Genomic DNA, 57,266 nt, shown 5'->3' with positions numbered 1-57,266 from the left:
CCCGGCAGAGGCTGTGGACCGGGTCCTTCACGGCGCCGTGACCCCGTCGCTGAACGGCGAACAGCGGCCGGAGTAGCCGCGGCGCGGCTTGGCCGCGCGGGTCTGGCACGATGGGACCGTGAGCTTCTTTCTGGTTTTCCTCGCCGTCGTGCTGGTAGCGGCTGTCCTTTGGGCCGGCCTGGGACGGCGCTCCCGCAAGTCGGGCGCCACGACGCTGCCGGCCCTGTTGAGCGGATTGGACGAGCCGCCGGCGAACCTTCCGCCGGTGCTCCTGCCGGAGCGCGCCGTTCCGGAGGATGTGACCCGGCTCCGGTTCTCCCTGGGCCTGCGCGGCTACCGGATGGACCAGGTGGACCAGGTCCTCGACGAACTGCGGGATCAGTTGGCCGCACGGGATGCGGAACTGGCGGCGTTGCGCGGGCGGCTGGACGCAGGCGAACGGCACGCAGGGGAGGCGTCCGACGACGGCGCCCCGGTCCCGGCCATGGCACCGGAAGAGCCGGGTGCGGAAGGGGATGGGAACCGGGCAGCCCCGGAGGGTGCTGCCCCGGTCAAGGGCGGCCAGTGAGCACCGTGGCCCGCCGCAACCCGCTGGCCTCCGCCGGTACTGTGGCCCACCGGGCTGCCGCCGCCGTCCGCCGTTGGCCGTGGTGGCTCCAGGTCACCGCAGTGTACGGCGGCTCCCGGCTGGCCTCCGCCTGCATCTTCATGGCCGCAGCACTCCATCAGGGTCCCAACCCGTGGTTCCCGCCAAAACCGGACTACTGGAACTTCATCAATATTTGGGATGCCCGCTGGTACGGACAGGTCATTGCCAGCGGCTACCCGTCAATCCTTCCCACGGACGCAGCCGGGAACGTCCAGGAAAACACCTGGGCGTTCTACCCGCTCTTTCCTTCCCTGGCGGGCGGACTCAGCCGGCTCACCGGGATGGAGCCTGCCGCTGCGCTCACCCTGGTTGCCATGCTGGCCGGGTGGGCGGCGGCCCTTGTGGTTTACGCACTGTTCCGGCAGAAGGCCTCCCACGCCCCGGCCATGTGGGGTGTTGCGTTCTTTTCGGTCTTTCCCGTTTCCGCCGTCCTGCAGGTCCCTTACGCCGAGCCGCTGTCCCTCCTGCTGCTCGCGTGGGCCCTCCTGCTGGTGGTCCGGCGCCAGTACCTGTGGGCTGTTCCGGCGGTGTTCCTGCTGGGCCTGTCCAGGCCTGTCGGTGTTCCGTTCGCAGCCATGGTGGGGCTGCTCCTGGTCTTCCATGCCGCCGCGTACGTCCGTAGCGGGCGGCGTCAGGACGCTTCCGGCGACGCGCATTCCGTCCGGGACCTCGCCGCACTCGCTGGACTGACCGCCGTCGCCGGGCTGTCCGCTTTTGCCTGGCCGGCCGCAGCGTGGTTGGCGACCGGCGACCTTCAGGCCTACACCAAGACGGAAACCGTGTGGCGGGGCCAGGACCTGGTTCCGTTCAAGCCTTGGTTCGACACCGGCGTCGAACTTTTCGGTCCCGTCCTGGGTGTTGTTGCCCCGCTGGTCTTCGTGGCGCTGTTCGCAGTGATGCTGTATCTGCCGCCAGTGCTGCGGCTCGGCGTCGAACTTCGGCTCTGGTGCGCCTGCTACATGGGCTACCTGCTGGCGTTCCTGCACCCACAGACCAGCACCTTCAGGATGCTGCTGCCGCTGTTTCCGCTGGCCCTGGGCGCCGTGTTCCTGTCCCGTTCCAGGGCGTACCGGGGGACGGTGGTGGCCATGTTCCTGCTGCTGCAGATCGTCTGGATCGTATGGTTGTGGGCCTGGGCGCAACTGCCCGGCGGAGGGGATTATCCGCCGTAGCAAAAACGGGCTTTAATGCAGGTCAGGGCGGGAATGACACGTTGACGGAAATGTCCATCGATTAGCTACGTGCGGGTAATTCCGCGATAATGATAGGTAAGCAAGGACATAAGCATTCAGAAAACGCGCAGCATTGGCGGTGGTCAACCACCCCGCCACAGCGGCCTGATCGACATGCGGACGCAGCCCGCCCGGGCTGATTAGTCCTGGGACAAAATGGAGGGGAATTCCTCATGGCGGCTATGAAACCACGCACCGGCGACGGCCCAATGGAAGTCACCAAGGAGGGCCGAAGCCTGATCATGCGGGTCCCGCTCGAAGGCGGCGGGCGCCTGGTGGTCGAATTGAACGCTGCCGAAGCAGCCAACCTCAAGGAATGCCTGGTAGGCGTTACCGAATAGTCGTGCCGGTCAGGGTGCGCGGCCAGCGGGCTGCGCACCCTGACCTTTATGCAGCAACTACTTCTTGACCGCGACCAGCAGGCCGTCGCCGGTGGGGAGCATGGCGGATGCCAGCCTGTCGTCGTCGCGGATTGCCTTGCCCACCTGCCGCAGGGTCACCGTGTTGGGCTCGCGGCCGGCAGGGTTGGCTACCTTGTCCTTGTCCAGCGCATCGTTGATCACCAGCAACCCTGAGCGCTTGAGCAGCCGGATGGCCTGTTCCACGTAGCCCGGCAGGCCCGGCTTGTCCGCATCGATGAAGACAAGGTCGTAGGCGCCGTCCGTAAGCCGTGGCAGGACGTCACCCGCCCGGCCGGAAATGGTCCGGGTCCGGTTGGCGGGGCTGCCGGCCTCCGCAAACGCTTCGCGGGCAGCCCGCAGGTGCTCCACGTCCACATCGATGGTGGTCAGGACGGCGTGCGCGCCGAGGCCGCGCAGCAGGCAGACGCCCGAGACGCCGGCGCCGGTGCCGATCTCCACGACGGTCTGGGCTTTCGAGGCAGCGGCCAATACCGTGAGGACAGCGCCCACTCCGGGGCTGATGGCGCTGACCCCCAGTTCAAAGGAACGTTCCCGCGCCCGAAGCATTACCTCATCCTCAGCGGGCAGATCTTCTGCATAGGACCAGCTGCTGGACTTGTCGGCGCTCATGAATAATCGCTTTCTGGGCGTAAAGGGAATGTCCCCCCAAGCCTACTGTGTCCGGCCCTGCCGGAACGGAAAGCAGCCGTTGCGCCGAACGCTGAAGTTTGCAGGTAATCAGGAAATTCCCAGCCAAGTTTGACATGATTGATTTCCGCTCATCCAAAAGGTGACCGGCGCCGAATCAGAGATGTCAACAGTATCCGGGCGTTAGCATTCCACGAGGGGAGTGGACGATGTCATCTTCAGTAGTGGCACCTGTCCCTGCAGTAAACAATCCCGACGATGAGTGGGTCCGTCCCACCTGGGAAGAAGTGGTCACCAACCACTCCGCGAAGGTATACCGGCTGGCCTACCGCCTGACCGGAAACAAGTACGACGCCGAGGACCTCACCCAGGAGGTCTTTGTCCGCGTGTTCCGTTCGCTGGAGAACTTCAAGCCCGGAACCCTTGATGGGTGGCTGCACCGCATCACCACCAACCTGTTCCTTGACCAGGCCCGGCGCAGGACCCGCATCCGTTTCGACGCCCTGGCAGAGGACGCGGAGTCCCGCCTGCCCGGCCGTGAGCCGGGACCGGAGCAAAGCTTCGAGCTGAACAACCTGGACCTGGACGTACAGGCTGCCCTGGAAGAGCTGCCGCCGGACTTCCGTGCCGCCGTGGTCCTGTGCGACCTCGAGGGGCTCTCCTACGACGAGGTAGCCGAGGCGCTGGGCGTCAAGCTGGGCACCGTCAGGTCCCGCATCCACCGTGGCAGGACCATGCTCCGCGAGAAGCTGGCCCACCGTGATCCACGCCCGCAGCAGTCCCGCCGCAAGCTTTCGATGCCGCGCATCGCCGGCATCCTCTGATCGGCACATGAGGTCCCAGTTTCCTTTTGGCGGCAGGCATCAGCGCACCGGCAGCCACCTCGAGGCCTGCCAGGAGTGTGCCGCCACCCTGCGCCGGGAACGGCAATACTTGGAGCGCCTCCGCGATGCTCCCATCCCGCCCGCCAGCCAGGACCTGACCGCCCGGCTGCTGGCCCGCACCCACGAACTGGCCGCCCAGCCGCCCGCGCCGGTACCCCAAGGCGGCACCTCGCGCCTCGCCGCGCGGGCGCTGGCCCTGACCGCGGGCGGAACCATGGCGGCCGCCGGGGTGCTGGCCGTCGGTGCGTTCACCGCAGCGGGGGACCCCACCGCCAGCGAACAGGCCGGGCCCGAGGCTGCTTTCTCGCACGTTTCGTCCCAAACTCCCGCTGATGGCAGGACTTTGAGTGCCGCCCAGCTCGCCACCCTCCGTTCCGAGGGTTGGGCTTGTCCGGACCTCCAGGCCATGGGATTCCACCTGGAAGCCGCGCGGGCACTGGTGGTTGACGGGGAACCTGCAGTGGAACTGCAGCTCACTGACGGCGCCCATCACGCCACGGTCACGGAACAGCACCCCGCCAGCCAGGGCACAGGTCCGGCGCACGCGTGGGCCACGTCCCCGGCGTCCGCCACCTACCGGGCTGCAGGCCTGACCATCACCTACCGCTCCGACCTGCCCGCGGATAAGGCCGGCGACGCCATGCCGATCCTCGAACGGCTTGCCGATTCCGCCATGGAGGGGGTCGCGGCATCCGTCCCGGAGCAGCCCGACGGGCAGGCTGCGGAACCCCTGGATGCACGGCTGGAGCGCGGAATCAACAAGATCGCGGCCCTGTTCACCCAATGACACGGACTGTTCACCCGTCCGCCGGATGGGAATCGTCACTCGCAGCCCGGAGAGGGTAATCTTCCTAAAGTGTTTGGAATCAACGGCCCGGAGTTCATTCTTCTGCTGATCATCGGTGTGCTGGTGATCGGCCCCAAGCGGCTGCCGGAATATACGCAGAAGCTGGCCAACCTGGTCAAGGAAGTCCGCCGGATGGCCAACGGCGCCCGGGAACAAATCAAGGAAGAAGTGGGCATCGACATCGACGATGTCGACTGGAAGAAATACGATCCCCGCCAGTACGATCCCCGCCGCATCATCAAGGAAGCACTGCTCGACGACGACACCAAACCGGTCAGCGCAGGCGCTCCCGCCGCGGTGGCTGCCGTCGCCGGCGCCGCAGCCGCGGCTGATGCTTCACCAAAGCGCCCGGAAAGGGTAGTGCAGAGGCTCGCCCCCGGCGAAGCCGCGCCATTCGATACCGAAGCCACCTAGGCAGGTCAGCGGGGCTGCAGCCCCAGCTTCATCCCGGCAAGGCCGCGCGGTGCGGCGGCAAGCCGGCCGGCGATCCCCGCCAGGGCGGAAGCCGCCGCGGTCCCGGGCCTGCCAAGGACAACCGGAACCCCTGCATCCCCGCCCTCGCGCAATTGAATGTCCAGGGGAATCTGTCCCAGCAGCGGAACGTCCGCCCCCACGGTGGCGCTGAGCCGTTCCGTGAGTACCGTCCCGCCGCCGCTTCCGAAAAGTTCCATCCGGCCGCCGTCGGGCATCTCCAGGTAGGACATGTTCTCGATGACACCGGCAATTTTCTGCCCCGTCTGGGTGGCGATGGCGCCGGCCCGTTCGGCGACGTCGGCTGCGGCTGCCTGGGGCGTGGTGACCACCAGGATTTCGGCCTTGGGCAGCAGTTGGGCCACGGAGATGGCGATGTCACCGGTACCCGGCGGGAGGTCCAGGAAGAGGGCGTCCAGGTCCCCGAAGTAGACGTCCGTGAGGAACTGCTCCAAGGCCCGGTGCAGCATGGGTCCGCGCCATGCCACCGGCTGGTTGCCGGTGACGAACATGCCGATGGAGATGACCTTTACCCCGTACGCAACGGGGGGAAGGATCATGTCGTCCACCTGGGTGGGTTTTTGCGTGATTCCCAGAAGGGCTGGAACGGAGAAACCGTAGACGTCAGCGTCCACGATTCCCACCCGGAGGCCCCGGGCGGCCAGGGCGGTGGCCAGGTTGACCGTCACCGAGGACTTGCCCACGCCGCCCTTGCCGCTGGCCACCGCGTAGACCTTGGTCAAGGAATCAGGCTCGTTGAAGGGAATCCTGCGCTGGCCGCCCGGGCCACGCAGTTTCTCCTTGAGGGCGTCACGCTGGGTCTGGTCCATCACCTTGAGCTGGACGTCGACGACGGTCACGCCGGGCACCGACGACAGGGCCTTCTGGGAATCGGCAGTAATGGTGTCCCGCAGCGGGCACCCCGCAATGGTGAGCAGGACTGCCACGGTGACCTTGCCGTCGTCGGCCACCTGGACGGAATCCACCATGCCCAGTTCGGTGATGGGGCGCCGGAGTTCGGGGTCGATCACTGTGGCAAGGGCGGCGTTGACTGCCCCAGCCAACGCCGTGCGGGCAATGGGTTCGCTCATGAACGGTCCTGTGTGGAGTGGCCGGGCTTGATCCGGGGGATCTGCTGGGTGCGCGGGTTGCGCTGCCGGTCCCGCTGTTCGCGGAGTTTGTCCTTCACCTTGTCACGGGGGGATTCGTGCGAACCGGGGCCCGTGTCATCGTGGGTCCGCAGTTCCTCTTGTGCTTCAAGGAGGTCTTCCAGGAGTGAGCGCAGCTCGGCCCTGACATAGTCGCGGGTGGCCACCTCGCGCAGCGCGATCCGCAGGGAGGCCAGCTCCCGGGTCAGGTACTCGGTATCGGACAGGTTCCGCTCGGCCCGCTGGCGGTCCTGCTGCAGCGAGACGCGGTCGCGGTCATCCTGCCGGTTCTGCGCAAGCAGCAGCAGGGGAGCGGCGTAGGAGGCCTGCAGCGAGAGCATCAGGGTCAGGAGGGTGAAACCCAGGTCCCGCGAATCGAACTGCCACTCCACCGGCGCCCAGGTGTTCCAGCCCAACCAGAAGATGCAGAAGACGGTCATGTAGACCAGGAACTGCGGCGTGCCCATGAACCGGGCAAAGCCCTCGGTGGCATGGCCGAACGCGTCTGGATCGGGCTTGAACTTGGGCAGGATCCGCTGGCGCGCGCTTAGGGGCGTATCGAGACTGCCTTTTGATTCCGCAGTGGCCAGGTTCCGCTGGTTGGGGTTCTTCGGAGCGCTGTTATCAGCCAATACGGCCACCGAGCTTTCTTATCGGGGCTTCGCCGTCGTGGGCGCGCCAGTCGTCCGGCAACAAGTGATCCAATACGTCATCAACAGTCACCGCCCCCACAAGCCGGCCGGCGTCATTGACCACGGGGAGGGAGTTCAGGTTATAGGTAGCCAAGGTCCGGGCCACTTCGCTGATGTGGGCCTGGTCCGACAGCGGTTCGAGATTCTTGTCCACCAGGTTTCCCAGTGCCTCGAACGGCGGGAAGCGCAGCAGCTGCTGAATATGCACCACGCCCAGGAACCGGCCTGTCGGCGTTTCGAGTGGCGGCCGGGCAATGAAGATGGACGACGCCAGGGCCGGGGAAAGCTCCTCCCGGCGGACGTGGGCGAGGGCTTCGGCAACCGTGGCTTCCGGGGGAAGGATGACCGGTACCGGCGTCATCAGGCCGCCGGCAGTGTCCTCGTCGTACTCAAGGAGGCGGCGGACGTCCTCGGCGCCCTCGGGCTCCATGAGCTGGAGCAGTTCCTCGGCCTGGGCGGAGGGGAGTTCACCGAGAAGGTCGGCGGCGTCGTCGGGATCCATCTCCTCAAGGACGTCAGCGGCGCGCTGGACATCCAGGGCGGAGAGGATCTCCACCTGGTCGTCCTCCGGCAGTTCCTGGAGGACGTCTGCCAGCCGTTCGTCCTGCAGTTCGCTGGCCACCTCGAACCGGCGCTTGTCGCTCATCTCCTGCAGGGCTTCGGCGAAGTCGGCGGGTTTGAGGTCCTCGTGGTTGGCCACGAACTGGGTGGCTGCCTGTGGCTCGGTGCGCGGTCCCTGCTGGGCGTCCGCCCAGTCGATGATCAGCGTTTCGTTGCGGCGCAGCCGGCTTAAGGGCGAGAGGGAGTGTCCGCGCCGGACAAAGAGCTTGCTGACGAACCAGTCGCGGGACCGGTGCTGGTCGATGGCGATGTCCTCGATGGTGGCGTCGCCGCTGCCGTCACGGAGGGTGACCCGCCGGTCGAACATTTCGGCCACCACCAGGGTTTCCGCCCCGCGCTGCTCAAAGCGGCGCAGGTTCACCAGGCCGGTGCAGATAACCTGGGTCTGGTCGATCGAGGTAATGCGGGTCATGGGCACGAAGACCCGCTTCTTTCCCGGCACTTCCACCACGATGCCCACCACGTGCGGGGCTCCCTGGGTCCCCCGCGACAGCACAACAACATCGCGCAGCCGGCCCAGCCGGTCGCCCAGCGGGTCGAAGACGTCGAGGCCAAGAAGGCGTGCCACGAAGACGCGGGTAGGTGTTGTGCTCACCACTACAGGCTACCGAGTCTGCTCTCTTTTAGCTGAATTTACAGGCGGCACCCACCTTCATGGGCAAGAATGGGTTTATGTCGAACATTTTTGGTGGTCCCAAGCCCGGCGCCGCGAGCGGACCCGATGATGCCCGGGCTGTTCCCACCGGCGACACCGTTGGCTCCTACACGTCCTACCTCGACGCCCAGAAGGCGGTCGATTACCTGGCGGACCAGCAGTTCCCGGTCCAGATGGTGTCCATCGTGGGCAACGAACTGAAGATGGTGGAACGTGTCACGGGGCGCCTGAGCTACCCGCGGGTGGCGCTCTCCGGGGCCCTGAGCGGCATGTGGTTCGGCTTGTTCGTGGGCGTCATGCTCTCCTTCTTCGCCCCGTCGCCTGGATACTTCTCCATCATGACTTCGGTGCTGATGGGCGCGGCGTTCTTCATGCTCTTCGGCATCGTCACCTACGCCATGCAGCGCGGCAAGCGGGACTTCACCTCCACCAGCCAGGTGGTGGCCACCAGCTATGACGTGATCGTGGCCCCCGAGGCAGCCCACGAGGCCCGGCGCCTCCTGCAGCAGCTGCCCATGTCCCGTTCCGACGCAGCATCCGGCCACGGCCCGTACACGCAGCACGACTACCACAACCAGCCATACCAGCAGCAGCACCACCAGCAGCAGGGACAGGGCCCGGCCCGTCCCACCGGCTGGAACGATCCCTACGGCCAGAGGTCCTCCGGCCCGTCAGCCCAGGGCGGACCGGCGCAGGAAGGCCACGGGTACCCGGAGGACGGCAGCCAGCAGCAGAGCGGCCAGCAGCCCCCGCAGCACTACGACGGCGGCCAGCAGCACGCCGCCCAGCAGCCGGTCCGTTCCGCGGTCCGCTACCCGGACCTGCCCGACGGCCGCCCGCAGTACGGCGTCCGCGTTCCCCAGGGGCCGGCCGGGGGGCAACCGGGGATGGAAGACGCCGCGGAACGCCCTGCTGAACACCCGGCAGGAGACCACGCGCAGGACGGTAGCGGCCATCCGACTGATACCGGCTATGGTGCCCAGGGCGGCCAGCACCGGGGCGAAGACCGCCAGTAACCGCGGTCCAGGACCACGGGTCCACGCGCCGCACGGGAGAAACCGGTACGCACACAAAGAGCGGGGCCGCTGGACTGAATCCGGCGGCCCCGCTCTTTCATGCCTGGGTGTTGCCTAGGCTTCTTCGGTCCGGTAGATCCCGGCCATCCAGTCCTCCACATCCTCCGCATTGCGTGGAAGGGCGGCGCTGAGGTTGACGGGGCCGTCGGCGGCCATGAGGATGTCGTCCTCGATCCTGACACCGATGCCGCGGTATTCCTCCGGGATGGCCAGGTCCTCCTTCTTGAAGTACAGGCCCGGTTCGATGGTGAACACCATGCCCTCGGTGAGGACGCCGTCGAGGTAGAGTTCCCGCTTGGCCTGGGCGCAGTCGTGGACGTCGAGGCCCAGGTGGTGGCTGGTACCGTGCGGCATCCAGCGGCGGTGCTGCTGGCCCTCGGGGCTGATTGCCTCCTCCACGCTGACCGGCAGGATGCCCCATTCGGCGAGCCGTTCTGCCAGGACCGTGGTGGCCGCTGTGTGGATGTCGCGGAACTTGGTCCCGGGCTGCGCGGCTGCGAATCCGGCGTCGGCAGCGTCGAGGACCGCCTGGTAGACCTTGCGCTGGATCCCGCTAAAGGTGCCGCTGGCCGGAAGCGTCCGGGTGATGTCCGCCGTGTAGAGCGAGTCGGCCTCGACGCCGGCGTCCAGGAGCAGCAGTTCGCCGGCGTGGATGCGCCCCGTGTTGCGGGTCCAGTGCAGCACGGTGGCGTTGTTGCCGGATGCGGCGATGGTGTCATAGCCCAGTTCGTTGCCCACCTCACGGGCACGGGCGAAGAAGGCACCCTCCACCACGCGTTCGCCGCGGGCATGCGTGAGGGCCCGGGGCAGGGCCTTGACCACCTCTTCGAATCCCTCGACCGTGGCGGACACGGCGATCTTCATCTGCTCGATTTCCCACTCATCCTTGAGCAGGCGCAGTTCGGAGAGGGCTTCGCTGAGCTTCTCGTCCAGGGCATCGAGCACTTCAAGGTCCAGGGTCTCGGGATCCTTGGCCGTGTTGTACCGGGCCGTGTCCACCAGTGCGTCGATGTTTTCGTCAACCTTGCGGACCAGGCGGATGGAGATTCCGCCGATCTCCGGGGCGCCAACGTCCTTGGTGATTGCCGTTTCCAACTGGTCGATGTGGGCGGTGGCCAGTCCAAGCCGGGCCTCGAATTCTTCGAGGGTGGGGCGGGCCCCGATCCAGAACTCACCGGAGCGCGAGTCCGCGTAGAACTGTTCGGTGTCCCGGCCGGCCAGCGGCCGGAAGTACAGCGTCGCGCGGTGGTTCGCGCCGTCGTCGCCCGTTCCTTCTTCCACCGGTTCCAGGATCAGGACTGCGTCCGGTTCGTGGTCCAGGCCGAGGCCCGTCAGGTGCGCGAAGCCGGAGTGCGGGCGGAAGCGGTAGTCGCAGTCGTTGGAGCGGACCTTGAGCGGCCCCGCGGGGATGACAAGCCGTTCGCCCTTGAACTGGGCCGAGATGGCCTTGCGCCGGTTTGCGGCGTAAGGGGCCACGGCATCGCGCTGGGGGAGCTCCTGGGTGGAGGGTGCCCAGTTGCTGGCCATGAAGGCCTTGAAGGCGTTGGAACTGGGCCGCTGGGAGCGGTTGTTGACGCGGTCCTCCAGCGGCTGGGAAGCAGAGTTTTGGGTGTTTTCGGCATCGTTCACGGCACCATCGTCTCACCAGCGTCCCGGCTATGCGAACAGGCCTCCCCGGTCTCCCGTCCCCGGTCCACTACGCTGGATAAGTGAGGATTGACCTGCATGCCCACTCCAACGTCTCCGACGGCACCGAGACCCCGGCCGATGTCATGGCCTCTGCTGCCCGCGCGGGACTGGACGTGGTGGCCCTGACGGACCACGATTCAACGGCAGGCTGGGCGGAAGCCGCCGCGGCCGCAGCCATCTGCGGGGTGGCCCTGGTACCGGGCATGGAAGTCTCCTGCCGGACGGAGGAAGGCATCAGCGTCCACCTCCTGAGCTACCTGCACGACCCCACCCATCCCGGGCTCCTCGAGGAAATCACCAAGGCCAAGGACTCCCGCCTGACCCGCGCCGAACGGATGGTCACCATCCTCGCCGAGGACTACCCGCTCACCTGGGACGACGTAATCCACCATGTAGCGCCCGGCGCCACCCTCGGCCGCCCGCACATCGCCGACGCCCTCGTTGCCGCGGGTGTGGTGGAGGACCGTTCCGAGGCGTTCGCCTCCATCCTCACCTCCCGGTCCCGCTACTTCATCCCGCACTACGCCCCGGACCCGGCCACCGCCGTCGACCTTGTCCGTGCCGCCGGCGGCGTGCCGGTGTTTGCCCATCCGGTGGCCTCCGCCCGGGGGCGGATCGTAGGGGAGCGGACCTACCGGGAGATGATCGACGCCGGCCTGGCCGGCCTGGAGATCGACCACCGGGACAATCCGGAAGAGGGCAGGGACTTCCTGCGCAGGCTCGCTGCCAGGCATGGCCTGTTGATCACCGGTTCCTCCGACTACCACGGCACCGGCAAGCCCAACCTGCTCGGCGAGAACCTCACGGCCCCGGACATGCTGGCGCGGATCGAGGAACAGGGCACGGGAACCGCCGTCGTCCGGCCTTAGGGCGCAGTCCGCGCTAACCGGCGGGCAGGAATGAGGTGAGTGTGGCGTGCGCACCCAGCCGCTTGGCCATGATGTCGATGGCCGGCTGGTTCTGGTCGACGCACACGAACTTCCGGCCGAGCTTGGCCGCAACCGCCCCCAGGGTGCCGGAGCCGGCGAAAAAGTCCAGGCACCAGTCCCCGGGACGCGACGACGCGGCGACGACGCGGCGGACCAGGCCCTCGGGTTTCTGCGTCGGGTAGCCGGTCTTTTCCTTGCCGGTGGGCGAGACGATGGTGTGCCACCAGACGTCGGTGGGCAGCTTTCCCAGTTCGCGTTTGGCGGGGGTTACCAGGCCGGGCGCCATGTACGGTTCGCGGTCCACCTCGGCGCTGTCGAAGTGGTACTTCGCGGGGTTCTTGACGTACACCAGGATGTTGTCATGCTTGGTGGGCCACCGGTTCTTGGCCCGGGCTCCGTAGTCATATGCCCAGATGATTTCGTTCAGGAAGCACTCCCTGCCGAAGATGGCGTCCAGCATCACCTTGGCATAGTGCACCTCGCGGTAGTCCAGGTGCAGGTACAGGGTGCCGTCGTCGGCCAGCAGCCGCCACGCCTCCACCAGCCGGGGTTCCAGGAAGGACCAGTAGTCGCTGAACGCGTCATCGTAGCGGTGCAGGGCGCCCTTGATCGTGTCGTAGGAGCGGCCCTTGAAGCCCACCCGGTCCCCGCTGCCGCCGGCGTTAACCACCATCCGGGTTTCCTGGCGCTGCTGCGGCCGGCCCGTGTTGAAGGGCGGATCCACGTAGATCAGCGTGAAGGCGCCGTCCGGCAGCGTGGGGAGGTACGCCGCGTTGTCCGCGTGCACCACCAGGCTGCCGCCGTCCGGCGCCCAAACAGTGTCACTCATCAGGGCGGTTAGGCCTCGGAGGCGCCGGGGCGGCTGCTGTTGTCCGCGCCGGCCACCACTTCGCCGTTGCGGCGGCGGGTGCGCGTGCGGGTGCGGCGGGCGCGGTTCGGCTTTTCGCCGTCGGCTGCGGGTGCGGCGGCCTCGCCGGCAGGCGTGGCCTCCGGAGTTGAGGTACGACGACGGCGCTCGCCTGAGCGTCCAGCGGAGTCACTGCTCCGGCTGCCTTCGCGGCTGCCGCCCTTGCCGGCGTCGGCCTTTCCACGGGCCCGTCCGTCCCGGTCGCGTGACCGGCCGGCGTCGCGGCTGCTGCGGCTGTTCTTCTTGCCGGTTTCGCCGAGGTCTTCGAGTACTTCGGCGTCAACCCCGGCCAGGGTGCGCTTGTCGCGGGGCAGGCGGCCCTTGGTGCCCTCGGGGATGTCAAGATCGGTGAACAGGTGCGGCGAGGACGAATAGGTTTCCACGGGTTCGGGCACATTCAGGCCCAGGGCCTTGTTGATCAGGGCCCAGCGGGGAACGTCGTCCCAGTCTACAAAGGTCACGGCCGTGCCCTTGTTGCCGGCGCGGCCGGTGCGGCCCACCCGGTGCAGGTAGATCTTCTCGTCTTCCACGCACTGGTAGTTGATCACGTGGGTGACGTCATCGACGTCGATGCCGCGGGCAGCCACGTCCGTGGCCACCAGGACATCGACCTTGTTGTTGCGGAACGCGCGCAGCGCCTGCTCGCGGGCGCCCTGGCCCAGGTCGCCGTGGATGGCGGCGGCAGCGAACCCGCGGTCCACCAGTTCCTCGGCAACCTTGGCAGCGGTGCGCTTGGTCTTGGTGAAGATGATGGTCCGTCCGCGGCCACGGGCCTGCAGGATGCGTGCCACCACTTCGGCCTTGTCCATGCTGTGTGCCCGGTAAATGAGCTGGCGGATGTCCCGCTTGGTCAGGCCCTCATCCTCCGGATCGGCTGCCCGGATGTGGGTGGGCTGGGTCATGTAGCGGCGCGCCATGGCGATGACCGGGCCGGGCATGGTGGCCGAGAACAGGAGCGTCTGGCGGACTGCGGGCGTGCCGGCGATGAGGGTCTCAACGTCCGGCAGGAAGCCGAGGTCCAGCATTTCGTCGGCTTCGTCGAGGACCACGAGCTTCACGTTCTTCAGGCTCAGGTGCTTCTGCTTGTAGAGGTCGATCAGTCGTCCGGGGGTGCCCACCACTACCTCGACACCCTGCTTGAGGGCGTCGACCTGGGGCTCGTACGCGCGGCCACCATAAATAGTGGTGATTCTTGCATTGCGTTTGCGGGACGCCGTCTGAAGGTCGCTGGCCACCTGCACGGCAAGCTCGCGGGTCGGAACGATCACCAGCGCCTGCGGGGCTCCGGGGACGGCCAGCGTGGCGTATCCGGGATCGTCCTGGCCCATGACGCGCTGCAGGGCGGGAATGCCGAACCCGAGGGTCTTGCCGGTGCCGGTCTTGGCCTGTCCGATGATGTCATGCCCGGCCAGGGCCACCGGCAGGGTCATGGCCTGGATGGGGAACGGGTGGGTGATGCCGGCGTCAGCCAGCGATTCGACGATGTCGGCGCGGACGTTGTAGTCGGCGAAGGACTTCTCCGCGATCTCGTGCGGCTTTTCGTCCGAGACGATGGTTTCTTCCGGCTCGATGGTTTCCGTGCCGGACTCATCGCTCAGAAGCTGGTGGGTATGCAATTCACTCACAGGGGAGTTTCCTTATTCATTTAGGCAATGGCGCTGCCTGCTCAACGGGCCGGCCAGGGCTGGCCGTTCCGGAGCACGCTCAGGCGCGCAAGCGATTCCAGTGGAAGCCGATCGCGGGCTATCTAATGCTGGCACTGGTGACCAACGGGTACTTCTCAAGATCGCGTAGGGGCGGGCTTGTTGGTTTCAAATCAAGGAAATCAACGACCGGGCATCCAGTTCTACCCCTCCAGTCTAGCCGTAAGGGCACAAAAACACGGTTTCGGACCGCCTGGGGGGCCGCCTGCCGTTCAGGAAACGAGCTCGAAGTGGATCTGCCGGGTGGTGATATCGGAGGAAACCAGCCGTACCCGGACCTTGGTGCCGGACTCCAGCTCCCCGGCGCACCGAGCGGTCACCGCCGGTTCGGCAATCTGGATAACCCCCGAACTGCCGTTCCCATTTCCATTCTTGCCATTCCCGTTGCCGTTCCCGTTCTGCGGCTTGGATCCGGAGATGACGATCGCATCGAATTCCTGCCCGATGTGGTTCAGCAGCAGTGCCGCTTCCACGGTATCCAGGGCCAGGCGCTCCATCCTTGACGCCAGCTGGTCCGATCCCGCCATGATGCCCGGAAGCAGGGGCAGGGCTTCGCGCGCCCAGCCGGGAACATCGCCGCCGTTGCTCAGGGCCTCGCAGATGACCAGCACGAACCGGTCCACCAGGCGGCGCAGCGGCGCCGTGGTGTGGGCGTAGGCGGCGCCGATGGCGGACTGGATACCGTCTTCGGGGACCGTCCCGTCAAAGGCGGTGTAGGACGCGCCGCGGAACAGCATCCCGGCCGAATGCATGATGGCCAGCTGGCGCGGGTCGGTGGGATCGAGCGACCGCAGGTATTCGCCGTAGCTGACCTGCCCGTCCCACGGCCTGCCCAGCACTTCGGTCTGCAGCCGGAAGTGCCGCAGCGACCGCTCGTCAGGTGCGGGCATGGTGCGCAGGATGCCCACCTTGCCCTCAAGCATGAGCTGCGCGGCTGCCATTCCGGTCATCAACGAAATCTGCGCGTTCCAGTCCTCGACGGGAAGCTGCGGGACGGCGTCAATCCGGTAGCCGCCGTCCGGCAGCTGGACGATTTCCTGCTCGGGCATGTTCAGGCTGGCGCCCTCCCGTGCCCGTTCCAGCGCCACGCGTTTCAGCCCCACCTCGCGGAGCAGCCGGAGGACGGGTGGGGCGGTCCCGGCGTCGAGGTCGGCCTGGGCACCTTTGTAGCTGAGCTTGTCGCGGCTGCGGACCCGCGCCCGCCGGACGCCGACGGTAATCACGGACGCTTCGCCGTCGAGCGTGAAGTCCCAGACGAAAGCCGAGCACTCCTGGCCGGGCAGCAGGCTGCCGGCCCCCTCGCTGATCACCTCCGGATGCAGCGGGATCCGGCCGTCCGGAGCGTAGAACGTCTGTCCGCGGCGCCGGGTCTCGGCGTCCAGCGGCCCGCCCGGTGCAACGAATGCGGGGACGTCGGCGATGGCATACATGACGCGGTAGCCGGTGCCGTCCGGTTCGATGAAGACTGCCTGGTCCAGGTCCGTGGAGGACGCCGGATCGATAGTCACGAACTCGACGGCGGTCAGGTCGTAGGACGGCAGCTTCAGCGCCGCGACGGCGGCCCGGGCGTCTTCCACCGCGTCGGCAGGGTACGGCCCGGGCAGCTCAAGTTCGGTCCGCAGCAGGCCCAGCGCCTCTTCCAAGGCGTTCCTGTGGTCACGGACGTTAGGGGCCAACCGATGATGCGACACAAAATTCAGCGTAGCGCCAAGTCCCGGGATTAAGCAGTCTCAGCCGTCCAGCGCGCCGAGGAGCGAGGCAGCGGCTGCCGCGGGGTCGGCGGCCTCGGTGATGGCGCGGACCACCACGATCCGGCGTGCACCGGCCGCCACCACCTCGCGGACGTTTCCGTGGTCGATGCCGCCGATGGCAAACCACGGCACCGGATCCCCGGCCTGCCCGGAGGCATCGGCGGCGTACTTCACCAGTTCAGGCCCTACGGCGGCCCTGCCGGGTTTGGTGGGTGTGGCCCATACCGGCCCAACGCAGAAGTAGTCCAGCCCGGACGGGCCGCCGGTTGCAGCGAGGGCGGCGTCGACCTGGCCCGTGGTGTGGCTGGAGAGGCCGATGGCGGCGTTGCCGTTGACCAGCGTGCGCGCCGCAGCCAGCGGAAGGTCCTTTTGGCCGATGTGGAACACCGGTGCCCCGGACAGCACGGCAATATCGGCGCGGTCATTGACGGCCCACAGCCGGCCATGGCGTACCGCGGTCTCCTTCAACGCCGCCAGGAGGTCCAGTTCCTCGGCGGCCTCGATGGTCTTGTCCCGCAGCTGGATGATGTCCACGCCGCCGGCAAACGCGGCGTCCACAAACTCCGCGAAGTCGCCGTGCGCAGTGCGTGCATCGGTGCACAGGTACAGGCGGGCCGCCTTCAGGGCGTCGTTGTGGCCGGCGTTGGCAACTTCGGCTATGCCGGCCGGGGCTGCTGGAGCGTGGGGGCCTGCGGGCAGGGAGGAAGCGGACACATTCATGCCTGCAAGCCTAGTTCCTCTAAACTGGCCTGGTACTGCGGGAGCCCGCGGCAGCTGTCACAAAGCGCCGGGCTGAGAGGGCGTCAGAGCCGACCGCTTGACCTGATCCGGATAATGCCGGCGTAGGGAAGGAACCTTATGAGCACTCCCGTTGACCATCGTGCCGGGCCGTCCAGTGCCCCCCGTTCCACGGTCCGCGCGGACGTCGCCGTCATCGGCGGCGGAGTGGTGGGCCATGGCATCGCCTGGGAGGCGCAGCGCTCCGGCCGCTCCGTGGCCCTGATCGATGACGCGCCCGGAAGCGGTGCCAGCTGGGCCGCCGCAGGAATGCTGGCCCCCGTCAGCGAACTGCACTACCAGGAGGAGGACCTCCTGGAACTGATGCTTGACGCTTCCTCCCGCTGGCCCGGTTTCGCCGCAGGCATCGCAGGAGCCACCTCCGGTTCCGGATACCTGACGACGCCGACTCTCGCCGTGGGTGCCGACGCCGCGGACCGCCGCGCGCTGATGGACCTCCGCGCCGTACAGCAGGCCAACGGACTTGCCGTGGAACCACTCACCGTGCGGGACGCCCGCAAACGCGAGCCACTCCTCAGCCCCGCGATAGCCTGCGCCCTTGACACGCCTGCGGACCACCAGGTTGATCCCCGCCGCCTGCTGGCTGCCCTGCGGCAGGCCCTCGCCGGTGCCGTCCGCGGGAAGCCTGGCCTGGCTGTTGCAGGGGCGGTGGAAGGGTACGCCGTGCCGGACCGGGCCGGCGGCCTGCTGTGGGAGGGCGGAAGGGTCGTCGGCGCCAGCCTGGCTGGCGGCGGCACCGTCCTGGCAACGGATACGATCGTGGCCAACGGGCTGCAGGCAGGGGACCTGGGCGGCCTGCCCGACGGCCTCGACCTGCCCCTGCGCCCCGTACACGGAGACATCCTCCGCCTCGCCGTTCCGCAGCACCTCCAGCCCCTTGTGACGTCCACGGTGCGCGGGCTGGTGCATGGTGTCCCCGTCTACATCGTTCCCCGGCAGGACGGGACCGTGGTCATCGGAGCCACCCAGCGCGAGGACGCGCTGTCCGATGCCGTCAGCGCCGGGGGCGTCTATCAGCTGCTGCGCGATGCCCAGGCGCTGGTGCCCGCCGTCGCCGAACTGGAGCTGCTGGAGTGCACCGCAAGGGCCCGGCCCGGAACCCCCGACAACGCGCCGCTGCTGGGCCGCGTGCCGGCGGCCCCCGGATCTGCAGGCTACAAGGCCGGGCACGTCCCCGGACTCATCATCGCCACCGGGTTCTTCCGGCACGGGGTGCTGCTCACTCCCGCTGCCGCAGCCATCTGCGCCGGGTTGCTGGACGGGCATGCCGACCCGCGCTGGGCGCCCTTCAGTCCGGAGCGGTTCTCGCGTCCGGCCGCCGCCCGCACAAACCACCACACCAAGGAGACAGTGTGAACATCACCCTGAACGGAAACACCCACACGGTGGCGGACGGCACCTCCATCACCACGCTCGTCAGCCAGGTCACCGGACGCCCGCTGGCACCGAACGGCCAGGCGACCGACGGCGGGAAGCTGGGGGTCGCCGTCGCCCATAATGCCCAGGTGGTGCCGCGGAGCCAATGGTTCGCCACGGCGCTCGCCGAGGGCGACGACATTGAACTTGTCACAGCAGTACAGGGAGGCTGACACCATGACCGAAACCGGCACCATCAACCCGGCCGGGAATCCCGGGGCCGCCGACGGCCTGGTGATTGACGGCGTCGCCCTTGGATCCCGGCTGATCATGGGCACCGGCGGGGCACCCAGCCTGGACGGCCTGGGCGCTGCACTCCTGGCATCCGGCACCGCCCTGACCACCGTGGCCATGCGCCGGTACTCCACTGCGGAGACCGGCTCGTTGTTCCAGCTGTTAGTGGACCACGGGATCCGCGTGCTGCCCAACACCGCAGGCTGCTTCACGGCCAGGGATGCCGTCCTGACGGCGGAGCTTGCGCGGGAGGCCCTGGAGACCGACTGGGTGAAGCTGGAAGTCATTTCCGATGAGCAGACCCTGCTGCCCGATGCTGTCGAACTGGTGGAAGCCACGGAGCAGCTGGTTAACCGGGGGTTCAAGGTCTTCGCCTACACCAACGATGACCCCGTACTGGCGTTGCGGCTGGAGAACCTTGGCGCCACCGCCGTCATGCCGCTCGGAGCCCCGATTGGGACAGGCCTGGGAATCCTGAACCCGCACAATATCGAGCTCATCGTGTCCCGTGCCTCGGTGCCGGTGGTGCTGGACGCCGGCATTGGTACGGCATCGGACGCGGCGCTGGCCATGGAGCTGGGCTGCGACGCCGTGCTGCTGGCCACGGCGGTGACGCGGGCGCAGAACCCTGCACTCATGGGCGAGGCGTTCAAGCATGCAGTGCTCGCCGGCAGGATGGCCCGGGCAGCCGGGCGCATCCCGCGACGGGAGCATGCCTTGGCCTCGTCGGCGATGGAAGGCAGGGCGGAGTTCCTCTGAAACCCGGAACATACGCGTGTGGCCACCACCCTGCAGGGTGGTGGCCACACGCGTATGTCCTGCCTTGCGGGCGGTCAGCGCCGCAGGATGACAGTGAGGCGTTCCGTATCGCGGCGGGCGCGCGTGCGGCCCAGGTAGACGACAGTGGCGATGGCAGCGGCGACGCCCAGGACCATCGGCAGGACCCAGGGAAGCCACGTGGTTCCCGGCAGGTAGCCGAAGCCCGCGGTCATCAGGATGATCCAGGCCAGCGCCGCAACACCCACGGCAACACCGGCAGGCAGGGCCGCGCCGTATTTGGAGTGCCGCTTGTCATTGGCCCAGACAACGAAGCCCGCAGCGACGGTTGCCAGCACCACGATGGTCAGCGAAAGCATGGATCTCCTTGAAGAACGAAGGGCCTGCAGCAGGCCCGGACTAGAACTGCCCGAAACCTACGCGCCGGACCTCCTCGGCACCGATTTCCACGTAAGCCAGTGCGTTGCCCGGAACAATGATCAGGCGTCCTTTGTCATCCTTCAGGCGCAGTTCGCTGCCCCCATTGATGGCTTCGCCAACCACCTTGGCCACGGTCTCCGCATCCTGGGTTGATTCCAGCACGATTTCGCGGCCAACGTTCTGAACGCCGATCTTAATCTCCAAGGGGGCCTCCCAGCCTGTGAAAGTTCTCGTGTTTCTACGAGGTGTTGTCTTATTTGTAGTCTAGGACTCTTTGGGGAAGCGAGAGATTCCGCGCCAAGCTAAACGGTAGATGAGGTCGCTGGCCACATCGAGGTCCAGGTTGCCGTCCGTTTCCAGCCAGTACCGGGCGCTGACCTGCGCCATTCCCGCCAGGCCCCGGCCCAGCAGCTGGGCTTCCAGGTGGGGGAGCTTGGTGTCCTCCGCAATGACCCTGGCAATGGCGTCGGCGAAGGTCCGGTTGAAGGTTTCCAGCCTGGAGCTGACATCGGTGTCGTTGATCAGGTCTGATTCGAACACCAGGCGGTGGGCCTGGTCGTCATTGGCGATGAAGTGGAAGTAGGCGCGCATGACGGCCTGGACGCGTTCATCATTGTCCGTGGTGGAGTTCAGGGCGCCCAGCATCAGTTCGGTGAGCGAGGCCAGGTGGCTTTCCAGCAGCGCGAGGTAGAGCTCGCGCTTCGACGGAAAGTGCTGGTACAGCACCGGTTTGCTCACGTGGGCGGTTTCTGCGATCTCATCCATCGCAGCGCCGTGGTAGCCGTTGGCTACGAACACCTCCTGGGCCGCAGCAAGGAGTTGTGCGCGGCGCTCATCCCGGGGCAGCCGGGCGGACCGCTGGCCTGCGGGGCGGGAGGGAGCTTGCGGTTCGGCGGCGGTCGGGCGGTCTGCCCGTGCTTCAGGGACCACAGTTGTCCTTCTTTCCATTGCAGTTACCCTTCACTTTACTGCGGGGTAATATGACCCGGCGGTATCCCGGGGCATACATTGAAGTATGGCTTCGTCTTTCACCGCAAATGTTGCGTCACCCTCCCTGGATCCGCTGGTGGAACCGGCCGCAGACCTCACGGCCGCCGAGGTCGAAAGATACTCCCGGCACCTGATCATTCCCGAGATCGGCGCCCTCGGGCAGCGGCGGCTCAAGAACGCCAAGGTGCTGGTGATCGGCGCCGGCGGATTGGGAGCACCCGCGCTGCTCTACCTCGCCGCGGCCGGGGTGGGAACCATCGGCATCATCGACGACGACGTCGTGGACCTGAGCAACCTGCAGCGCCAGGTGATCCACGGCGTCAGCGATGTGGGCCGTCCCAAGATCGAATCGGCGCGCGACGCCATTGCCGGGCTGAACCCGCTGGTGGACGTCCGGCTGCACAACGTGCGCCTGGACTCGTCCAACGCCCTGGAACTGTTTAGCGGCTACGACCTCATTCTCGACGGTGCCGACAACTTCGCCACCCGCTACCTGGTGAACGACGCCGCCGCCATCCTTGGCAAGCCCTATGTGTGGGGCTCCATCTTCCGCTTTGACGGCCAGGTCAGCGTGTTCTGGGAGAAGCATGGACCCACGTACCGGGACCTGTACCCCGAGGCCCCGCCTGCCGGTTCCGTCCCGTCCTGTGGCGAGGGCGGGGTCTTTGGCATGCTGTGCGCCGCCGTGGGATCGCTCATGGTGACCGAAGCCGTGAAGCTGATTACCGGCGTCGGGCGCTCTTTGCTGGGCCGCGTGGCCCTCTTTGACGCCCTCGGCGGGAGCTGGCGCGAGATCCGGGTAGCGAAGGACCCGGCCGCCGAACCCATCACCGAACTCACCGACTACGAGGCCTTCTGCGGCATCGCCCCGGCCTCCCCGTCGGACACCGAACACACGGTCACGGCCACCCAGCTGGCCACCATGCTGGCCTCGCGCCAAGCCGGGCTCAAGGACTTTGAACTGGTGGACGTCCGGGAATCGGGGGAGTACGACATCGTCCGGATCGACGGGGCAAAACTGATCCCGCAGGGACGTATCCTGGCCGGCGAGGCCTGGGACGAACTTCCGCAGGACCGGGATATCGTGTTCCACTGCAAGGCCGGTACACGGTCCGCCAGCGTGCTGGCGGCCGCCCGGGCAGCCGGGTATCAGCGGGTCAGCCATCTCGACGGCGGGATCCTGGCCTGGGTGCGGGAGGTGGAACCCGAAAAGCCGGTCTACTGACCCAGACGCCCCATCACCTTTAGCGGCTTTTTAAGAAACGCCCCATCACTTCCCTGAAGAAAGTGATGGGGCGTTTCCGATTTAGGGGCAAATGGTGATGGGGCGTCGGGGAAAGCACTCAGGCGGTTTCGCGGCCCTTGTGGTCCACCGGGCACTCGGCGGCCGGCGCGGTGGCGGCGGGCTGCTCGACGGTGATGCCGTACAGTGCCTCCAGAGCCGCCACGTAGTCGTCCTGCTGGCCGTTCGCCGCAAGTTCGCGGGCGCGGACCGTGGGGACGTGCAGCAACTGCTTGACCATGCGGCGCAGCGCGAACTCGACTTCTTCGGCGGCAGCGGTGCACCCGTGACGGGCCCGGACCTTTTCCATCTCCGCGTCCAGCACACTCATGGTGTGGCGCCGCAGGGCAACGATGGCGGAGTCCACCGAGCGGGCTTCGCGCTCCTGCTCGAAGGCCTTGGCCGCGCCCTTGACGATGCCGCTGGCCTGGGTCAGGGATTCCGCCTGCTCCTGCGGGGCGGCCAGGCGCACCGATTCCAGCGTCAGCAGTTCAACACCATCCAGTTCGCCGACGGCGGGATCGAAGTCGTGGGTGAGCGCCAGGTCGATGGCGATCAGGGGCTGCGGCGACTCCGCGCGGACCTGGGCCAGTTCATAGGCCTCGACCCGGGTGTCCGAGCCGCTGCAGCCGATCATGACGTCGGCAGCGGCCACCGCCGGGCGCAGGGACTCCACGTCCAGGGCGGCACCTCCGCGGGAAGCAACAAACCCTTCGGCACGGCCGGAGGAGGAGAAAACAGAGATGTCAGTGCAGCCGCGCTCACGCAGCAGGGCCATGGTGGCGCCTGCGTACGCGCCGGTTCCGAACAGGACAACTTTCTTGGTTGACCAGTCCGGGTTTTCGGAAAGGTCAGTGGCCAGGTCGAGTGCCACCGAAACGATGGACAGGCCCCGCGAACCCAGGGCAGTCTGCGCGCCCACATCCTTGGCGGTTTTGGACGCGGCCTGGAACAGCCGGACGAGTCCGGCGCTGGCAGTACCGTCGTGCTGTGCGGTGATGAGGGCGCGGCGAACCTGCCCGGCGATCTCGCGCTCACCGACGACGGCGGAGTCCAGCCCCGCGCTGACGGCAAACAGGTGCTGGGTCACCTCAGGCCCGGTGCGGGTGCTGAAGGAGCGGGACACGAGCGGCTCCGCCAGTCCGCTGGCTTCGCTGATCCGCGAGACGAGGGCAGCCCGGGCCGCTTCAACATCGTCCGGATTCGCGGCCTCGCCGTAGATTTCATAACGGTTGCAGGTGGCCAGGACCACCGCGCCGGCGACGGCGGGTGATTCAGTGAGCGCGGAAGCGGCAATCCCGGAGGAACCGTTGCTCAACTGAGCAACGGTTTCAAGATCGATGTCGGCGTGTGTAGCCACCAATGAAAAAAGAACCACAGCAGACCAATCATAGCTTTTTCGTTACCCGGTAGAACAACCATCGGAAAGGATAGTCGCCACAGTGGGACGTGATCCCCGCCACCTCCCGCTTTTCCGGGGCTTCAGCGACAGGTTGTCGTTATCTTTTGCGGCTCTTTTTGGGCACAATCAAAGGCATGACTCCTAGCCCTGCCGTCTCCGCTGCCGGCGCCCTCGCCGCAGACCATCCACTGATGGACGGCCGCACAGCAGACTCTCCGCTGATCACGGCCTACCGCGGCGGCAAGCCGTCCCGCCGTCCCGTATGGTTCATGCGGCAAGCCGGCCGCTCGCTGCCCGAATACCTTAAGGTGCGCGAGGGAATCGCCATGCTGGACTCCTGCCTCCGGCCGGAGCTGGCCTCCGAGATCACGCTCCAGCCCGTCCGCCGGCATGACGTGGACGCCGGGATCTTCTTTTCGGACATTGTCATCCCCTTGAAGCTTGCCGGCGTGGGCGTGGACATTGTTCCCGGGGTGGGGCCGGTCCTTGATAAGCCCGTGCGCACTGCCGCCGATGTCGCGGCCCTGCCGCAGCTGACCTGGGAAGCCCTGGAACCCATCCGCGAAGCAGTCCGCCTCACGGTGGCCGAGCTGGGCAAGACACCCCTGATCGGTTTCGCCGGGGCGCCGTTCACCCTGGCCGCCTACATGGTGGAAGGCAAACCCTCGCGCGACCACCTGGGCCCGCGGACCATGATGCACGCGGATCCGGAGACGTGGACCGCGCTGGCCAACTGGGCCGCCGACGCCTCGGGCATGTTCCTCCAGGCGCAGCTGGAGGCCGGGGCCTCCGCCGCCCAGCTCTTCGACTCCTGGGCGGGTTCGCTGGGACTGGCCGACTACACCAAATACGTTGCGCCGGCGTCGGCCCGGGCCCTGGACCACGTGCGCCACCTGGGTGCCCCGCTCATCCACTTCGGCACCGGCACGTCCGAACTCCTCGTGGCCATGCGGGACGTGGGAGTGGACGTGGTGGGCGTTGACTACCGGCTCCCGCTGGATGAAGCAAACCGGCGGCTCGGCGGGACGGTGCCCCTGCAGGGAAACATCGACCCTGCGCTGCTGGAAGCACCCTGGGACATCCTGGAAGCGCACGTCCGCGAGGTCATCGCCGCCGGCTCCGCCGCACCCGGCCACGTCCTGAACCTGGGGCACGGCGTACCGCCCGGGACGGACCCTGACGTCCTCACCCGGGTAGTGGAGCTCATCCACTCCATCTCTCCGGCGTAACCCGTGCGCGGCTCCCCGGCAACACCCGGCAAGGCGCTGGTGGTGGGCGGCGGGATCTCCGGGCTGCTCTCCGCCCGGGAACTCGCAGCAGCCGGCCATGAGGTGACCGTCCTGGAAGCCGGGACGGCGTGGGGCGGCTGCGTGGGCAGCCATACGGTCGCCGGGCTCACCCTGGACAGCGGCGCCGAGTCCTTCGCCACCAGGTCCGACGCCGTCGCCCGGCTCTGCTCGGAACTGGGCCTTGGCGGGAAGATCGTTCCCCCGCGCCCCGGAGGTGCCTGGGTGCAGCTGCCGGATGGGCCCCGCGAGCTGCCCCGGACCGGCGTCCTGGGCATTCCCGCCAATCCCTGGGACCCTGAGGTGCGGCGCACCCTGGGCATCCTTGGCTCGCTGCGCGCCTCCGTGGACCGCCTCCTGCCTGCCTCCGTCGGTGCCGGGGCCGGCGTCACCAGCGTCGCCGCGCTGGTCCGGGCCCGGATGGGGTCGCGGGTGCTGGAACGCCTGGTCTCCCCGGTAGTAGGCGGCGTCCACTCCGCCGATCCCGGCCTGCTCGACGTCGACATGGTGGCCCCCGGCCTCCGTGCCGGATTGCGGCAACACGGTTCCCTCGCTGCCGCGGTCTCGGCGCAGCGGCGCCGTGCGGGCACACCCGGGCAGGCGCAGCAGCCCGGCCAGCCCGCAAAAGCCGGGTCCGCCGTCGCCGGCCTCGAAGGCGGCATGCACACCCTGGTGGATGCGTTGGTGGCGGATCTTCAGCGCCGTGGTGTGGTCCTTTTGCCGGGCACGGCCGCGACGGCGGTCTCCCGCACTCCTGGCGGCTGGCGGGTCGACGCCGGCGGGGCGGCCTTCAGTGCCGCACTGCTGGTCATGGCAGTGGAGGGACCGGCCGCCGTCGAACTGCTGGAACATGCCGTTCCCGCAATTTCTGGAAAAAGGCCTGCCTCCGGGCCTGACGTCAAGCTGGTGACACTGGTCCTGGACAATCCGGACCTTGACCGGCGGCCGCGTGGAACGGGGATCCTGGTTGCCCCGCAAACGCCGGGGATCGAAGCGAAGGCGCTCACGCATGCCACGGGAAAGTGGGATTGGCTGGCTGCCGCTGCCGGGACCGGGCGCCATGTGGTGCGCCTTTCCTACGGCCGGGTGGACGGAGCGTCCGTGCAGGCCTCCGGCCCGCAATCGGATGATGAGCTGTTCGCGGCCGCCTTGCGCGACGCTTCCGCCCTGTTGGGCGTCCGCATCGCGGGGGAGGACATACGGGGCTGGGATGTGGTCCGCTGGCGCGGAGCCCTGCCGTTCGCCGCCGTCGGGCACCGTGCCCGGGCAGCGGACATCCGGCGGTCCTGCAGCGCTGCCGGCGGCCTGGCCGTCGTGGGCGGATGGGTGGCCGGGAACGGCCTGGCCGCTGTGGTGGCCGACACACGTGAGCAAATCGCCCAACTCACTGCCGCCTGAGCATTCCTGCTGGTCAGCGCTCCGAGCCGGGCCCGCGGCACCCGCACCGCGCCCGGTACGGCGTCCCGTTCAGTTTCCAATCGGCCAAGCCTTCTGGTTAGGGTCGATGACTATGGTTCAACACAGGTCCGAGCTTTCAATGTCCCGGACCGGTATCCATGGGGGACTCCGGCGCGGCACCGCAGCAGCGGCCGTCGGAGCGGTACTGGTTCTTTCTACCGGCGTCCAGGCGTCCTTGGCAGACGACGCGGTCCCGCCTCCGCAAAACCTGGCATCGCAAGGCGGGGCCTGGCATGGCGGACAGGGCACCGGCGAACCGAGCGCCCCGGCCACGGCAACCCCGGCACCCCGGACAGCTTCGACGCTGCTCCCGTTGCCCGCTTCGCTGCTTCCGACGATTGCCGCGACCCTGTCCGCAGGCTCGACCTCCACTGCCACGCCCGCTCCGACGGACTCCGGGACGCCCCTGGCACCCCGGCCACAGACCACAGCCGCGGCCACCGGTTCCCCGGCTGCCGGCAGGTCCGGGTCCCCCGCGGCGTCCGGGCCGGCAGCTGCCCCTGGAACCGGCCCTTCGACAGCGGCTGGCGGCTCCGCTCCGGAGGCCGTTGCCACGTCCGCTGCAACGGCGCCCGGAGCAGCCGGGGGAGGTCCTGCCCCGCTGTCCGGGACGCAGGCCACGGTGCCGGGGTCCGGTGGAGCGTCCGCCGGCGGCGCCGCGGCGGCCGACGCCACCGGGACCGGCGAGGCTGGCCGTGTGGGGGACGACGCGCCGGCCGCCGGCCCGGTTTCCACGCCGGGCCCCGTCCTGCCAACGTCGCTGTCCATCAACGCGCGCCAGTCCCAGCCCACGCGGGCGCCGCAGGCCGCCGGAGCACCGGAAGGACCGGGACAGGCAGTTTCCTCCACCGGTCCGCTGCCCGGCGTGCCCGATGCCATGGTGTGGCTGGGCGCCGGACTGGTTGGCGTGGGTGCCGCCGCAGGGCTGGTATTCCTCCGCATGCGCCGCCCCTAAGGGCGGCCTGACGTGCCCGGAAGGTGACTTTAATCACTTCTACGAGCTGTAGAACTCTTCGGTTTCGCCTTGGGGGCAGGGAAGGGGCAAACTTGTAACCATGAGCCACACTTCTGCCGAATCTGTCACTAAAACCGAAGAATCAGCCGAGCAGTTCTTTACCCTCTGGACGGTATTCAAGCGGTCGGAGTCAGTGGTCCGCAGTGCGGATGCCGCCGCCGACTTCGAAGCGCTGCTGGAGCGTCTCGCCGCCGCCGGTGTCACGCACCGGGGCAGCTACGACGTCTCGGCCATGCGCGCCGACGCCGACGTCATGGTGTGGCTCCATGGACCCAGGCCGGAGGCGCTGCAGCAGGCCATCCGCGACATCCGCCGCAGCACCCTCTTCGCCGGCACGGAGATCGTCTGGTCTGCCATGGGTGTCCACCGCGAAGCCGAATTCGCCAAGAACCACACCCCCGCCTACTCCCGCGGCGTCGCACCGGCCGAGTGGCTGTGCGTGTACCCGTTCGTCCGGTCCTACGAGTGGTACATCCTGCCGGAGGCCGAGCGCGGCAAGATGCTCCGCGACCATGGACTGCTGGGACGGGACTTCCCGCAGGTCATTTCCAACACCGTTTCCTCCTTCGCCCTGGGCGACTGGGAGTGGATCCTGGGCCTGGAAGCGCCGGAACTGGTGGACCTCGTGGACCTGATGCGCCACCTCCGCGCCACCGAGGCGCGCAACCACGTGCGGGAGGAAGTGCCGTTCTATACCGGACGCCGCATCTCCGCAGACGAGGTTGCCGAGGTGCTCGCATGAGCCCCGAGCAGCAGGCAGCCACCGCCATCAACCCGGTGACCGAGGCCGGACGCATGGCCCCCAAAAACTACGACGCCGTCCTGCTGGCCTCCTTCGGCGGACCGGAAGGCCAGGATGACGTCATCCCGTTCCTCCGCAACGTTACCCGCGGCCGGGGGATCCCGGACGAGCGGCTGGAGGAAGTCTCGCACCACTACCGTGCCAACGGCGGCATCAGCCCCATCAACCAGCAGAACCGCGAGCTGAAGGCAGCGCTGGAAGCCGAGCTGGCTGCCCGCGGCATCGAGCTGCCCGTGCTGTGGGGCAACCGCAACTGGGCACCGTACATCCCGCAGACCCTGCAGGAAGCGTACGACGCCGGGCACCGCCGGGTGCTCATGCTCACCACCAGTGCCTACTCCTGCTACTCCAGCTGCCGCCAGTACCGCGAGGACATCGGCATGGCGCTGACCGAAACCGGCCTGGACGGCAAACTGGAAGTGGACAAGGTCCGCCAGTACTTCGACCACCCGGGCTTCGTGGAGCCGTTCGTCGAAGGTACCGCCGCCGGCCTGGCGGAGGTCCGCGCCAAGCTTGCCGAAGCGGGCACCCCGGATGCACCCATCCATATCCTGTTCGCCACCCACTCCATCCCCACCCGGGACGCCGAGGCGGCGGGCCGCTCCGAGGGGGAGCCGCGCGTGTTCGAGGAAGGCTCCGCCTACGTGGCCCAGCACCTTGCCAACGCGGCCGCCGTCATTGAGCGGGTCGGGAAGGAATCCGGGCTGACCGCACCGTGGTCCCTGGTGTACCAGTCCCGCTCCGGCGCTCCGCACGTGCCGTGGCTGGAACCGGACATCAACGACGCCATCGGGGAACTGGCCGGCCAGGGCGTCAAGGGCATCGTCATCGTCCCGCTTGGTTTCGTCAGCGACCACATGGAAGTTGTCTGGGACCTGGATACCGAAGCGATGGAAACCTGCGCCAACCTGGGCCTGGCCGCCACCCGCGTCCCCACGCCCGGTACGCACCGTAAGTTCGTTGACGGCCTGGTGGACCTCATCTGCGAGCGGACGGTGGCCAACAACATCAGCGACCGCCCCGCCCTGACGGATCTTGGTCCCTGGTACGACGTCTGCCGGCCGGGATGCTGCGCCAACTTCCGCGGCGAAAAGCCCACCATCGCGGCGGCTGACACCACTGTGGGCACCGGCCATGACCCGTACCCGTCCGGCGGTGCCGCGGAAACGGCCCAGCTGTGACGGTCCGGATCGGAACACGCGCCAGCAAACTGGCGCTTACCCAGACCCAGCAGACCGCGGACCAGCTGGCCGCCGTCGGCGGTTTTCCGGTGGAACTGGTGCACGTCCGCACCGACGGCGACGTCCTGACGGGGTCGCTGTCCCAGATGGGCGGCACGGGCGTCTTTGTCGCTGCCCTGCGCGATGCACTGCTGCGCGACGAGTGCGACGTTGCCGTGCACTCGCTCAAGGACCTTCCGACCGGCGCCGCGGTAGGGCTCAGCCTTGCCGCGACTCCGCGCCGCGTGGACGTCCGCGACGTCCTGTGCGCCCGCGACGGACTCAAGCTGGCAGACCTGCCGGCCGGGGCCCGCATCGGCACCGGTTCGCCGCGGCGCGCAGCCCAGTTGCGGGCCGCCCGCGCTGACCTGGACATCGTGGACATCCGCGGCAACGTGGACACCCGCCTGGGCCGGGTTCCCGGGCTGCCCGGCAACTCCACCGACCAGGTGGTGCCCGGAAAATCCTGCGACCTGGATGCCGTGGTGCTTGCGGCTGCCGGCCTGGAGAGGATCGGCCGGCTGGATGTGGTGTCCGAATACCTGGAAACCGACGTGATGCTGCCCGCAGCGGGTCAGGGATCGCTGGCCATCGAATGCCGAACGGCGGACGCTCCTGCGAAACCGGGGCCGGGCGGAGTCCTGGCCCAGGCCCTTGCCGCGCTGGATGATCCTGACACCCGCCTGGCCGTCACCGCCGAACGCGCCCTGCTGGCCCGGCTCGAAGCGGGCTGCGCAGCGCCCGTTGGGGCCTACGCCTACCGCAAGGGCAGCATGCTGCACCTTGAAGCAGTGGTGTGCGCCGTGGACGGCACCGCCACCGTGCGGGACAAGCGGGCCACCGACGGGCTGACGGAGGTGGGAGCAACCCTGCTGGGCATCGAACTGGCTGAGCTGCTCCTTGCCGCGGGAGCCGCCGACATCGCCGACCTGCAGGCATCCTGACCTGGCAATGACGCAGCCTTCCAGCGGCACCACGCCCCGGACTCCGCTTGGCGGCGTCCGGGTCCTGGTGACGCGCAGCCCGGAACGTTCGGCTGCCCTGGTGGAGGCGCTGGCAGCAGCCGGCGCGGAACCTGTGCTGCTGCCGCTCATCGACTTTGAACGGGCGCCTGACCAGCACATGCTGGATGTTGCCTGTGACGCGCTCGCAGCTGCCGCCTTTGACTGGCTGGTGGTCAGCAGCGCCACCACCGTCCACGTCCTGATGGAGAAAGCGGCAGAGCGGGGTCTGCGCCTGGGCCAGCTGGTACCGCCAGGGACGCGGATCGCCGCCGTAGGTCCCGCAACGCGGCGGCTCCTTGAGGCCGGCGGCCTCACCGTGGCACTGACCCCGCCCGGAGAACAGTCGGCCGCCGGGCTGCTCGCCGTCTGGCCGGGAGGAGGCAGGATCCTGCTGCCGCAGGCGGATATCGCCGCCGGCACCCTCTCGGAGGGCCTGGCAGCCGCAGGCGGCACTGTTACCGCCGTGACTGCCTACCGCACTGTCGACTATCCGGCGGCAGCGGAACGGCGGCTTTCCATGCAGGCGGAGGACGGCGACGCTGGTCCGCAGCCGTCGTCGTACTCCCTCCTGGCACCGCAAACCGCCGCCGCGGACATCGCCGGCGGACGCCTTCACGCCGTGATCGCGGCCTCCCCGAGCGCCGTGCGCCGGATCGCCGCGCTGGGGCCTCTGGGCGGGTGCCGGCTGGTGGCCATAGGACGGTCGACGGCGGAACAGGCCGCCGCCCTGGACCTCGACGTTGCGGCGGTGGCGGCTGAGCCGACGCCGGAGGGCCTGGTAGCGGCCGTGGCCAAGGCGCTCAGCCCGCCCTGACGGTGACAGGCACGCTTCCCCAAATGCTTCACAACCAATGCGAAGGACAGGACCCATGACTTTCCCCACCCAACGCCCCCGCCGCCTGCGCACCACCCCCGCCATGCGCCGGATGACCGCCGAAACGCGCCTTTCACCGGCCGAACTCATCCTTCCGGCCTTCATCAGGGAAGGACTCACCGAGCCCAACCCCATCACGTCCATGCCCGGCGTGGTCCAGCACACCACCGACACGCTGAAACGGGCCGCGGCTGAGGCCGTTGAACTTGGGCTGGGCGGAATCATGCTCTTCGGCATTCCTGAAACACGCGATCCTGAAGGCTCGGCTTCCCTTGACCCGGACGGCGTGCTGAACAAGGCCATCCGCGACGTGCGCTCGGAGGTGGGCGACGACCTGGTGATCATGAGTGACGTCTGCCTGGACGAATTTACCGACCACGGCCACTGCGGGGTGCTCGACGCCGACGGTTACGTGGACAACGACCGCACCGTGGAGATCTACGCCAGGATGGCAGTGGCGCAGGCTGAGGCCGGCGCGCACATGCTGGGCCCCTCCGGGATGATGGACGGCCAGATCGCCGCCATCCGCGCAGCACTGGATGAGGCCAGACACGTCAACACTTCTGTCATCGCCTACGCCGCGAAGTACGCCTCCGCGTTCTACGGTCCTTTCCGCGAAGCGGTGGACTCCCAGCTCACGGGTGACCGGCGGACCTACCAGATGGATGCCGGGAACCGCACCGAAGCGCTTCGCGAGGTGGAACTGGACCTGGACGAAGGTGCCGACATCATCATGGTCAAGCCGGCCATGAGCTACCTGGACATCGTGGCAGACGTGGCCGCCATGAGCCCGGTGCCCGTGTCCGCCTACCAGATCTCCGGCGAGTACGCGATGATCGAGGCCGCTGCCGCCAACGGCTGGATCGACCGCCGCGCCGCCATCACCGAATCCGTGCTGGGCATCCGGCGGGCCGGAGCGCACACGGTGCTCACCTACTGGGCCACCGAACTGGCCGGCTGGCTGAAGGAAACCCGGTGACCGACCCGTCCGGCTCTCCCACCGCACCCGTGGGGGAAGACCGCATCCTCCTCGGCCTGAACACCTTCGGCGACGTAGGTGAGGCCCCCGACGGCAGCCCGCAGCCGCATGCCCAGGTCCTGCGCCAGCTGCTGGAACAGGCTGAACTGGCTGACGCCGTCGGCCTCCATGCCTTCGGCGTGGGGGAGCACCACCGCAAGGACTACGCCGTGTCCGCGCCGGAGGTCTTCCTTGCCGCTGCCGCCGCCCGCACGTCCCGAATCCGCCTGGGCTCCGCGGTGACGGTGCTGAGCTCGGACGATCCCATCAGGGTGTTCCAGCGCTTCGCCACCGTGGACGCCATCTCCAACGGCCGGGCGGAAGTCATGCTGGGGCGCGGATCCTTTATCGAATCCTTCCCGCTGTTCGGCCTGGACCTGGCGGACTACGAAGTCCTGTTCGAGGAAAAACTTGAACTGTTCGACAAGGTCCGCGCACAGAAGCCTGTGCACTGGGAAGGCCGCACCCGCCCGGCCCTCGCCGGCCTGAGCGTCTATCCGCCCCCCGAGCACCACCTGCTGCCCACCTGGATCGGCGTGGGCGGCACACCGGAATCTGTCCTCCGGTGTGCCCAGTACGGGTATCCGATCATCTTCGCCATCATCGGCGGCCAGCCGCGGGGCTTCCGGCCCCTTGCCGACCTTTACCGGGAAGCGATGGGCAAGTACGGGCACCCGATGCAGCAGATGGCCACCCACTCGCCCGGCCATGTTGCCGATACGGACGAACAGGCACGGGAAGAGCTCTATCCCCACTGGCTGGCACTCCGGAACAGGCTTGGAGCCGAGCGTGGCTGGGGTCCGGCCGGCCGCGGTGAGTTCGATGCACTCTGTTCCACAGAAGGCGCGCTCTACGTCGGATCACCGGAAACCGTGGCCCAAAAAATTGTCAGGCTGAAGCGGAACCTGGGGGTTGACCGTTTTGACCTCAAATACAGCAACGGGCCTCTGCCGCACGCGGCCATGATGCGCTCGATCGAACTGATGGGCACGGCGGTGGCGCCCCGCGTGGCAGAGCTGCTCGCCGGCTGACCCTGCCAATGGGGCCCTTGCGGCTAACTTGAGCTTTCCGGCTTACTGAGAGAATAGGAACCATGACTTCCAGCAATCCTCGCAATGAGGCACTCTTCGACCGCGCCCGCCAGCTGATGCCGGGCGGCGTCAACTCGCCGGTGCGGGCTTTTGGCTCCGTGGGCGGGACCCCGCGCTTCATGGTCTCCGCCAAGGGACCGTACCTGACGGATGCCGACGGCAAGGAATACGTGGACCTGGTCTGCTCATGGGGACCTGCCCTGCTCGGACACGCCCATCCGGCCGTGCTGGAGGCCGTGCATGCCGCCGTCGACCGGGGACTCTCCTTTGGCGCGTCCACCCCGGACGAGGCAAACCTGGCGGAGATCGTCCAGGAGCGCGTCCCTGCCGTCGAACGCCTCCGGATGGTGTCCACCGGAACCGAAGCCACCATGACCGCTGTCCGGCTGGCCCGCGGGTTCACCGGCCGCAACCTGATCATCAAATTCGCCGGCTGCTACCACGGCCACCTCGACGGACTCCTGGCCGCGGCCGGATCCGGGCTGGCAACCCTGGCCCTGCCCGGGTCCGCCGGCGTCACGGAAGCGACCGCGGCGGAGACGCTGGTGCTGCCCTACAATGACCTCGCGGCCGTCAAGGAAGCCTTCGCTGTCCACGGCCCCAATATTGCCGCCGTCATCACCGAAGCAGCGCCGGCGAACATGGGCGTCGTCACCCCCGGCGAGGGATTCAACCACGGACTTTCGCAGATCACGCGGGAGCACGGAGCGCTCCTCATCGTCGACGAGGTCCTGACCGGATTCCGCACCGGCTACTCCGGCTACTGGGGCCTTACCGGCGGTGCACCGGATGCCGAGGAACCATGGACCCCTGACCTGCTCACCTTTGGCAAGGTCATCGGCGGCGGGATGCCGACGGCGGCCCTCGGCGGCCGCGCCGACGTCATGGACTACCTCGCGCCTACCGGCCCGGTGTACCAGGCCGGAACCCTGTCCGGAAACCCGGTGGCCATGGCTGCCGGCGTGGCAACACTGATCCATGCGACCCGCGACGTTTACTCCTTCATCGACGTCCGCTCGCTGGAACTGTCCTCGGCCCTCTCCAACGCCCTGGACGCCGCAGGGGTGGACCACTCCATCCAGTTCGCCGGGAACCTCTTCTCAGTGGCCTTCGGCACCTCGGCCAACGGCGTCCACAACTACGCCGACGCCCAGGCACAGGAAGCCTTCCGCTATGCGCCGTTCTTCCACTCGATGCTGGACTCCGGGGTCTACCTGCCGCCGTCCGTCTTCGAGGCCTGGTTCCTGTCGGCCGCGCACGACGACGACGCCATGAACCGGATTTACGACGCACTGCCTGCCGCGGCCCAGGCGGCCGCAGCCGCCCAGGGCTAGCGCCGCCGCGGGCGACAGGCGCGTCCCGCCGTCGCCATCTCGCGGAAGACAAAAAGAAATCCCCGGCTGCAGGCTGCAGCCGGGGATTTCTTTATGCCGTGGGTGTTACAGGACGTCCGAGAGGAAGCCCTTGAGCCGGTCGGTCTTTGGCTCGGTGAACAGCTGCTCGGGCGGCCCGGACTCCACCACAACACCGGCGTCCATGAATGTCACGGCATCGGAGACGTTGCGGGAGAAGCCCATTTCGTGGGTCACCACCACCATGGTCATGCCGCCCTTGGCGAGCTCCGCCATCAAGGCCAGGACGCCCTTGACCAGCTCGGGGTCCAAGGCAGAAGTGGCCTCGTCGAAGAACATCACCTCGGGCTTCATGGCCAGCGCACGGGCGATGGCCACGCGCTGCTGCTGGCCGCCGGAGAGGTTGGCGGGCCGGGAATCAGCCTTGTGCTTCAACCCGACAAGATCCAACTGCTCCAGGGCCTCGGCCTGCGCTTCCTCCTTGGAGAGCTTGCGCAGTTTCCGCAGGGCCAGGGAGACGTTTTCCACCACCGTTTTGTGCGGGAACAGGTTGAACTGCTGGAACACCATCCCGATCCGGCGCCGGAGTTCATCCGGGTTGTCCTTCAGGACAGAACGCCCGTCCAAGAGGATGTCCCCCTGGTCGGGTTCGATCAGCCGGTTCATGACCCGCAGCAGGGTGGACTTGCCCGAACCTGACGGGCCGATGACCGACGCGGTAGTGCCCTGGGGAACGTGCAGGTCGATGCCCCGCAGCACGTGGTTGCTGCCGAAGGAAAGGTGGATGTTCCTGGCGCTCAGTGTGCCGGATGCGAACTCGCTCATGCCTGGGCTCCCTTTCCAACGACGGCTGCGGCCTCGTCCGGTTCTTTCTTTTCGGGCCGGCCGGTGCGGAGGCGCCGGTCGATCCAGTTCACGAAGTGGGTCAGCGGAACGGTCAATGCCAGGTAGAACACCGCCGCAGCGACGTAGGGCGACAAGTTGCCGCTGGTGGACGCCGCGTCCTTGCCGATCTGGAAGATCTCGCGTTCGCTGGCCAGCAGCCCGAGCATGAAGACCAGGGAGGACTCCTTGATCAAGGCGATGAACTGGTTGACCAGGGCCGGAAGCACCCGCCGGACGCCCTGGGGTACTACTACCAGGCGCATGGCCGGGCCGTAGCCGAACCCCAGGGCACGGGTTGCTTCGAGCTGGCCCTTGTCCACGCTCTGGATGCCGGAGCGGAAGATCTCGCCGATGTAGGCGGCCGACATCAGGGACAGCGCGGCAATCGCCATCGGGTACGGGCTGGTGGATCCGGTCCACTGCCGGACGATCGGCCCGAATCCGAGCCCAACCACCAGGATGGTGAGGATGGGCGGCAGCCCGCGGAGCACATCCGTGTAGATGCGAGCAACCCAGCGGGCCCCGGCGTTCCGGGAAATCCCCATCAGGGCAAGCAGCATGCCAAGTACTGTTCCGATGACGCCGGACGAAACAGCCAAAACGAGCGTATTCGGAAGCCCGACGGCGAACATTTTGGGCAGGACGGCGCCGATCGCCTTCCAGTCAAGGAAGGTATCGGAGAGCAGTTTGAGGATATCCATGGAACGCCCGGGTTACTTCGCGGGAACCTGGACGGCTTTGCTGCCCGGCTTCCAGCCCTGCGGGGTCTGCTCCTTGGCGGTGGGCCGGTCCGTGTACCACTGGGCGGTGAGCTTGGTCCACGTACCGTCAGCAATGACGGCATCCAGGCCCGCGTTCAGGGCGTCAATCAGCGGCTTGTTGTCCTTGTTCACTGCGTACGCGGTGAAGTTCTGGGTGTTAACAACCTTTTCGGCGATCTTGGTGTTATCGCCGTCCTTCACCTGGCCGGTGGCCTGCTGCGAGGGTGCCACCCAGGCGTCGACCTGGCCGGACTTCACGTTGGCATAGACAGTGTTGTAATCCGGGAAACGGACCGGTTCAAGGCCGAGGGTGTTGGTGACGTAGTCGTCCTGAACGGTGCCCTGGACCACGCCGATGCGCACGCCGTCCTTGAGGTCGGCGAAGCCCTTGACCTTGGAATCGTTCTTGGTGACCACAGCCATGTAGCCGAAGTCATAGCCGTTCGTGAAGCCGACCGTCTCACGGCGCTTGTCCGTGGTGGAAATCGAGGAGGATCCGACGTCGAACTGCTTATTGGCCACCTGGGAGAGCAGCGCGGAAAAGTCGGTGGAGGCGAATTCGACCTTGAGGCCCAGCTTGTCGCCAATGGCGCGCAACAGTTCGTTGTCGTAGCCGGTGAACTTGCCGGAGGGGTCGATGAAGATGTTGGGAGGTGCGTCCGAAAGGGTGCCGACGCGCAATGTGCCCTCGGTGATGAGGCCGAGCTTGGTCTTGTCGATCTTGTCGATCGGCGTCACGTCCGCAGTGGTGTACTTGTCCAGCGTCTGCTGGTCGCTGCCCTTCAGGGCATCGGTGGGGGTGCCGCTGGGCTGGGAAGATCCGCCACCGCAGGCTGCGAGGGAAACCGCGAGGGCCAGCGCAACGGGAGCGGTAGTGAGCCACTTCATCGCTTTGATTTTCATCAGGTTGTCACTTTCATATGAGGCATACGTCGACCGGGCCGCAAGGCAGCGCTGTGGCGCCTGGCACCTGCCCGGCGCTGGTCCAGCAGTCCGGGGCAGGGGTGACCGCAAAACTTTATTGTCTCACCCGGGTAAATACTGGAAGTGGAATGAACAATGCGGAGGCTCTGATCATTGCTGCCGAATTTAATTCCCCTCATCCGGCCATGTTGCACGCAGCTGAAGGGTGCTTTGGTCCCGCGGGCGAAGGATGCCACCTGCAATATCCCGACGTTTGTTAACCGGCGTGACTGTGACATGCCTCCCAAAAAGGGAGTGCGCCGGGGGTTAACCTAGAAGCCCCCTGTGGTGGCGTCCTGGGGAGGGAGCACCGGCCAGTCTCCTTCAATGACGGCGGCCGGCTTCGTCTTGCGCAGGTACTCCTGGAAATCGGACGCCTGGCTCACCGCCCAGTCCACCTGCAGCTGGTGCAGTTGGCTTGCCGGCATCATCAGCTTGGGGAACTTGCCCGCCATCGCGTCCAGCACCCTGAGGGTAGCCAGGGCATCGGCCGCGGAGGTGTGTGCATTGTCCAGGACCACACCGTACTCCTCGCACAATGCAGTCAATGTCCGCTTGCCCTTCCGGTAGCGGTCAACCTGCTTGTTCATGATGTACGGATCCAGGACCGGGAAGCGGGACAGCTGCGGAATCCCGTACCGTGCGGACTCGGCAGCAAGGACCGTGAAGTCGTAGCTGGCGTTGAAAGCGATGACCGGAGTCCCGGAATCGAACAGGCCCTGCAGCACGGCAGCGACCTCCCGTGTGACCTCGTGGGCGGGACGCCCATCACGCCTGGCCTGTTCGGTGGTGATCCCGTGGACGTCACTTGCCTCTGCCGGAATCTCTACCCCCGGATCGGCCAGCCACTCATGTTCCTTAATGACCTCGCCCTGGTGGTCCACCACGGTGATCGAGGCCGTAACGATTCTCGCTGCGCGGGAATTACGGCCCGTGGTTTCCAGATCGAAGGCGGCGCGGGGGAGGCTGTTCCAGGAACTCATGCTTCAACGCTAAGGGGGCCCACCGACAATTCCGTGGAGCGCCACCGCGGCTAGATTGGATCAATGCGGAATGAGTACGGCAATGAGTACGTCCAAGCTGTCCTGGCCGTCGTGAGGCTGGTGCCGGCAGGGACGGCCGTATCCTACGGCGACGTGGCCGAGCTTCTTGGCTCGGGCGGCCCGCGCCAGTTCGGGTCCGTGATGAGCCATCATGGCGGCGGCGCCCCGTGGTGGCGGGTCCTGAAGGCCAGCGGCCATGCGCCCCCGGGACACGAGGCCGAGGCTTTGCTCCTCTACCTCGAAGAAGGCACTCCACTGGTGGGCGATCACGAGTCGTTCCTCCGTGCCGGAGAGGGGCGGTGGCGGGTGGACCTGGCCGCCGCCCGCTGGGCACCGACCGACAGTGATTTTGACAATATCGATGCAGTTGCAGAGGACCTGGAGCGTCGGCTCCACCGGTTGTCGGTACCTGATGATGGAATGGTTTTGTGACCGTAACAATCCCTTTGACCGGACCCTGGGACCCGCACTGGCAGGAGCCGGAGGCTGGCCGGGAGCCTGGGTTCTCCACTCCTGGACACACCGACGGCGGCGCCCTGCCGGCCCCTCCCGCGCTTCGGCTCCTGCCGCCACGCCGGATGCACGCCGGGTTGCTTCGGCTTACACCGGACCAGCAGGCGGCGGTCGACGTTACCCAAGGATCCGGACCGGTCCTGGTCCCGGGTGCACCGGGCACGGGAAAGACCACAGTGCTCGTTGAAGCCGCTGTCCAGCGGGTCTTCCGCGACGGCGTCGACCCCGAACGCATGCTGATCCTCGCGCCCACCCGCCTTGCTGCCGATTTCCTCCGGGACAGTTTTACTGCCCGGCTGGACCGGAGCCTGAGCACTACGCCGGCCAGGACCTGGGCCTCGTACGCATTCGACCTGATCCGCCGAGCCAAGGCTGAAGGCGTCATATCCCTGCCCAGGCCGCCCCGCCTGCTGTCGGGCCCGGAGCAGGACCTCATCATCAAGGAACTCCTCGAGGGCCACAGGCTGCCGGGCCTGGAGCTGCCGTGGCCCAGCGATCTGGACGGCGCCCTCGACACCAGGGGCTTCCGCCAGGAGGTGCGGCAACTCTTTGACCGCATTATCGAATCTGGCCGCACGGCGGAGGACCTTGCAAACTTGGCGGAAGCCTGCGGCCGGCCGGACTGGAAAGCCGCGGCAGCGCTCTACGCCGAATACCGTGACGTTCTTGACCTGCGGATGCCTGAGGCCTTCGACCCCGCCGGAATCATCACAGCCGCCCGGCAGGTCTTCCAGGACGCGCCGGAATTCCTCGCTGCCGAACGCGCAAGGTTGCAGGTGGTCCTGGTGGACGATATCCAGGAAGCAAACCCCGCCATCTTTGAGTTGCTGGCCGATATTGCGGCAGGCAAGGACTGCTACGTGACGGCGTCGCCGGACACGGTGGTCCAGGGATTCAGGGGAGCCCGGCCGGATCTTGTGGCTGAACTGCCCCGGCTGCTGGCCACGCAGAACACCATCATCGAGCGTCCGCTGGGGTATGCGCACGGACTGTCGCCCGCGGTGGCGGAGGCCTGGCTCAACGTCGCCGGCCGCATCTCCCAACGTGCCGGGGGCCAGCTGGCGCGCCGGCTCACGGAGCCCGCACAAGCCGGCCACCCCGGCAGCGTGGAGGCGCACCTGGTTCCTACACCGGTGCATGAGCTGCGGTACGTCGCCCAGCGGATCCTGGACCAGCACATAAACCACAACCGTGATTTGGCAGACATGGCTGTCATCGTGCGCAATGGCGGCCAGGTCAGCGAACTGCAGCGCTACTTGTCCGGCCAGGGGATTCCCGTCCGGGTACCCGTGGCGGAATCGGCGGTCCGCGACGAAGTAGCCGTACGCCCGCTCCTGGACGCCTTCGCCATCGCCCTGGACCCGGAGCTTCTGACACCCGAAGCGGCGGTATCCCTTCTTACCTCACGGATCGGAGGCGCCACCTCCATCGAACTGCGCAGGCTCCGGCAATCACTGCGGCGCGAGGAATTGCTGGGCGGCGGGGGCCGGGCCAGTGATGCGCTGCTGGTCCAGGCCCTGCTTGAGCCGGGTGCGCTGGGCGCGTTGGGGATCGAAGGGCGCGCTGCACGGCGCACGGCGCGGATGATCCACGCGGGGCGGGAGGCGGCTGGAATGCCGGGTGCCAACGCAGAATCGGTACTGTGGGCGCTCTGGGACTCGACAGGGCTTTCGGCGGCCTGGACACGGACGGCCTTGTTGGGGGGTCCGCACGGGGCACGGGCTGACCGCGACCTTGACGCCATGATGGCGCTGTTCCATACGGCCGAACGCTACGTGGACCAGATGCCCGGCGCCGGCCCCGAACAGTTCCTCGAGTACCTCCTCAACCAGGAGCTTCCCATGGATACCCTGGCCGCCCGTGCCCAGCTCGAGGACGCAGTGGAGCTAATGACGCCGGCCAGTGCGGCGGGCCGGGAATGGCCCGTGGTGATCATTGCGGGCCTGCAGGAAGGGGTGTGGCCCAACACGAGGCTCCGTGGTGAGCTGCTCGGCAGCACCCTGTATGCGGACGCCGTGGAGCACGGTCCGGAGTACGCCCTCCAGCGCGACCCCCTTAGCCGGCTGCGGGATATCCGCTATGACGAGTTGCGCAGTTTCTCCACGGCCGTGTCCAGGGCACGCGAACTGCTGGTCTGCACCGCGGTCTCGTCGGAGGACCACCAGCCGTCGTCATTCCTGGATTTCGTTGCACCGCTGGGACCGGACGAAGGCGGCCGGGCTTTCACCCAGGTGGAACGGCCCATGACGCTGCGGGCCCTGGTTGCCGAGCTTCGGCAGCATGCCCAGCTCGACGGCGGGACGCCGCAGGCTGCGGAAGCGGCGAGGGTCCTGGCCCATCTCGCCGCGGCCGAGCCAGCCGTTGCCGGAGCGCACCCGGACAGCTGGTGGGGCCTGGTCCCGCTGACCTCCGCAGACGCGGTGGTCCCGCCCGGGGGCACGGTGTCCGTATCGCCGTCAAAGGTCGAGACGGTGCAGAAGTCGCCGTTGGACTGGTTCGTCCAGGCAGCCGGAGGGGAGCCTGCCACCGACTTCGCCCGGAGCCTGGGGACCCTGGTGCACGGAATCGCCCAGGACATGCCCGACGCGGCCGGATCCGAGTACGTCGCTGAACTGGTGCGGCGGTGGCCGGCGCTCGGTATGAAGGACAACTGGGAGGGGCGCCTGGACTTCCAGCGAGCCGAAGTGATGGTGCGGAAGTTGGCGCACTATGTGCTCTCCATGAGGGGTGAGGGCCGCAGCCTGCTGGGCGTCGAACAGGACTTTGAAGTGGCCCTCGGCGCCGTGGCGGTGGATGACGCTGCACCGCGGGAAGCGGTACTCCGCGGCCAGGTGGACCGCTTGGAAATCGATGGCGAAGGCCGCCTGGTGGTGGTTGACCTCAAGACCGGAAAACGGCAGCCCGGCAAGGACGAACTGTCCCGCCACCCGCAGCTGGGCGCCTACCAGGCTGCTGTCCTTGCCGGCGGGTTCAACACCGCCTCCGGGGCCGGGCAGGGACTGTCCGGCGGCGCCGTGCTGGCGCAGCTTGGGACCGGGGCGAAGAGCCCGGCCATCCAGCAGCAGGAACCACTCAACCCCGAGGAGAACTGGGCCATGGACATGGTCAAGGAGGCTGCCGCCGTCATGGGCGGAAGCGAATTCATCGCGCGCCATGACCCCGCCAAAGGCAGTCACGGCGGCCACGGCTGCCGGCTTCCCGAGGTGTGCCCGCTGTGCGTGCGTGGACGGCAGGTGACCGAATGAGCGGGCTGTCGGCTGCCGTCGCGGTCGCCGCTCCGGCCGTGCGTTTCAGCCCCGGGGAACTCTCCGCGCTGCTTGGCGAGAAGAACACCCCCACGCCCGAGCAATCCGCCATCATTTCGTCCCCCTTGGCGCCACGGCTGGTCATTGCGGGCGCCGGCTCGGGTAAAACCGCCACCATGGCGGACCGGGTGGTGTGGCTGGTGGCCAACGGTTGGGTCACCCCCGAGGAAGTCCTGGGCGTGACGTTCACCCGCAAGGCAGCCGGCGAACTCGCCAGCCGGATCCGGTCAAAGCTCCTGGCGCTGCAGCGTATTGCTGCCAAGGACAGCGCGCATGAGGTCTTTCCGGAGGGCTTGCTCAGCAGCGAGGCCCTGGAGCCCAAGGTGTCCACCTACCATTCGTTTGCCAGTGGCGTCGTGTCCGACTATGGGCTGCGGCTTGGCGTGGAGCGGGACGTTGTTCTGCTCGGCGGTGCGCAGGCCTGGCAGCTGGCCAGCGAAGTGGTTGAAGCGTACGACGGCGAATACCAGCACTTCCGGGCCGCTAAATCCACCCTGGTGAAAGCCGTGATCCAGCTGGCCGGGGAATGCGCAGAGCACCTCCAGGAGCCCGAGGATGTGGAGGCGTGGCTGATGGCCCGCCTGTCCGAGTTCGAATCCCTGCCCTACCTGGCCGACAAGAAGAAGAGCACGCCAAAGGCAGCATTGGACCTTGGCGGGATGTTGCGGACCAGGGCAAGCGTTGCCGACATGGTGGGCCGCTACGCCGCGGCCAAACGGGCGCGCGGGGCACTGGATTTCGGCGACCTGGTTGCCCTTGCCGCCAAGGTGGCGCAGGACGTGCCGCTGGCGGCCCAGATGGAGCGGCAACGGTACAAGGTGGTTCTCCTTGACGAATTCCAGGACACGTCGTACGCCCAGTTGGTGCTCTTTTCCCGGCTGTTCGGCGGCGGCCACGCCGTGACGGCTGTCGGAGACCCCAATCAGTCCATTTACGGGTTTCGTGGTGCTTCGGCAGGGCAGTTGTTCCATTTCGTCCGCGAGTTCCCGATGCGCACCGGAGCGGCGGAGGAAGAAGAGGAAGAAGGCGGCTGGGCGCCCGCGCCAACCTCGTACCTGACCACGGCCTGGCGTAATGGCCGGTCCATCCTTGCAGCAGCCAATGTCATGTCGCAGTCCCTGGGCCGGGCGGCGGCCTCCAACGGGCCAGCCGGAAGCAGGACGCCCGCTGCCGAAGTTCCTCCACTGCGGCCGAGTCCCCATGCAGTGGACGGAACAGTGGTGCTGGGGCGTTTCGCCAGCGATGTCGAAGAAGCTGCTGCGCTGGCCGACGACGTCCTGAGGTACCGGCTGACTGACTTCGAGCTGAATCCCGATGGCACGGCCGAACCGCCGGCGCTTGCCGTACTGTGCCGCAGGCGCGCCCAGATGGAGCCGGTCCGGCGTCAGTTCGAAGCCCGGGGGATTCCCTACGAAATCGTGGGCCTCGGGGGGCTTCTGGACACGCCGGAGATCGTGGACCTAGTAGCCACCCTGCGCGTCCTTGCCGATCCCGGCCGCTCCGATGCCCTCATGAGGCTGATCGCAGGCGCCCGGTGGCGCATCGGCCCGGCTGACCTCATGGCCCTGCGCGACTGGTCGAGCCAGCTCGCACGGAGCCGCGGAAGGGCCCCGCAGGGGTTCGAGCCCGACGACCAGGACAACGGTGGCGAGGCAGAGGACCCGGTCCTCGAAGGGGACCTGACCGACGCCGCCAGCCTGGTGGAGGCACTTGATTTCCTGCCACGGGAAGGGTGGACCTCATCCAATGGCCGCACCCTCAGCATGGAGGCCCGCAGCAGGCTGGCGAAATTGTCGCTCGAGTTAAGGCAGCTCCGCGGCTACCTGGGAGACGACCTCACAACGCTTCTGGGGGAGGTGGAACGGGCCATGCTGCTGGATATCGAAGTGGCGGCCCGGCCCGGAATCAGCATCCACCAGGCGCGCCGCAACCTCGATGCTTTCCAGGATGCGGCTGCCGGGTTCCTCCGCACCTCGCAGCGGGTGGACATCCTCGCCTTCCTGTCTTGGCTTGAGGCGGCGTCGGCGGAAGAAAACGGGTTGGAAGCGCCGGCCAGTGACGTAAACCGCGAAGCCGTCCAGTTGCTGACGGTGCACGCTTCCAAAGGCCTCGAGTGGGACGTTGTGTTTGTCCCGGGCATGAACGCGGGAGCGTTTCCCAGCGACCGGGACTCGCGCTGGAGCAGCGGGTCCGCCGCGCTTCCGTGGCCCCTCCGCGGTGACCGCGCAGACCTGCCGCAGTGGGACCTCGACCAGCCGGACCAGAAAGGCTGGCTGGATGCCGAGAAGGAATACAAGGCCGGCGTCCAGGCCCACGGGGAATCGGAGGAACGCCGGCTGGCTTACGTTGCCTACACCAGGGCCAAGCATGTCCTGTGGGTCTCCAGTGCCGCGTGGGTGGGATCGCGGGCCGGACGCGCGGAGATGTCTCCGTTCCTCGCAGAGCTCGAAGCCCTGACGCAGCCGGCTGATGGCGGCCCACCGAGCGCAGTCGTCCACAAGCTGTCGCTCGACGAGGCCGCTTTGCCGCTCCAGAGCCCGCTGACGCTGGAAACTGAGGAAGCCCGCTGGCCCTACGATCCCCTGGAGGGACCCGTGGACCCGCGGACCGGAGAGCGCCTTCGGTTGGCCCGGGGGCGCAGGACAGCCATGGAAGCTGCGGCCCAGCGGGTGCTCGGAATACTGGACACCGGTGATACCCAGACCGATCGGGGCGGCGGTGCAGCAGAGGGGAACAGCCCAGGGACGGACGGCAGTCCGCTGCCCGGACTCACGGGGGCAGCGGCAGGTTGGGCCCACGAAGCTTCGCTGCTGCTGGAGCGCAGGGCGAGGAGGTCAAGCGGCCAGGACGTGCACCTGCCCACCCACATTTCAGCTTCCACGCTGGTTGACCTCGGGGACGACCCCCAGGCGGTCCTGGGCAGGCTGCGCCGTCCGATACCACGCGAACCCGGCATGTCGGCCCGGAAGGGCACGGCTTTCCACGCCTGGGTAGAGGAATATTTCGGCCGGGCCGGGATGCTGGACCTCGGCGAAGCGCCGGGCTCGGACGACCACATCGACGCTGCCTACGACCTGGACCAGATGGTGGCCACCTTCAAGGCTTCCCCCTGGGCTGACCGGTCACCGGCCTTCGTGGAGGTCCCCGTGGAAACCCGGGTGGGGGAAGTGGTGGTGCGTGGCCGGGTTGACGCTGTGTTCCAGGATGCCGACGGGTGCTGGGACCTGGTGGACTGGAAGACCGGACGCCGGCCGTCCGCCGCGCAGCTGAAGATCCGGTCGGTACAGCTGGCGGTCTACCGGCTCGCGTGGGCACGCCTCAAGGATGTTCCGCTGGAAGAAGTGCGGGCCGCATTCTTCTACGTTGCCGACAACGCCGTGGTGCGGCCGCACGACCTTGGGACGGCGGCCGAGCTGGAAGGAATCGTCGCCGCTGCGCTTGCCAAACCTTGAGCCGACCCGGCCGTCAGGGGAACCCCTGATGGCGGCCGGGCGGGCCGCCCGCTCCTGTCAGCCCCGGTTGGCGTTGATGACCGAGATGGCAGCCGTGGACGTGTCGTCAGGACCCTTGGTTTCGCCAGGCCGGGATTCCCCGCCGGCAACTTCCGCCGGGGGTGGCTCCACGGGGATGGGTGTCACGTGCACGGCGGGCTCTGCCGCCATGGCAGGCAGTGTCTGCGGACCGGGCTTGTCCCCTGCTGCCGGTTTGGCGGGTAGCGGGATGACAGTCACGGCGGGGCTGACAGCAGAACTGCCGCCCTGGGGTGCGGGGGCGGTTGCCCCGGTTCCAGGCTGCGCCGGCGCGGGCACCGCGGTGCCGGCGGGCGTGTCCTTGGCCGGGAGCGGTTCGACGCTGATCGGCTGGCCCCCGAATTCGGCGATGTCGCCGGCAAGGCTCTCCAGCATGTCTTCGGCCTCGCGGACCATGTCCTGGTCCCCGGCCGCCAGCCCTTTGACCAGGTATTGTGCCAGGGCAAACTCGGCAGACAGTGCGGCCCGGCGCAGCAAGTGCTGGTCCGGTACGTCGCGGCGGCTGGATGTGTAGGACTTCAGGACAGCGTCAATGAAGTCCTGTTCGTTGGAGGCCACCAGCCAGGCGAAGTCGTCTGCCGGGTCGCCGATGCGAAGGTCTGTCCAGCCGGTTACTGCGGTAACCCGTCCCGATTCGACCAGCAGGTTGTCTTCGTGCAGGTCGCCGTGGACCACGCACGGGTTGAACCGCCAGAGGGACACGTCCTCCATGGCATGTTCCCAGCGGCGCAGCAGTGCGGCGGGAATCTTGCCCGTGGTTGCTGCCTGGTCCAGTTCGTTCAGCCTCCGCTGGCGGAACTCGTTGGGGGTGTAGCTGGGCAGGTCGGCATTGCTGACCAGGGACCGGGGGAGGTCGTGGACCGCGGCCAGCGCGGAGCCGATTTCGCGGGCGAGCCCGGCCGGTCCGGACGTCAGCTCCTCGACGCTGCGAGTGCTCCCGGACAGGTGTGAGTAGACGAAGGTGGTAAGGCTTCCCAGCCGGACGCTGCCGGCGACGGTGGGCATCAGGAACGGCAGTTCCGCCCGGACGGCAGGAGCAAAGGCGCGGAGCACCAGGAACTCCGTTTCCAGCCGTGCACTGGCTTCGGCGTGCCGCGGCGACCGGACCCGCCAGCGTTTGCCTTCCGAATCAAGGAGCAGGGCCGAATCGAAGTCCGCGGGGTCATCCGGCGCGGAGCTAACAGCTGTCGGGGTCAGCCCAGGGACTGCCGCGGTTGCAATCGCCGCCAGTTCAATCGGTTTTCTTCTCACCGTTCCACGGTAGATTGCGCGCCGTCCCAGACGGCGGTCTGGCCGCGGCGAGTCTCCAGATAGCTGCAATTAGGGGGTACCCGCAGTACGAACGAGCCCAGCCCTGAATGTGAAATGTCGGTGGCAGTCAGTACGGTGGAAGCATGAGCCACACGGAGTCCGTCCTACCCGTCCACCAGGCTGTGCCGGCCCCGCTGCCGGCGAACCACCTCGTGGACACCCTGCTCCCGGTGAGGCCGGCACTGGTGGACCGCGGGTCCGCCGCACGCATCAGGCCCGGGATGATCGATGACCTGCTGGCCGGGACAGACGCGGTGGCGGCAGTACTTTCAAGGCGGCAGGGCCTGGTGCGTGGGAGCAACCTCGTCCTGGTCAACGCCAGGGAGCTCCTGGACCGGCTCCAAGAGGCAGGATCAGCTCCGGAACTGGTGGTGTACCTGGGATCCGCACTGCCTGCCGCGGACATCCCGGCCGGGACCGAACTGTTGCTGTTTGTCCTGCCTGCACCTCCGGAGCCCGGCACCGCCGGCATTCCCGCGGATGCGTCCTGGGCAGGCTTCCGGGAAGTCGCCGGGGGCCTGACCACCACTTCCACAGCCTTGTTCGTTGAAGCCAGCGCGATAGCCAACTGGCACTCAGCCCATACGCATTGTCCCCGCTGCGGAACGCCCACCGATGTTGAAGCCGGCGGCTGGGTACGCCGGTGCCCGGCGGACAATTCTGAGCACTATCCCCGGACTGATCCCGCCATCATCGTCACCGTCGTCGGCCCGGACGGCCGGCTGCTCCTTGGCGGCGGCGGCCCCGTGGATGCCCGGAACTACTCCACGCTGGCCGGGTTCGTGGAGCCGGGGGAGTCCCTGGAGGAAGCCGTAGTCCGCGAAATCCACGAAGAGGTTGGTGTCCGGGTGACCGGCTGCCAGTACCTCGGCTCCCAGTCGTGGCCGTTCCCGGCCTCCCTTATGCTTGGATTTACCGCCGTCACCGAGGACGCCCAGGCAACGCCCGACGGCGTGGAGGTCACCAGGGCCCGCTGGTTCAGCCGCGATGAGCTCCAGGCAGCGGTGCTTAGTGGCGAGATCACGATTTCCAGCAGGCTCTCCATTGCCCGCTCCCTGATTGAGCACTGGTACGGCGGCCGGATCCAGGACCTGGCCGGCGCCTAAGTTATTCATCCACCAGACTCCAGCACGCGGTAGTCGAGAAATAAAGCAGCAGAAGTGACTACAGAACATTTTGACGGAGCAGCCTCCCTGGAGGACCGGATCCTTGGCGGGCTCGATGCCGAACAGCGTGAGGTGGCCAGTACGCTGGGCGGCCCGTTGTGCGTGCTGGCCGGCGCGGGGACCGGAAAGACCCGTGCCATCACCCACCGCATTGCCTATGGCGTGCACTCCGGTGTGTACAGCCCGCAGCGCCTGCTCGCGGTGACGTTCACTGCCCGGGCGGCGGCGGAGATGCGCAGCCGCCTGCGGGATCTGGGTGCGGGAAACGTGCAGGCCCGCACTTTCCACGCCGCGGCGCTGCGGCAGCTGCAGTTCTTCTGGCCCCAGGCCGTCGGCGGCACCCTGCCGAACTTGCTGGACCACAAGGCCCAGCTGCTTGCCGAGGCCGCCCGGCGGCTCCGGCTCAGCACGGACCGGGCTTCAATCCGGGATCTTGCCTCCGAGATCGAATGGGCCAAAGTCTCGATGTTGACCCCGGCCAATTACCTCGAAAACGCCCAGGGGAGGGGAGCACCCGGGGGATTCGACCTCACTGCCGTGGCCCGCGTTTTCCAGTCGTACGAGGACGTCAAGACGGACCGCAACGTGATCGACTTCGAGGACGTCCTGCTGATCACGGTGGGCATCCTGCAGGAGGACGAGAAGGTCGCTGCCACGGTCCGGGAACAGTACCGCCACTTCGTGGTGGATGAGTACCAGGACGTTTCCCCGCTCCAGCAGCGCCTCCTGGAGCTCTGGTTGGGCGGCCGTGACGAATTGTGCGTGGTGGGTGATGCCAGCCAGACCATCTACTCCTTCACCGGCGCATCGCCCAGGCACCTGCTGGACTTCAAGGCCCGTTATCCGCAGGCCAACGTGGTCAAGCTCGTCCGGGACTACCGGTCCACCCCGCAGGTGGTGAAACTGGCCAACGACCTGCTGGCCGGACGGCGCAGTGGCGGCCCCGCCGCCGACGCCGCCTGGGCCGCCCCCCTTCAGCTCGTGGCGCAGCGCCCCGCCGGCCCGGTGCCCCAGTTCACCGAATGCACGGATGACGAGGCAGAGGCCGCCACGGTGGCCCAGAAGATCAAGGCGCTGCTCGACGCCGGGACGCCGGCGAGCGAAGTAGCGGTCCTTTTCCGCACCAACGGCCAGTCCGAGGCCTACGAACAGGCGCTGGCTGCGGCAGGAATCGGCTACCAGCTCCGGGGCGGCGAACGCTTTTTTGCCCGCAAGGAGGTCCGGGACGCCATCCTCCAGCTCCGCGCAGCCACCCGGGCTGTTTCCGAAACCGACGCGCCGGAACCCCTGGGCCAGCTGGTGCGGGACATCGTCTCCTCCCTGGGCTATACGGATTCCGCTCCGCACAGCGGCGGGGCCTTGCGCGAGCGGTGGGAATCCCTGGCGGCGCTGGTGGCGCTCGCCGACGAACTCGTCCAAAACCGCGGCCCCCAGTTCGGCCTGGCGGACTTCGTCAACGAGCTCCAGGAACGCTCCCTGGCCCAGCATGCGCCGACAGTCCAGGGCGTTACCCTGGCGTCCCTCCACGCAGCCAAGGGCCTGGAATGGGATGCGGTCTTCCTGGTGGGGCTCAGCGAAGGCCTGATGCCCATCTCCTTTGCGGATTCACCCGAATCCGTGGATGAGGAACGGCGACTGCTCTATGTCGGCATCACCCGCGCCCGTGAACACCTCTACCTCTCCTGGAGCACAGCAAGGACTCCCGGCGGCCGCGCCAACCGGAAGCCGTCCCGGTTCCTGGACGGACTGCGGCCTGACTCGGTGGCCAGTTCAAGTGTCCGCGGGAAGGGTGCCCCGCCCCGCCGGAAGGCTGCCGCGCCTGCCGTATGCCGGGTGTGCGGCACCATGCTCGCCACCGGGGCCGAGCGCAAAGTGGGCCGCTGCAACGCGTGTCCGCCCAGCTACGAGGAACAGACCTTCGACGCCCTGCGGAACTGGCGCCGCGACGTCGCCCAGTCCGCGGACGTCCCCGCGTTCGTCGTGTTCACCGACGCCACCCTTACTGCGATTGCCGAGGCCCGGCCTGCCTCGCTGGAGGAACTGGCAGCCCTTGCCGGCGTCGGCCCCTCCAAGCTGGAAAAGTACGGCGAGGACGTCCTCCGGGTCCTGGTCGAAAGCTCCGTCCTGTGAGCCGGGGCACACCGGCCGGCAGCGGCGCGCAGCAGCCAGCACCACAGGTCACACCCAACGGCGTCCCCGTGGAGGTGCGGCGCTCCGCCCGGCGGACGCGGACGGTGGCTGCCTTCTGGGAGGACGGAACGGCGGTGGTCGCCATACCTGCCCGCTTTACCGCAGCCCAGGAACGGGAGTGGGTGCAGCGCATGCTGGCGAAGCTGCACAGGCAGGGGGAGCGGCGCGCTGCAGCGGGGCGCCGCCGCCCCGCGGGTGACGATGATCTTGCCGCCCACGCCGCTCGGCTGTCGGCACAGTACCTCGGCGGCCGGCCAGTTCCCACATCCGTGCGCTGGGTCAGCAACCAGAACTCCCGGTGGGGCTCGGCTACGCCCGCTGACGGGACTATCCGGCTGTCGGACAAACTGCGGCCCATGCCGCAGTGGGTTATCGACTACGTGCTGTTGCACGAACTGGCCCATCTCCTGGTGGCCTCCCACAACGCGGCGTTCTGGGAGCTGTTGGAGGCCTACCCGGAAACCCGGCGGGCCAAAGCATTCCTTGAGGGTGTTTCCTTCGCCACGGCCCGGGGCCTGGGCAGGGACGGCTCGGCAGGCAGCGGCGACGCCGACTAGTCCAAGTCCGGACCATCGAGCGGACTTAAACGCCCCGGCGGGCCAGGAAGGTCCTGGCCCGCCGGGGCGTTCATCTGCTGCTACGCATCAGTTTTTGGGGTGGCCGGTTTCGCCGTCGTCGTCCTTCCCGCCGGCGTCCCCGCTGTCCTTGGCGGCGTCCCCGGTGTCCGGGGCGCCGCCCTCTTCGGCGGAGGTATCGTCAAACCCGCCACTGAGCAGTTTCTGCAGGGCGTCGTCGACTTCGCTGTCGCTGGCTTCGGCGAGCTTGCGGCGTGAGCTGAAGCCCTTGGGATCGTCCAGGTCCTCGGCGGTGGGCAGCAGGTCGGGGTGGTGCCAAATGGCGTCGCGGCCCTCGATGCCGCGTTCGTCCTTCAGCGTGGCCCACAAGGTGGCGGCATCGCGCAGCCGCCTTGGCCGCAGCTCCAGCCCCACCAGGGAAGCGAAGGCGTGCTCCGCCGGACCGCCGGTTGCCCTGCGGCGCCGTACGGTCTCCCGCAGCGCACCGGCTGATGGCAGCACGTTCTCGGTGGCCGCCGCAGTCAGTTCGTCCACCCAGCCCTCCACCAGGGCCAGCGCCGTCTCCAGCTTCTCCAGGGCCTGTTCCTGCGCGGGGGTCCGTTGCGGCATGAAGACACCCTGGGACAGGGCTTCCTGGATGCCCTCGGGGTTGCTCGGATCAAGGTCACGGGCCAGTTCCTCGATGCGTGAGGTGTCGATGTGGATGCCGCGGGCGTAAGCCTCGATGGCGCCCAGCAGGTGTCCGCGCAGCCAGGGAACCTGCACGAAGAGCCGCGCGTGGGCTGCTTCCCGCACAGCCAGGAACAGGCGGATGTCGTTCTCCGGCAGGGACAGGCCCTCGCCGAAGGCCGCAACGTTTGCCGGCAGCAGCGCCATCTCGAGGTCGGCGAGCGGGACACCGATATCGGTGGAGCTCACTACGTCCTTGGACAGGGCACCTATGGCCTGGCCCAGCTGCATGCCGAAGATCGCGCCGCCCATGTTCTGCAGCATGGAGGAGGCGCCGCCCATCATGGACTTCATCTCCTCCGGCATCTGCTCCGTCATGGCGGAAGAGAGGGCGTTGGCGATGCTGTTGGCCACGGGTTCGGTCAACCGCTTCCAGGTGCCCAGGGTAGCCTCCACCCATTCCGCCCGCGACCAGGCTTTGCCGATCAGGCCGGTGGCGGGCAGGTCGGTGACCGGGTCCAGCCACAGTTCGGCAAGGCGAAGGGCCTCGTCCACGTCCCGGGACTGCTGCGCCGAAACCGACGGGTCGGAGGTTCCGGCGGCCACGCGACGGGCGTTGTCGTGTGCCAGGGTCCAGTTCACGGGGCCCTCTGATGGGGCGCTCATCATTGCCTGCACCTGGGAGAACATCTGGGCCAGCAGGTTGGGGTCGTCCGGCAGGCCGGCAGCCTTGGCCAGCTCGGAGGGGTCGAAGTTTTCCATCCCCTTGCCGCCCATGAGGTTCTGCAGCATTTCGGTCAACGGATCCTTGGGGGTGTCGTCGCCGTTGGACGGATTGAGTGGGTTGGAGGTCATGGTCCCGCCGATCGATGGTGTGACTGTTGATCAACCTTCACGGTACCCCGGTGGGGGTCGGCTGTCTGCCGCCCGCCGCCGTCGTTCGCTCTAGGCAAAGCACCCCGGCGTGCCTCCACCGCGTACTGTTGGTGGGTGACTACAACCCGTGGCGGCCACCCCTCCGAGGACCACGTTCCAGGCCTTTCCCCGTTCTCCAGCGCCGGCACGGCGGGCGCAGGCCACAGCCCGGGGGAGGACGACGGCGGGCGCCCCCGCAGACGGCTGTCCACGATGATGGTTGCCGGGCTGGCGGCGTTGGGGCTGGGAATAGCGGTGGGCACACTTCCAGTGCCGTACGTCATCGAATCGCCGGGGCCTACCTACAACACGCTGGGGCAAAGCCAGGGGCATCCCGTGATCAACGTCAGCGGCCACGAAACGTATCCCGCTGCCGGGAACCTGGACCTGACAACGGTGTACGTCGACGGCGGACCCACCGGATCCGTAAGCATCCTCAACGCCTTCTCCGCATGGCTGGACAGCTCCAAGGCCGTCTACCCGGTGGAACTGATCTACCCCACGGGAACCACCAAGGAGGAGGCCCAGGAGCAGAGCGCCGTGGCCATGGCCACGTCCCAGGAGAACGCCGTGGCCTCCGCCCTGAACGAACTCAAGATTCCTTTCGGCCAGCAGCTGCAGGCCGCGGGGCTGTCCAAGGACTCCGCATCCGCGGGAAAGATCCAGCAGGGGGACATCCTCAAGTCCATCAACGGCAAGGACATCACCTCGCTCGCCGTCATCCAGGATGAACTGGCTGCGGGGAAGGGAGCCCCGGCCGCGGTGACGGTGGAACGCGCCGGCCAGCCTGTCGCCCTTGAGGTGACGCCCAAAGACAATGGCCAGGGCCGCTTCATTCTCGGCGTCATGCTGAAGTACTTGTTCAGCTTCCCGTTCCAGGTGCAGATCTCGCTGGACAAGGTGGGCGGCCCCAGCGCCGGCCTGATGTTTTCACTGGGGATCATCGATACGGTGACGCCGGGCGACCTCACCGGCGGCAAGCATATCGCCGGCACCGGCACCATATCGCCGGACGGAACGGTGGGCCCCATTGGCGGCATCGGGCAGAAGATGCGGGGCGCGCGGTCCTCCGGTGCCACCCTCTTCCTGGCGCCCGCCGGCAACTGCGACGAGGTGGCCGGCCACATCCCGGGCGGCCTCCAAGTGGTGCGCGTGGAGAACCTCGGGGAGGCCCGGCACGCCGTGGAACTTGCCGGGAGCGGGCAGGACACATCCGCCCTCCCGGCGTGCACGGGCAAATAGGCCGCCTGCGCCATGCATAGACTGGGCCCAAACAGTTTCGACAGGAACTAAGCTTTACCGCCACTCGTGGCACTGATGACGGACGAAACCAGCCGTTTGACCGGTACCGTACGTCGCTCGCACGCTTCGAATGTCTCGACGACCAGCTATGAGGTACCCAGTTTGTCCCGTCCCGCCAGCACCACGTCCACAGGAAGGCCCCCATCGCGACGGGGAGCCCTGACGCCCACCCTCATCGTCGTCGCCCTGGTGGTAGTGGGCTTCATTTTCTTCGCCAACGTCTGGACCGACGTCCTCTGGTACCGGCAACTGGGCTTCATCCAGGTCTTCATCACCGAAAACCTCGCCAAGATCGCCACCTTCGTGGCCGGCTTCGCCATCATGTTCGCGGCGGTGTTCTTCTCCATCCGCATCGCCTACAACGCCCGCCCCGTCTACGCCCCGGACTCTGAGGTCCGGGACAACCTCAACCGCTACCAGGCCCAGCTGGAGCCGGTCCGCAGGATCGTGATGGTGGGCCTGCCGGTCCTCTTCGGACTCTTTGCGGGCAGCGCAGCCGCCAGCCAGTGGCAGAAAGTCCTGCTCTTCTTTAACCAGGTCGGCTTCGGGCAGACCGATCCGCAGTTCAAGATGGACATCAGCTTCTACCTGATGACCCTGCCTTTCCTTGGCTTCGTCACCGGGTTCCTGATCAGCGTCGTGGTGATCGCAGGCATCGCCGGCATCCTCACCCACTACCTCTACGGCAGCATCCGGCTGATGGAGCGCGGCGTGTTCACCAGCCGCGCGGCCCAGATCCACATCGCTGTTACCGGAGCCGCGTTCCTGGTGCTCCTGGGCGTCAACTTCTGGCTGGACCGTTATTCGTCCGTGCAGAGCAACGGCGGACGCTGGGCCGGCGCCCTCTACACCGATGTCAACGCCGTCATCCCCACCAAGGCCATCCTCGCCGTCGCGGCCGCCCTGGTAGCCATCCTCTTTATCGTTGCCGCCGTCATTGGCCGCTGGCGCCTGCCGGTGATCGGTACCGCCATGCTGATCATCACCTCCATCCTGGCCGGCGGTGTCTACCCGTGGGTGATCCAGCAGTTCCAGGTCCGGCCTTCTGAGCAGACACTGGAAAGCCAGTACATCCAGCGCAACATCGAAAACACCCGCAAGGCCTACGGCCTGGACGCCATCCAGGAAACCCGGTACGACGCCACCAACAACGCCACCACTGGTGCCCTCGCGCCGGACGCGCAGACCACGGCCAACATCCGGCTCCTGGACCCGAACCTGATTTCCGACGCGTTCGCGCAGCTGGAACAGTACCGCCCGTACTACCAGTTCCCCAAGGCCCTGAACGTGGACCGCTACGAGGTGGACGGAAAGATCCAGGACACCGTGATCGCGGTGCGGGAACTGAACCCCGCCAACGTGGCCACCAACCAGCAGGGCTGGCTGAACCAGCACGTGGTGTACACCCACGGCTACGGGGTGGTGGCGGCCAAGGGCAACAAGTTCACCGTCGACGGCAAGCCGGAATTCCTCCAGTCCGGCATTCCCTCCACCGGCGTGCTGGGCAACGACACCACCTACGAACCGCGGATCTACTTCGGTGAGTCGTCTCCTGAGTATTCAATCGTGGGCGCGCCCGACGGCGCCACGCCGCGCGAGCAGGACCGCCCCTCCGGCAAGGAAGGGGAGGGTGAGACCCAATACACGTTCAAGGGCAACGGCGGCCCGAACGTCGGCTCGTTCTTCAACAAGATCCTCTACGCCATCAAGTTCCAGTCTTCGGACCTGCTGCTCTCCGATGGCGTGAACCCGGAGTCGCAGATCCTCTACGACCGCAGCCCCCGGGAGCGGGTCCAGAAGGTGGCCCCGTACCTGACGGTTGACGGCGGCGCCTACCCGGCGCTGGTGGACGGCCGTGTGAAGTGGATCGTGGACGGCTACACCACCAGCCAGTACTTCCCCTACTCGCAGCAGAAGCAGTTGTCGGATGCCACCGCCGATTCGCAGACCAGCTCCGGCCGCGCCGTGGCCCTGCCCAACAGCACGGTGAACTACATCCGCAACTCGGTCAAGGCCACCGTGGACGCCTACGACGGCTCGGTCACCCTTTATGCCTGGGACGACACGGACCCGGTCCTCAAGGCGTGGCAGAAGGTCTTCCCCTCATCGCTGAAGCCATACTCGGAGATGTCTGGCGCACTGATGAGCCACGTCCGCTACCCGGAGGACCTGTTCAAGGTCCAGCGGGAGCTCCTGGGGCAGTACCACGTCACGGATCCCACCAGCTTCTACAAGAACAACGACGTTTGGAGCACGCCGGCTGACCCCACCGTGTCGACGGACGTCAAGCAGCCGCCGTTCTACATGTCGCTGCAGATGCCGGACCAGCAAAAGCCGGCATTCCAGCTGACGTCGTCCTTCATCCCGCAGATCGTGAACGGCAATGCCCGCAACGTCCTGTACGGGTTCCTCGCCGCGGATTCGGATGCCGGCAACCAGGCCGGCGTGAAGGCTGACGGCTATGGAAAGCTGCGGCTGCTCCAGATCCCGCCGGAAACACAGGTGCCCGGTCCGGGACAGGCGCAAAACAAGTTCAACTCCGATCCCACCGTCTCCCAGGCACTCAACCTGCTGCGGCAGGGTGCGTCCGACGTGCTGAACGGCAACCTGCTCACCTTGCCGGTGGGCGGCGGCATCCTCTACGTCCAGCCGGTCTACCTCAAGTCGACCGGTGAGACGTCATACCCCACCTTGCAGCGCGTGTTGGTGGCCTTCGGTGACAAGGTGGGCTTCGCGCCAACCCTCGACGCGGCCCTCAAGCAGCTCTTCGGCGGTGATTCGGGAGCAGCCGCGGGAGACTCCGCCAACAACGGCCAAACGCCCGCCGGCCCGTCTGCCCCTGCAACCCCCGCGGAGGCGGATGCCAAGGCCCAGTTGAAGGCGGCGTTGGACGAGGCAAACTCCGCTATCCAGGCAGGCCAGACGGCGCTGGCTGCGGGTGACTTCGCCGCTTACGGCGACGCGCAGAAGAAGGTTTCGGCTGCGCTGAAGAAGGCGATGGATGCCGAGGCGAAGATCCCGGCCACCGCTCCTGCGGCCAGCCCGGCTCCTTCGCCTTCCGGGTCGCCTTCTGCGTCGCCGTCCCCGTCGGCAGGGCAGTAGTACGACGACGGCCCCACGGCATCCGGTCCGGCAGGACCGGGTGCCGTGGCGGCGTGTTGGACGTCACGCCGCCACGATTTGGCCTGCGGTTCACCTCCCGGTAAAGTAGATTCTGCGACGCGGGGTGGAGCAGTTCGGTAGCTCGCTGGGCTCATAACCCAGAGGTCACAGGTTCAAATCCTGTCCCCGCAACTTATGAAGGCCCCGGCCGGCAGTTATGAACTGCTCCCCGAAAGTTGGACTGAAAATTCAGTTTCGACTTCCGGGGAGCAGTTTTGCGTTCAAGTAGTTCTT

Annotated in this window: 50 protein-coding genes, 1 tRNA gene and 1 riboswitch (1 of these 52 running past the window's edge); of the genes, 32 read left to right on the top strand and 19 right to left on the bottom strand. The window is 67.5% G+C overall.

The annotated features are described in order from the left end of the window. The 4 genes from PV772_RS08615 to PV772_RS08600 all read left to right on the top strand — a co-directional run. Nucleotides 1-76, top strand: partial view of a TIGR00730 family Rossman fold protein gene (locus PV772_RS08615; protein ID WP_141181975.1) — the 3' end only. It extends 707 nt beyond the left edge of the window; only the last 76 of its 783 coding nucleotides appear in the window; its start codon lies beyond the left edge, outside the window; the stop codon is at nt 74-76. A 42-nt stretch (nt 77-118) separates the two neighbouring features. Further along, a complete protein-coding gene (locus tag PV772_RS08610; RefSeq protein WP_347885877.1) occupies nt 119-568 on the top strand; it encodes a DivIVA domain-containing protein in 450 nt (149 codons plus the stop codon). Further along, the gene (locus tag PV772_RS08605) at nt 565-1,821 is read left to right on the top strand and encodes a hypothetical protein (RefSeq protein ID WP_347885876.1); all 1,257 of its coding nucleotides are present in this window, start codon (nt 565-567) and stop codon (nt 1,819-1,821) included. The genes PV772_RS08610 and PV772_RS08605 overlap by 4 nt, the downstream gene beginning before the upstream one ends. A 233-nt stretch (nt 1,822-2,054) precedes the next feature. After that, complete coding sequence (locus PV772_RS08600) at nt 2,055-2,222, top strand: DUF3117 domain-containing protein (RefSeq protein ID WP_009357720.1); 168 nt, start codon at nt 2,055-2,057, stop codon at nt 2,220-2,222. A 57-nt stretch (nt 2,223-2,279) separates the two neighbouring features. On the opposite strand, the gene PV772_RS08595 is transcribed toward PV772_RS08600, so the two are convergent. Beyond that, a complete protein-coding gene (locus PV772_RS08595; RefSeq protein WP_141159894.1) occupies nt 2,280-2,912 on the bottom strand; it encodes an O-methyltransferase in 633 nt (210 codons plus the stop codon). Between the two features lie 227 nt (nt 2,913-3,139). On the opposite strand from PV772_RS08595, the gene sigE reads away from it, so the two are divergent. The 3 genes from sigE to PV772_RS08580 all read left to right on the top strand — a co-directional run bounded on the left by sigE (nt 3,140) and on the right by PV772_RS08580 (nt 5,075). Then, the gene (gene sigE, locus PV772_RS08590; RefSeq protein WP_141159895.1) at nt 3,140-3,754 is read left to right on the top strand and encodes an RNA polymerase sigma factor SigE; all 615 of its coding nucleotides are present in this window, start codon (nt 3,140-3,142) and stop codon (nt 3,752-3,754) included. Between the two features lie 7 nt (nt 3,755-3,761). Further along, on the top strand, nt 3,762-4,601 hold the full coding sequence (locus PV772_RS08585) for an anti-sigma factor (RefSeq protein ID WP_141181972.1): 840 nt from the start codon (nt 3,762-3,764) through the stop codon (nt 4,599-4,601). Between the two features lie 69 nt (nt 4,602-4,670). Then, on the top strand, nt 4,671-5,075 hold the full coding sequence (locus PV772_RS08580; RefSeq protein ID WP_141159897.1) for a Sec-independent protein translocase TatB: 405 nt from the start codon (nt 4,671-4,673) through the stop codon (nt 5,073-5,075). A 5-nt stretch (nt 5,076-5,080) separates the two neighbouring features. On the opposite strand, the gene PV772_RS08575 is transcribed toward PV772_RS08580, so the two are convergent. The 3 genes from PV772_RS08575 to PV772_RS08565 are packed head-to-tail and all read right to left on the bottom strand — an operon-like array spanning nt 5,081 to nt 8,188. Continuing rightward, the gene (locus tag PV772_RS08575; RefSeq protein WP_347885875.1) at nt 5,081-6,223 is read right to left on the bottom strand and encodes an Mrp/NBP35 family ATP-binding protein; all 1,143 of its coding nucleotides are present in this window, start codon (nt 6,221-6,223) and stop codon (nt 5,081-5,083) included. After that, entirely contained in the window at nt 6,220-6,870 is a 651-nt protein-coding gene (locus PV772_RS08570) for a DUF1003 domain-containing protein (RefSeq protein WP_246839901.1), read from the bottom strand. Before PV772_RS08570 ends, PV772_RS08575 begins: the two co-directional genes overlap by 4 nt. A 34-nt stretch (nt 6,871-6,904) precedes the next feature. Then, nucleotides 6,905-8,188, bottom strand: coding sequence for a CBS domain-containing protein (locus PV772_RS08565; RefSeq protein WP_141159900.1), 1,284 nt, complete (start codon nt 8,186-8,188; stop codon nt 6,905-6,907). A gap of 77 nt (nt 8,189-8,265) precedes the next feature. Between PV772_RS08565 and PV772_RS08560 the strand changes: the two genes are divergently transcribed. Continuing rightward, nucleotides 8,266-9,264, top strand: a complete 999-nt coding sequence (locus PV772_RS08560; RefSeq protein ID WP_141159901.1) for a general stress protein — start codon at nt 8,266-8,268, stop codon at nt 9,262-9,264. A gap of 114 nt (nt 9,265-9,378) precedes the next feature. Here PV772_RS08560 and PV772_RS08555 read toward each other — a convergent pair whose 3' ends face one another. Continuing rightward, nucleotides 9,379-10,953 (bottom strand): aminopeptidase P family protein, encoded by a 1,575-nt coding sequence (locus tag PV772_RS08555; RefSeq protein WP_347885874.1) that lies wholly within the window; start codon nt 10,951-10,953, stop codon nt 9,379-9,381. A gap of 80 nt (nt 10,954-11,033) precedes the next feature. Between PV772_RS08555 and PV772_RS08550 the strand changes: the two genes are divergently transcribed. Further along, on the top strand, nt 11,034-11,882 hold the full coding sequence (locus tag PV772_RS08550) for a PHP domain-containing protein (RefSeq protein ID WP_347885873.1): 849 nt from the start codon (nt 11,034-11,036) through the stop codon (nt 11,880-11,882). Nucleotides 11,883-11,895: 13 nt separating this feature from the next. Here the strand turns inward: PV772_RS08550 and PV772_RS08545 are convergent, their stop codons facing one another. The 4 genes from PV772_RS08545 to thiE all read right to left on the bottom strand — a co-directional run bounded on the left by PV772_RS08545 (nt 11,896) and on the right by thiE (nt 17,023). Further along, nucleotides 11,896-12,771 (bottom strand): site-specific DNA-methyltransferase, encoded by an 876-nt coding sequence (locus tag PV772_RS08545; RefSeq protein ID WP_141181967.1) that lies wholly within the window; start codon nt 12,769-12,771, stop codon nt 11,896-11,898. An 8-nt stretch (nt 12,772-12,779) separates the two neighbouring features. Continuing rightward, nucleotides 12,780-14,474, bottom strand: a complete 1,695-nt coding sequence (locus PV772_RS08540; RefSeq protein WP_347885872.1) for a DEAD/DEAH box helicase — start codon at nt 14,472-14,474, stop codon at nt 12,780-12,782. 290 nt (nt 14,475-14,764) lie between these two features. Beyond that, complete coding sequence (locus PV772_RS08535; protein WP_347885871.1) at nt 14,765-16,243, bottom strand: RNB domain-containing ribonuclease; 1,479 nt, start codon at nt 16,241-16,243, stop codon at nt 14,765-14,767. Nucleotides 16,244-16,282: 39 nt separating this feature from the next. Then, on the bottom strand, nt 16,283-17,023 hold the full coding sequence (gene thiE, locus PV772_RS08530) for a thiamine phosphate synthase (RefSeq protein WP_141159907.1): 741 nt from the start codon (nt 17,021-17,023) through the stop codon (nt 16,283-16,285). Nucleotides 17,024-17,050: 27 nt separating this feature from the next. Further along, nucleotides 17,051-17,170, top strand: a riboswitch (TPP riboswitch). Between thiE and thiO the strand changes: the two genes are divergently transcribed. The 3 genes from thiO (at nt 17,162) to PV772_RS08515 (ending at nt 19,510) form a co-directional block, all read left to right on the top strand. Further along, the gene (gene thiO / locus PV772_RS08525; protein ID WP_347885870.1) at nt 17,162-18,457 is read left to right on the top strand and encodes a glycine oxidase ThiO; all 1,296 of its coding nucleotides are present in this window, start codon (nt 17,162-17,164) and stop codon (nt 18,455-18,457) included. It overlaps the preceding riboswitch by 9 nt. Continuing rightward, nucleotides 18,454-18,690: a sulfur carrier protein ThiS gene (gene thiS / locus PV772_RS08520; protein WP_141159909.1), complete on the top strand. Its 237-nt coding sequence runs from the start codon at nt 18,454-18,456 to the stop codon at nt 18,688-18,690. The genes thiO and thiS overlap by 4 nt, the downstream gene beginning before the upstream one ends. 4 nt (nt 18,691-18,694) lie before the next feature. Continuing rightward, nucleotides 18,695-19,510, top strand: a complete 816-nt coding sequence (locus tag PV772_RS08515; protein WP_347885869.1) for a thiazole synthase — start codon at nt 18,695-18,697, stop codon at nt 19,508-19,510. Nucleotides 19,511-19,584: 74 nt separating this feature from the next. Here the strand turns inward: PV772_RS08515 and PV772_RS08510 are convergent, their stop codons facing one another. The 3 genes from PV772_RS08510 to PV772_RS08500 are packed head-to-tail and all read right to left on the bottom strand — an operon-like array spanning nt 19,585 to nt 20,878. Next, nucleotides 19,585-19,887 (bottom strand): hypothetical protein, encoded by a 303-nt coding sequence (locus PV772_RS08510; RefSeq protein ID WP_347885868.1) that lies wholly within the window; start codon nt 19,885-19,887, stop codon nt 19,585-19,587. Between the two features lie 40 nt (nt 19,888-19,927). Next, nucleotides 19,928-20,152, bottom strand: coding sequence for a DUF3107 domain-containing protein (locus PV772_RS08505; RefSeq protein ID WP_141181964.1), 225 nt, complete (start codon nt 20,150-20,152; stop codon nt 19,928-19,930). 60 nt (nt 20,153-20,212) lie between these two features. Continuing rightward, nucleotides 20,213-20,878, bottom strand: coding sequence for a TetR/AcrR family transcriptional regulator (locus tag PV772_RS08500; RefSeq protein ID WP_141159913.1), 666 nt, complete (start codon nt 20,876-20,878; stop codon nt 20,213-20,215). Nucleotides 20,879-20,963: 85 nt separating this feature from the next. Here PV772_RS08500 and moeB point away from each other — a divergent pair, with 85 nt between their 5' ends. Then, nucleotides 20,964-22,163, top strand: coding sequence for a molybdopterin-synthase adenylyltransferase MoeB (gene moeB / locus PV772_RS08495; RefSeq protein ID WP_141159914.1), 1,200 nt, complete (start codon nt 20,964-20,966; stop codon nt 22,161-22,163). 118 nt (nt 22,164-22,281) lie between these two features. Here the strand turns inward: moeB and PV772_RS08490 are convergent, their stop codons facing one another. Continuing rightward, complete coding sequence (locus PV772_RS08490) at nt 22,282-23,598, bottom strand: glutamyl-tRNA reductase (protein WP_347885867.1); 1,317 nt, start codon at nt 23,596-23,598, stop codon at nt 22,282-22,284. 158 nt (nt 23,599-23,756) lie between these two features. Between PV772_RS08490 and hemE the strand changes: the two genes are divergently transcribed. The 10 genes from hemE (at nt 23,757) to hemL (ending at nt 34,724) form a co-directional block, all read left to right on the top strand. Further along, nucleotides 23,757-24,851 (top strand): uroporphyrinogen decarboxylase, encoded by a 1,095-nt coding sequence (hemE, locus tag PV772_RS08485; RefSeq protein WP_347885866.1) that lies wholly within the window; start codon nt 23,757-23,759, stop codon nt 24,849-24,851. 3 nt (nt 24,852-24,854) lie between these two features. Further along, on the top strand, nt 24,855-26,306 hold the full coding sequence (hemG, locus tag PV772_RS08480) for a protoporphyrinogen oxidase (protein WP_347885865.1): 1,452 nt from the start codon (nt 24,855-24,857) through the stop codon (nt 26,304-26,306). 139 nt (nt 26,307-26,445) lie between these two features. Then, nucleotides 26,446-27,321 (top strand): hypothetical protein, encoded by an 876-nt coding sequence (locus PV772_RS08475; RefSeq protein WP_347885864.1) that lies wholly within the window; start codon nt 26,446-26,448, stop codon nt 27,319-27,321. A 100-nt stretch (nt 27,322-27,421) separates the two neighbouring features. After that, the gene (gene hemQ / locus PV772_RS08470) at nt 27,422-28,123 is read left to right on the top strand and encodes a hydrogen peroxide-dependent heme synthase (protein WP_141159919.1); all 702 of its coding nucleotides are present in this window, start codon (nt 27,422-27,424) and stop codon (nt 28,121-28,123) included. Continuing rightward, entirely contained in the window at nt 28,120-29,364 is a 1,245-nt protein-coding gene (locus tag PV772_RS08465) for a ferrochelatase (protein WP_141181958.1), read from the top strand. Before hemQ ends, PV772_RS08465 begins: the two co-directional genes overlap by 4 nt. Continuing rightward, nucleotides 29,361-30,347, top strand: coding sequence for a hydroxymethylbilane synthase (gene hemC, locus PV772_RS08460; protein ID WP_141159921.1), 987 nt, complete (start codon nt 29,361-29,363; stop codon nt 30,345-30,347). Before PV772_RS08465 ends, hemC begins: the two co-directional genes overlap by 4 nt. A 7-nt stretch (nt 30,348-30,354) precedes the next feature. Further along, entirely contained in the window at nt 30,355-31,221 is an 867-nt protein-coding gene (locus PV772_RS08455; protein ID WP_347885863.1) for a uroporphyrinogen-III synthase, read from the top strand. Between the two features lie 55 nt (nt 31,222-31,276). After that, nucleotides 31,277-32,260: a porphobilinogen synthase gene (gene hemB, locus PV772_RS08450; protein ID WP_347885862.1), complete on the top strand. Its 984-nt coding sequence runs from the start codon at nt 31,277-31,279 to the stop codon at nt 32,258-32,260. Next, on the top strand, nt 32,257-33,330 hold the full coding sequence (locus PV772_RS08445; protein WP_347885861.1) for an LLM class flavin-dependent oxidoreductase: 1,074 nt from the start codon (nt 32,257-32,259) through the stop codon (nt 33,328-33,330). The genes hemB and PV772_RS08445 overlap by 4 nt, the downstream gene beginning before the upstream one ends. Before the next feature lie 62 nt (nt 33,331-33,392). Continuing rightward, nucleotides 33,393-34,724, top strand: coding sequence for a glutamate-1-semialdehyde 2,1-aminomutase (gene hemL, locus PV772_RS08440; RefSeq protein WP_347885860.1), 1,332 nt, complete (start codon nt 33,393-33,395; stop codon nt 34,722-34,724). A 105-nt stretch (nt 34,725-34,829) separates the two neighbouring features. Here hemL and PV772_RS08435 read toward each other — a convergent pair whose 3' ends face one another. From PV772_RS08435 to PV772_RS08420, 4 genes are all read right to left on the bottom strand, one after another. Beyond that, the gene (locus PV772_RS08435; RefSeq protein ID WP_347885859.1) at nt 34,830-35,567 is read right to left on the bottom strand and encodes an amino acid ABC transporter ATP-binding protein; all 738 of its coding nucleotides are present in this window, start codon (nt 35,565-35,567) and stop codon (nt 34,830-34,832) included. Next, nucleotides 35,564-36,328 carry an amino acid ABC transporter permease gene (locus PV772_RS08430; protein ID WP_347885858.1) on the bottom strand — a complete coding sequence of 255 codons (765 nt, stop codon included), beginning with the start codon at nt 36,326-36,328 and terminating at the stop codon, nt 35,564-35,566. Before PV772_RS08430 ends, PV772_RS08435 begins: the two co-directional genes overlap by 4 nt. A gap of 12 nt (nt 36,329-36,340) precedes the next feature. Next, complete coding sequence (locus PV772_RS08425; RefSeq protein WP_141159928.1) at nt 36,341-37,291, bottom strand: ABC transporter substrate-binding protein; 951 nt, start codon at nt 37,289-37,291, stop codon at nt 36,341-36,343. Nucleotides 37,292-37,623: 332 nt separating this feature from the next. Next, nucleotides 37,624-38,334, bottom strand: a complete 711-nt coding sequence (locus PV772_RS08420; protein WP_141181954.1) for a 3'-5' exonuclease — start codon at nt 38,332-38,334, stop codon at nt 37,624-37,626. 63 nt (nt 38,335-38,397) lie between these two features. Here PV772_RS08420 and PV772_RS08415 point away from each other — a divergent pair, with 63 nt between their 5' ends. From PV772_RS08415 to PV772_RS08405, 3 genes are all read left to right on the top strand, one after another. Next, nucleotides 38,398-38,826 carry an MGMT family protein gene (locus tag PV772_RS08415; RefSeq protein ID WP_347885857.1) on the top strand — a complete coding sequence of 143 codons (429 nt, stop codon included), beginning with the start codon at nt 38,398-38,400 and terminating at the stop codon, nt 38,824-38,826. Between the two features lie 146 nt (nt 38,827-38,972). Then, entirely contained in the window at nt 38,973-42,152 is a 3,180-nt protein-coding gene (locus PV772_RS08410; RefSeq protein ID WP_347885912.1) for an ATP-dependent DNA helicase, read from the top strand. Beyond that, on the top strand, nt 42,149-45,664 hold the full coding sequence (locus tag PV772_RS08405; RefSeq protein WP_347885856.1) for a UvrD-helicase domain-containing protein: 3,516 nt from the start codon (nt 42,149-42,151) through the stop codon (nt 45,662-45,664). Before PV772_RS08410 ends, PV772_RS08405 begins: the two co-directional genes overlap by 4 nt. A gap of 57 nt (nt 45,665-45,721) precedes the next feature. Here PV772_RS08405 and PV772_RS08400 read toward each other — a convergent pair whose 3' ends face one another. Further along, nucleotides 45,722-46,993: a phosphotransferase gene (locus tag PV772_RS08400; protein WP_347885855.1), complete on the bottom strand. Its 1,272-nt coding sequence runs from the start codon at nt 46,991-46,993 to the stop codon at nt 45,722-45,724. 143 nt (nt 46,994-47,136) lie between these two features. On the opposite strand from PV772_RS08400, the gene nudC reads away from it, so the two are divergent. Genes nudC through PV772_RS08385 form a run of 3 tightly spaced genes read left to right on the top strand, consistent with a single transcriptional unit; the run spans nt 47,137 to nt 50,966 of the window. Further along, nucleotides 47,137-48,159 carry an NAD(+) diphosphatase gene (nudC, locus tag PV772_RS08395; RefSeq protein ID WP_141181951.1) on the top strand — a complete coding sequence of 341 codons (1,023 nt, stop codon included), beginning with the start codon at nt 47,137-47,139 and terminating at the stop codon, nt 48,157-48,159. A gap of 54 nt (nt 48,160-48,213) precedes the next feature. Then, nucleotides 48,214-50,349, top strand: coding sequence for an ATP-dependent DNA helicase UvrD2 (locus tag PV772_RS08390; protein ID WP_141181950.1), 2,136 nt, complete (start codon nt 48,214-48,216; stop codon nt 50,347-50,349). Further along, nucleotides 50,346-50,966 carry a YgjP-like metallopeptidase domain-containing protein gene (locus tag PV772_RS08385; protein ID WP_347885854.1) on the top strand — a complete coding sequence of 207 codons (621 nt, stop codon included), beginning with the start codon at nt 50,346-50,348 and terminating at the stop codon, nt 50,964-50,966. Before PV772_RS08390 ends, PV772_RS08385 begins: the two co-directional genes overlap by 4 nt. Before the next feature lie 87 nt (nt 50,967-51,053). On the opposite strand, the gene PV772_RS08380 is transcribed toward PV772_RS08385, so the two are convergent. Beyond that, entirely contained in the window at nt 51,054-52,508 is a 1,455-nt protein-coding gene (locus PV772_RS08380) for a zinc-dependent metalloprotease (protein ID WP_347885853.1), read from the bottom strand. Between the two features lie 273 nt (nt 52,509-52,781). On the opposite strand from PV772_RS08380, the gene PV772_RS08375 reads away from it, so the two are divergent. From PV772_RS08375 to PV772_RS08365, 3 genes are all read left to right on the top strand, one after another. Continuing rightward, nucleotides 52,782-53,810 carry a S16 family serine protease gene (locus PV772_RS08375; RefSeq protein WP_141161527.1) on the top strand — a complete coding sequence of 343 codons (1,029 nt, stop codon included), beginning with the start codon at nt 52,782-52,784 and terminating at the stop codon, nt 53,808-53,810. A gap of 75 nt (nt 53,811-53,885) precedes the next feature. Further along, nucleotides 53,886-56,972: a UPF0182 family protein gene (locus PV772_RS08370; RefSeq protein ID WP_141161528.1), complete on the top strand. Its 3,087-nt coding sequence runs from the start codon at nt 53,886-53,888 to the stop codon at nt 56,970-56,972. Nucleotides 56,973-57,090: 118 nt separating this feature from the next. After that, a tRNA-Met gene (locus PV772_RS08365) sits at nt 57,091-57,164 on the top strand. Nucleotides 57,165-57,266 lie beyond the last annotated feature (102 nt).

The organism is Pseudarthrobacter sp. CC12, from assembly GCF_039907755.1.
Classification (GTDB): Bacteria; Actinomycetota; Actinomycetes; order Actinomycetales; family Micrococcaceae; genus Arthrobacter; species Arthrobacter niigatensis.
Note: the sequence above shows the minus strand (reverse complement) of the source record. Positions and strands in the feature narration are given on the sequence as shown.

Bases quoted from the DNA above. Each gene is read 5' to 3' on its own strand.
- PV772_RS08375 (WP_141161527.1), top strand. From the start codon at position 52,782: ATGATGGTTGCCGGGCTGGCGGCGTTGGGGCTGGGAATAGCGGTGGGC.
- hemE (WP_347885866.1), top strand. From the start codon at position 23,757: ATGACTCCTAGCCCTGCCGTCTCCGCTGCCGGCGCCCTCGCCGCAGAC.
- PV772_RS08425 (WP_141159928.1), bottom strand. From the start codon at position 37,291: ATGAAAATCAAAGCGATGAAGTGGCTCACTACCGCTCCCGTTGCGCTG.
- moeB (WP_141159914.1), top strand. From the start codon at position 20,964: ATGGCTTCGTCTTTCACCGCAAATGTTGCGTCACCCTCCCTGGATCCG.
- hemB (WP_347885862.1), top strand. From the start codon at position 31,277: ATGACTTTCCCCACCCAACGCCCCCGCCGCCTGCGCACCACCCCCGCC.
- PV772_RS08380 (WP_347885853.1), bottom strand. From the start codon at position 52,508: ATGACCTCCAACCCACTCAATCCGTCCAACGGCGACGACACCCCCAAG.
- PV772_RS08510 (WP_347885868.1), bottom strand. From the start codon at position 19,887: ATGCTTTCGCTGACCATCGTGGTGCTGGCAACCGTCGCTGCGGGCTTC.
- PV772_RS08585 (WP_141181972.1), top strand. From the start codon at position 3,762: ATGAGGTCCCAGTTTCCTTTTGGCGGCAGGCATCAGCGCACCGGCAGC.
- hemL (WP_347885860.1), top strand. From the start codon at position 33,393: ATGACTTCCAGCAATCCTCGCAATGAGGCACTCTTCGACCGCGCCCGC.
- PV772_RS08560 (WP_141159901.1), top strand. From the start codon at position 8,266: ATGTCGAACATTTTTGGTGGTCCCAAGCCCGGCGCCGCGAGCGGACCC.
- PV772_RS08545 (WP_141181967.1), bottom strand. From the start codon at position 12,771: ATGAGTGACACTGTTTGGGCGCCGGACGGCGGCAGCCTGGTGGTGCAC.
- sigE (WP_141159895.1), top strand. From the start codon at position 3,140: ATGTCATCTTCAGTAGTGGCACCTGTCCCTGCAGTAAACAATCCCGAC.
- PV772_RS08430 (WP_347885858.1), bottom strand. From the start codon at position 36,328: ATGGATATCCTCAAACTGCTCTCCGATACCTTCCTTGACTGGAAGGCG.
- PV772_RS08465 (WP_141181958.1), top strand. From the start codon at position 28,120: ATGAGCCCCGAGCAGCAGGCAGCCACCGCCATCAACCCGGTGACCGAG.
- PV772_RS08405 (WP_347885856.1), top strand. From the start codon at position 42,149: ATGAGCGGGCTGTCGGCTGCCGTCGCGGTCGCCGCTCCGGCCGTGCGT.
- PV772_RS08410 (WP_347885912.1), top strand. From the start codon at position 38,973: ATGCACGCCGGGTTGCTTCGGCTTACACCGGACCAGCAGGCGGCGGTC.
- nudC (WP_141181951.1), top strand. From the start codon at position 47,137: ATGAGCCACACGGAGTCCGTCCTACCCGTCCACCAGGCTGTGCCGGCC.
- PV772_RS08420 (WP_141181954.1), bottom strand. From the start codon at position 38,334: ATGAGTTCCTGGAACAGCCTCCCCCGCGCCGCCTTCGATCTGGAAACC.
- PV772_RS08515 (WP_347885869.1), top strand. From the start codon at position 18,695: ATGACCGAAACCGGCACCATCAACCCGGCCGGGAATCCCGGGGCCGCC.
- PV772_RS08595 (WP_141159894.1), bottom strand. From the start codon at position 2,912: ATGAGCGCCGACAAGTCCAGCAGCTGGTCCTATGCAGAAGATCTGCCC.
- PV772_RS08600 (WP_009357720.1), top strand. From the start codon at position 2,055: ATGGCGGCTATGAAACCACGCACCGGCGACGGCCCAATGGAAGTCACC.
- PV772_RS08575 (WP_347885875.1), bottom strand. From the start codon at position 6,223: ATGAGCGAACCCATTGCCCGCACGGCGTTGGCTGGGGCAGTCAACGCC.
- thiE (WP_141159907.1), bottom strand. From the start codon at position 17,023: ATGAATGTGTCCGCTTCCTCCCTGCCCGCAGGCCCCCACGCTCCAGCA.
- PV772_RS08415 (WP_347885857.1), top strand. From the start codon at position 38,398: ATGCGGAATGAGTACGGCAATGAGTACGTCCAAGCTGTCCTGGCCGTC.
- PV772_RS08455 (WP_347885863.1), top strand. From the start codon at position 30,355: ATGACGCAGCCTTCCAGCGGCACCACGCCCCGGACTCCGCTTGGCGGC.
- PV772_RS08370 (WP_141161528.1), top strand. From the start codon at position 53,886: ATGACGGACGAAACCAGCCGTTTGACCGGTACCGTACGTCGCTCGCAC.
- PV772_RS08475 (WP_347885864.1), top strand. From the start codon at position 26,446: ATGTCCCGGACCGGTATCCATGGGGGACTCCGGCGCGGCACCGCAGCA.
- hemQ (WP_141159919.1), top strand. From the start codon at position 27,422: ATGAGCCACACTTCTGCCGAATCTGTCACTAAAACCGAAGAATCAGCC.
- thiO (WP_347885870.1), top strand. From the start codon at position 17,162: ATGAGCACTCCCGTTGACCATCGTGCCGGGCCGTCCAGTGCCCCCCGT.
- PV772_RS08435 (WP_347885859.1), bottom strand. From the start codon at position 35,567: ATGAGCGAGTTCGCATCCGGCACACTGAGCGCCAGGAACATCCACCTT.